We start from the raw sequence: 56,468 nt of genomic DNA, 5'->3' as shown, positions 1-56,468 counted from the left end.
AAGTAGCAAGTTGATTTAAATCTTCTTTGGTCGCTCGTCTAACGATCATTTATTACTCCTTGCAATGATTTTTATCTTTGCAAAAGAGCATAACCAAAAAATAGAAAAGTAAACTTAATTATTTGTTTAAAATTGCGACAGTGTTATTTTTTGTCACTTTCACCCAAGATGGCATTTAACTCTGCAAATAGATCTTCATCGTCATCATTTAAATCAGCAGATGAATTGAGTTGCCCGTTTTGTTGGTCTTGCTTAAGTTTTCTCAGCTTGAATAACTGATCCATATTGATATTTTGATTTTCTATAGCGAAAGGGATGGATTTTGTGATGACAACTTGTTTAAAAAACAGTCGAACTGCTTGTGCAGGCGTAATCCCCAATTGTTTAAAAACAGCAAATGCTAGTTTTTTTTCTTGTGAATCAAGACGTACTTGATAGACTTCGGTTTTTCTCATGAATAGTGACCAAACAAAATTAGAGTTTGAATGCTTATTTTAATCAAAGCTTTCGGAATTTCAATGCTTAATCGCCAAAAAGTCATATATTTGTCATTACGTCAAAATTACAGTGTCAATTCATAGGTAGAACAGAAGCAATATTCTACTTGTCTAATCGGGTCAAGAAACTGAATTTTTTTGGCTAAAAGCTGCAAAGGTTGTGAAAAATCAGCAGCATCTTTATGTTGAACTCGCGGATAAAAGGGGTCATTTTTAATTGGAATATTTAACCAATTTAAATGTACCCGTAATTGATGCTGTTTACCCGTTGATGGCTTAAGTAAGTATTTTGCCCAAATTTGATTATGTTCAATGAGATCAATTTCGGTATATGAGTTTGATTTTCCATCAACAACTTTCATGGTGTAAAAAGGTTCGCCCTTTTCCATTCTTAAATCTACAGAACGTGGAAAGCTTAACTCAGAATCAAATTTTGCAATTGCTTGATAGGTTTTATTGACTTGCCGTTGTGCAAACATTTGTTGATATAGACCACGTGTTTGTGGGCATTTAGAAAACAATACAATGCCAGCAGTTTCACGATCTAAACGATGGATGGGGGTTAAGTCAGGATTATTTGTGGTTTTTTTCAAACGGACCAATAATGTTTCTTGTATATATTGGCCTGAGGGACTGATGGTCAAAAAATGAGGTTTATCTACGGCAATGAAGTCCTCATTTTCAAATAGTATACTTTCTTGAAAAGGCACATAAATCTCATGCGTTAGAAATCGATAATAGTAAAGATGAGTATTCGCTAGATAGGGATGATCTATTGTTAATACTTGACCATGCATATCCAAGATGAGTTGATCTTCAAAACGTTGTTGCCATTCATTGGTTGAAATATGCGGAAAATGGTTACATAAATAACTGAATAAATTTGTAGGCAAATTTTCTAATTTAGGGAGATAAACTTTTGAAGCTGTTACACCATCTCTCATTGGCGGTTGATATTCTGAAACAAGGGTGACGGGTTTCATAAGCGTATTTTTTATGCAGATAAGTTTAAAGTGAGTTGTCTAAGCGTGTTGGAAAGTATCAAAACATGATTTCTAAACAATGCAACATAGGTTTTAAAGTCACGCAATGCTATCATATTGTCTAGTTTGAATCATATCGTGAGCGTTATGCAATATTCATATAAATTAACTCTGAGCAATGAACAAGACACCCAAATGTTGGCACAAAAGCTCGCTCAACATATTGCAAAAGGCGTAATTTATTTAATCGGTGACTTAGGTGCGGGAAAAACCACACTCACACGTTATTGGTTACAAAGTTTAGGGCATCAAGGTGCGGTGAAAAGTCCCACATATACATTGGTAGAACCTTACAAGATCAATGTGAAAGATGTCTTTCATTTTGACTTATACCGTTTAAATGATCCTTATGAGCTTGAATTGATGGGTATTCGTGATTATTTAGAGGTCGAGAATGCTTTATTCTTATTTGAATGGCCTTCTAAGGGCGGTGATGAGATCCCACAAGCAGATCATGTGATTACTATTTTAAAAACAGAAGATGAAGCTGCTCGTGAAGTGGTAATTGAAAGTATTTCTGCTGAATTGATTGAAGCGTTGACTTGATCAATGTTTTCAGCATTTTAAGCCCATCATATATTTTAATTTATTTAAATTTTTAGGTTAATTGAATGCAACGCGAAGATATCAGTTTAAGACGTATCCAAAATCTAGATCCAGCACTGGCCAACCAAATTGCTGCAGGTGAGGTGATTGAACGACCATCATCAGTAGTGAAAGAGTTGCTTGAAAACTCGATTGATGCAGGTGCGACTGAGCTGATTATTCGTGTGGCAAATGGCGGCAGTACCCTGATTGAAATTATTGACAATGGTCGAGGTATTCACGCTGAGGATCTAGCACTTTCAGTGACTCGACATGCAACCAGTAAAATTCAATCTGCTGAAGATTTACATGCAATTGTGAGTTTGGGCTTTCGTGGAGAGGCGCTTGCATCTATCGCAGCGGTTTCGCGTTTAACCTTAACCAGTAGTCAGGATGATTCAGGTGTCGGTTACCAACTGGAAGTCAATGGTACAGCATTCGATCATCAAGATATTCAAGCAGTAGCAACCCAACAAGGTACACATATCCGTATTCAGGATTTGTTTTTTAATGTGCCTGCGCGGCGTAAATTCTTAAAGAAACCAGGTACTGAATTTGGTCATATTGAAGAAATTGTACGTCGAATGGCACTTACGCATTTCGATATCCGCTTTGTTTTAGAACATAATGATAATATTCGTCTCAATTTGCCGATTGCTGACAGTGGTGAATTGAGATTTCAACGAGTACAGCAATTATTAGGTCGTCAATTCACTGAAAATGCGTATTGGATTGATGCAGATAGTATTAGTATGCGTTTATCAGGTTGGTTAGGACATCCTTCAGATGCGCGTGCACAAGCCGATTTGCAATATGTCTATGTGAATGGTCGTATCGTCAAAGATAAAACCATTTCGCATGCTTTACGGATGGCTTATGATGGTATTTTGCATGGGCATCAACATGCTGCCTATTTGCTATTTTTAGAAGTAGATCCTGAAAATATTGATGTGAATGTGCATCCAACCAAGCATGAAATTCGCTTCCTTAATCAACGTGAAGTGCATGAGTTTGTACGACATTTTGCTAAAGATACCTTATCTCAATTTCAAACTGCAACTGCGGATTTATCTTCTGCAATGAAGCAGGATGGATCAATAGCAGATCAATTATTACCAGCTCAGCCACGTTATCAAGAACAGTTTTATTTACATCGAAATGCAACCGCTGAGCAACATGTGGTTGATCAAAATAACCGAAGCAATTCAGATGGGTCTATACAGCATAGTGGTCTAACAGATTTTAGTGATGGACATGCCCAAACAGTCAATTATTCCCACTATGAACCACAACAGCAGTATCGTGGCACTCAACAACTCAATAACGCCTTGAAAAGCTATTTAGCCCCTTTGCGTGACTCTGGAAATTCCGATCAAGGCTTAATAGATCAAGCATCTTACGAGCGATCTGCGCAGGAAACTCAAAATAAACAGATCCATCAAGTTGATGAATATCCCTTGGGAATCGCCATTGCGCAATTGCATGGGATTTATATTCTTGCACAGAACACGGAAGGTCTAATTATTGTCGATATGCATGCAGCGCATGAACGTATTTTACTTCAACAAATGAAATCTGCATGGGATAAACCTGAATTTTGGACTTCACAACAGTTGCTTATTCCTAAAATTATTTCAATTACCCGTATGCAAGCAACTCGTGTTGATGATTTAAAACCGCAGCTGGAGCGCTTAGGTCTAGAAATTGATCAATATGGTGATGATCAAGTAATTGTGCGTGGCGTGCCTGCAATTTTGCATAAAGCTGATTTTGAGTCCTTAGTACCTGAATTGCTCAATGATTTAGATCCAAATGATGAAGCTCAAGCACTACAACAGAAGCGTGATCAAATTTTAGCAGGAATGGCATGTCATGGCGCAGTGCGCGCACATCGAATGCTAAGTCTTTCAGAAATGAATGCTTTGCTGCGACAAATGGAACATACAGAATTTGCAAGTCAGTGTAATCATGGTCGACCAACTTGGCGTGCATTTCCATTACCCCAATTAGATAAATTATTTGCTCGAGGAGAGTAGTTGTACATGTCAAATCAATTGCCCGTCATCAATTTAATGGGACCAACCGCAAGCGGTAAAACTGCTTTGGCATGTGAACTGTATGATCATGGGAATTATGAGCTTATTTCTGTAGATTCTGCCTTGGTCTATAAAGATATGGATATTGGTACTGCAAAGCCAACCAAAGCGGAGCAGGAGTGTTATCCGCATCATTTGATTGATATTATTACGCCTCTTGAGGTTTATTCTGCTGCTGAATTTGTCGAGGATGCTTGTCGACTGATTGATGGTATCCATGCAAGCGGTAAAACACCTATTTTAGTTGGCGGTACAATGCTATATTTTAAAGCGTTGCTTGAGGGGCTCTCTACAAATTTACCGAGTGCTGATTATGCGATTCGTGCTGCGATTGAGTTAAAAGGTGAAACGGAAGGCTGGCAATCGGTGTATGATGAATTAAAATCTGTTGATGTGTTGGCAGGTGAAAAATTTAAAGTCAGTGATAAGCAACGAATCATTCGTGCTTTAGAAGTGTATAAAATTACTGGTCGTCCTATTACTCAACTACAGGCAGAACAACCGAAGAATCAACCTTACCGTTATCATTTTCATAATTATGCTTTATTGCCTGATCGTCTTGAGCTGCACAAGCGAATTGAGTTACGCTTGGAAAAAATGTGGGAAATCGGATTTTTAAATGAGGTTGAAAATCTTATGAAAAAATACGATCTTGAAGAAAATTTACCTTCTTCACGCTCAGTTGGATATAGACAAGCGATAGATTTTTTAAAAAACAGTGATTTGAGTCAAGAAAGTGAGCGCCAAATGAAGGATAAAGCACTTTTTGCAACACGACAATTAGCAAAACGTCAATACACTTGGTTACGATCTTTGCAAGAAACACACTCTTTTCAAACTTTTTTTACGATAAACCAAGCACAAGAAGACTTGCGAAACTTATACGGATAAAGCAAAATTTAACAACTACCTTTTTTATAAATTTTAATTGAAAAATAAAGGTAGTTTTTGCGCTGATTTTAATTTTTTTTGGAGTATAAAATGTCTAAAGGTCAAACTTTACAAGATCCGTTCTTAAATTCTCTCCGTAAAGAACGTATTCCTGTTTCTATTTTTCTTGTAAACGGTATTAAATTACAAGGTCATATTGAATCTTTTGACCAGTATGTTGTTTTGTTGAAAAACACAGTAAGCCAAATGGTTTATAAGCATGCTATTTCAACTGTTGTACCTGCACGTAATCCACGTCCTGCTGGTGCTCCTGCTGGTGCTCAAGGCGCTGCTGGTGGCTTTGGTGGTCAAGCTGGTGGCTTCGGCGGTCAAGCAGGTGGCTTTGGTGGTCAAGGTGGCTTCGGTGGTCAACAAGGTGGCTTTGGTGGTCAACAAGGCGGTTTCGGTGGTCAAGGTGGTTTCGGTAGCCAAGGTGGCTTCGGTGGTCAAGGTGGCTTCGGTGGTCAAGGTGGCTTCGGTGGTCAAGGTGGCTTCGGCGGTCAAGGTACTGACTTTGGCGGCGAAACAAAATTTGAAGATTCGCAAGAAGATGAAAACAATCGTTAATTTCTTGATTTAACAAGAACGATTGTAAAAGAGACGCCAAATTGGCGTCTCTTTTTTATTGGCTTCTCTTAATATGAGACTATGTTGAAATTTATCTATGTTTGCACCTACACCGTTTTTAGATGATACGAAATTTAGTCATTCTGAATGATGTAAGCGTCATTTCGCTGAGTATCGACGTAATGGTAAAAACGTTGGTCCTTGCGCTGCAAATAAAGCCACGCATTGTTCTTGCTTGGGGTTGTGTTTAAAATTTTCTTGGGTTTACGTTATGAAACCTGAAGATAGCCTCGCTATTCTCTTTGCTTCATGCTTCATGCTTCATCAGCTCAATTTTAATCAACAATGCAAGCCATTTATGAAATAATAAGATAACCAAGATTTTGAAATTAAAAAGCCAGTGTAGAACACTGGCTTTTTAATTTAAATACTAAGCGCAGGCTTAACTTTCATTTTTCTTTGGATCTAAGCTGGGATCTTTGATTTCAATGTAAGTATTTGCACGTAACTCTCGTAGCCAGCCGTCATATTCTGATTCGAATTGACGTTCGCCTAAAATTTGGCGTGCCATACGCTTTTGGTATTCTGAAGTCATATCTTGTTGACGTGTACCTGTGACTTGAAGAATATGCCAGCCAAATTGAGTTTGAAATGGTTTGCTAATTTCATTGACTGGCGAGCTCTGCATGAGTTTATCAAATTCAGGAACCATCATGCCAGGGCTTACCCAGCCAAGACTTCCGCCATCACGAGCAGAACCTGGATCATTTGAATAAGTTGAAGCAAGCGTAGCAAAATCATCACCCGCTTTTAAGCGATTATAAATACTGTCAATGGTTTGCTTTGCATTTTCAGGGCTAACAACTTCTGATGTTTTAATCAGAATATGACGAGTATTAAACTGTGAAACCAATGCTTTTTGTTCATTCGATTTTTTTTCTAATAATTTTAAAACATGAACCCCGTCTTTTGCTGGAATTAAGTCAGTGGTTTGACCTGGTTCAAGGGTAGTCACACGTGCAGCAAGATCTGTTGGAATGTCTGAAAGCGGACGAAAGCCCATATCAGCGCCATCGACTTTGATTTGTGCTGTAGTAAATTTCTTTTCTAAGCTTTTTACGTCATTGCTATCTTTTAAGTCAGTACGGACTGCTTTTGCAATACTTTCTAACTCGCTTGCTGGCGCTTCTCCTGAAATACGCATATGTAGTACATGGACTTGACTACCAACAGCAGCTTGACCTTCAGGTGATTTTAAGAAGTTTTCAACATCAAGGTCAGTGATCTTGATACGAGACATTACTTGTTGTTGACTCAATCGTTGAATGAGTAAATCTTCCGCAACACGGTTACGCAGTAATTCATAAGTACCAGGCGCAACAGCATCTAATTTTTTTTGAAAAGCTTCTAAAGAATTTGCACCAGATTGTTGGGCAACTTTCAATACGGCTTCATTTAAGCTTTTTTCATCTGCTTTTAAGCCATACTTCTTCACTTGTTCAAGCTGTGCATCATGGGTGATGAGCTGACTCAGTACTTGCTGTTGCAGAATGTTTTGTGGTGGGATTTCTTTCTTTTGTGCCTGAAGTCGATGTGTCGCTTCAGCAACACCTTGGTCTAAATCACTTTTTAAAATTGCTGTAGAACCAACAATTGCTATGATTTGGTCCTGCGGAGCAGCATAAACTGATACCGCGGTGGAGATGAGTAAAGCTAAGGTTGATGCTTTAAATAATTTTTTAAATTTTTGCGTCTTCATTAATGTGTCCAAGATTGATTAGCTTTATCAAAACCTAAAATACGATTTTCAAGTAATGAACTTAACTTGTTGTTCAAACCACCAAGTCCTTTTAGTGTGATCTCAGCCATCACTGCGCGTTTTGGCTTTGTATCAGGAAGAGAAACATCATCTAGATCATTAAAATACGAGCGACCATAGACGGAAATTCCCCAACAACAAGATTCATAATTCACACCCAATAAATATTCGCGTGCGACATGGTTGTCAAGGTCATATTGAACATGTCCCATAATACGCCAGTTGTCTTTTACAGGCTGTATAAATGATGCAACTGCTTGATCATATGCACGTTGACGGTCAGGGAGGTTATTACGATAAAAATAACCAACATTATAAAGGTTTCCGCGTTGCCCTGTATAATACAATTGAAAGTCATGTTGAGCGCTATCACCATTTGACATCCATGCTGAATTGGTACTCAGTGTGAAGTTTTGTGAAAGTTGGCTAGAAAGGCTCAGCACAGGACCAGTATGTTTTTCTCTATCTAAATCATCTGTATTGTTGAGTAAGGTAACTTTTCGATCATCAAAATAATAACTTTGACCGATACTTGCTCTTAAACGCTCTAAGCCCACTGTATCAAACAAGCTATAGCTTAAACCAAGCGATAAAAAGTTATTGTCTTCTAAGCGGTCGTGTCCATAGAAACGGTACGGGCTAAACAATTGATCATAGCTAATAGAAGCTGTTGTTGAATCAAAGTTTGGATAACCTGTTTGATTTTTATATGGTGCATAGGCGTAGAAAGCGCGAGGTGTAATGGTCTGGAGGAATTTTCCGTCCTTTTCGAAAGTTAAACCCGTATCCAAGGTAAATTGAGGAACAACAACAGATTTATTTTTGCTATCTTGGCTTTGGTTATTTAAGTTAAGTTGATCTACAGTAGTTTGATCATAAAAGGTATTTAAACTACGTACAGAGACTTCTGGAATTACAAAAGACCATGGATTACGGAAATTATAACGTGTTGCAAATTGGTTATATAAACGTGTACCACTTGGCTGGTTATTATAATCGGCATCATTGATGTCTTTTTGGAAATAAGCAGTGTCGTTGTTAAACTCGTATTCCAAACCTTGTGGATTTCCAGCTACATAGTTGAGTAAAAACTGCGGTAGGCGGGCATATGGCTTATCAACATCTTTGATGGTTTTATCGAGTGTTTGGAAGTCTTCAACTTTAAGTTGAGCTTTTAACCCTGGAATACCGTGATTGTAATTGAGTTCCCAAGCACGGCGTTGGTTAAGTTCTGTTCGTGTGTTTGGATTGTTATCTAGATCCGAGAAAAAATCTTTATCAGAAACATAATTGTATTCTAAATTGGTTGACCATTGTTTGGTGATATCCCACTTGTGTAGGAAATGTAGGTCTTTACGATCTTCATCATTATAATCACGGTCAGAAGGTAAATAACTTCCCCAAACGCTACCAGCACCAAAGTTCTCAGTTAAATAACGAAACTCACCTTGAGCCATAAGACCACGGTCAGTTATCAGCCGTGGTGTAATGGTGGCATCATAGTTGGGCGCCAAATTTAAATAAACGGGAACTGCGAGTTCAAAGCCACCATCATTAGTAAAACCGAAACTAGGATTTAAAATCCCTGTAGTACGGCGGTCATCGATTGGGAAGTTGAAATATGGAACTGCGAGTACAGGCACATCCTTAACATAGAGTTTGGTGCCACGCGTTACACCACGCCCCGTATCTTGATCCAATTCAATTTTATTGGCCTGAATTTTCCAAGTGGGTTTTTCATCGGGTGGGCAGGTGGTGTAGGTGGCATTTTCAAGAACGATATTGGTTGGTGAAGTTCTTTCTATTTTTTCTGCATGACCATGTGCGTGGGTCAATTCTGCAATATAGAAACTATTATTTAACTGACCAGTTTCATCTTTCAGATTGTAATCGATTTGATCACTTTGCGCGATGATACCGCCTTGTGCCATTTGTACATTGCCTTTCGCTTTGGCGAAAGTTTGTGTTTTATCAATGGTCACTTCATCAGCACGGATCATACGTCCAGATTGGTCAATGACCACATCACCAGACAGGAAAGAGTCACCATTGGGATTGTAATAACCATTGTCTGCGGTAATCACAGATGATGCTTCTTCTGGGTTTGTCGATTTAGCTTGGGTGCTAAAAGGAGTAACCCAAACACCTTCACAATAACGCGTGCTTGGATTTTTTAAATCACGTACCTGTGCTTCAGGCGAGTTTTTGTCCACATAATATTGTTCAAAGAAATTTTGCCCTGCAAAGCTTTCTTTGATGGCTGCATTCAGTTGCTTATTATTAACTTCAGAAACAGTGTCTGTCGATTCAGCATAGCTGGATACTGAACTTCCACAAAGAAGTGTCAAAATAGCAGTCGCTAAAGGATTAAATTTAAACTGATGCTTCATTTGTCTCATTAACCAAATATGCTAATCGCAATTAATTATTGTCGCATCATAGAGAAAAAGTTGATAAGTAGCTACACTTAGCACTTCAAAAATTCAGCCTGAATTAGATTAAATTGCAAATGAATACACAACGTGAACAATTGATACAAACATGGTTAACATCTGTACTCAGTTCAGATCAATTTGAAATCAATTTTTTAGCAGGCGATGCGAGTTTCCGTCGTTATGCACGAATTACCTTGAATAATAAAACATTTATGCTTATGGATGCACCTCCTGAGAAGGAAGATTGTCGTCCTTTTGTTGCGATTGATGAGTTCTTTGACACAAATGGGGTGCGTGTACCTCATATTGTTGCCAAGGATTTAGATCAAGGTTTATTGTTGCTTGAAGATTTTGGCGATATCTTGTTATCTACACAATTGAATGATCAAACGGTAGATGCACATTATGCACAAAGTTTTAAACAGTTGGTGCAGTTGCAATCTATTTTTGCTGATTCATCACACTTGCCCGCATATGCCTATGAAAAGCTGATCTCAGAAATGGAATTGTTAACAGATTGGTTGTTACCATCATTAGCAATCCAAGTAACAGATGATGAGCTTGGATTAATTAAACGAACTTTTGCTATTCTTGCCAATGCTGCTTTGGCACAACCTCAAGTAATCGTACATCGTGATTTCCATAGTCGTAATCTGATGATTCTTGAAGCTGAGAAAGATCAAGGTGTGATTGATTTTCAAGACGCAGTGATTGGTGCTGACACTTATGACTTGATTTCGATTACCCGTGATGCCTACGTACAGTGGAGTCCTGAGCGTGTGTATGAGTGGTTTAAAGTATTTTATGACTTATTGCCAGAATCTGCGAAGCAAGATCGTGATTTTGATCAATTCAAACAAGATGCTGACTTCATGGCAATTCAGCGCCATATCAAAATTTTAGGTATTTTTGTTCGTTTGTTTGAGCGTGACGGTAAATCTGGTTATCTCAAGGACTTGCCTCGTGTCATGTGGTATTTATTGGAAGAGTCAAAATCTTACCCAGAATTACAACCGTTCATGAGTTTTATCCGTGCACGGGTTTTGCCAAAATTTGAAGAAAAATATGGCGCATATGAGGTGGTTGCAGCATGAAAGCGATGATTTTAGCAGCTGGTCTAGGCAATAGAATGCGACCTTTGACCCTCTATAAGCCAAAGCCTTTATTGGAAGTGGGCGGCAAAGCACTAATTGTATGGCATATTGAAAAATTAAAAAAAATGGGTGTAACTGAAATCGTGATTAACTCTGCATGGTTGGCAGATATTCTGATCGGTGCGTTAGGTGATGGCTCACAATTTGGTGTGACTATACGCTGGACACGTGAAGATGAGGGCTTGGAAACCGCAGGTGGGATTATCAATGCCTTAGCACTTCTCGGTGATCAGCCTTTTATTCTGGTCAATGGCGATGTATGGACCACTTTTGATTTTACATCATTATTGAATATGGATCTTGCTGATGATCTTGCGCATTTGGTTTTTGTCAATAATCCTGAACAACATCCACAAGGTGATTTTACCTTGGCAAATGGTCGTGCTTATACCTTTGATCAAAATCAGCAAGGAGAAAATTTAACTTACAGTGGTATCGCTGTGATCAATCCAAAAATGTTTGATGGGCTGGAGCATGGTAAAAGACCACTTGCACCTTTGCTTAAACAAGGCATGCTAGACGGTAAAATTTCGGCAGAGAAAATGCAAGCGGCGTGGGTTGATGTTGGTACACCTGAGCGTTTAACAGCCTTAGATTTGCAAATAAGACAGGGTGAGTATACTTAAGTGCGAATAAATAGGCCTAAGTGCGTATTAACTCATCGTTAACTACTGTTCCACGGGCGAGAAATAGGTATACTTTCAGCTAATTTTTTAAAGATGTTATTTGATCATGCATCCATTTTTTCAAGAGTTAAAGCAAGGCAGTCTAAAGCTTGGCTTAAAACTTAGTGATGAAGCATTAGGATTATTGTTGCAATATCAAGATGCACTCGTCCTGTGGAACAAAGCTTATAACTTAACAGCGATTCGCGATCCAAAAGAAATGTTGGTTAAGCATTTATTGGATAGCTTAAGTATTTTAAATGATTTACCCGCTGGTCGTTTACTCGATATTGGTACTGGCGGGGGCATGCCAGGGATGATCATTGCACTGTGTCAACCTGAACGCCAATGTGTTTTGTTGGATTCAAATGGTAAGAAAATTCGTTTTCTGAAACAATTTATTGCAGATTTAAAACTAAAAAATGTTGTCGCAGTTCAGACTCGTGTAGAAAACGAAGATAGTATCCATGATCTAGGGCAATTTGATGTGATCACCAGTCGTGCATTTGCTTCATTGACAGATTTTGTGACAGCTTCAAAACCTTATATGCATGAAGGCAGTATCATTGCGTCAATGAAAGGTTTGATTCCCATTGAAGAAGTTGATGCTTTAAAAGATAAGTGGAGTTGTGACATTATTGAATTGCATGTACCTCGGTTGGACGAACAACGTCATTTACTTTTATTAAAACAGATTTAAAACAGACTAAGGGTTGGGGTTACCATGGCTCAAATTATTGCTATCGCAAACCAGAAAGGTGGCGTAGGTAAAACCACGACAGCCGTGAATTTGGCTGCCTCTTTGGCAGTGTTGAAAAAGCGTGTTTTATTGGTGGATATGGACTCTCAGGGTAATGCTACAATGGGGTCGGGTATTCAAAAAAATGATTTGTTGTATTCTGTCACCGATGTACTTCTGGGTGAAGTACCGATTGAAACTGCAATTAGTAAAGCCGAAGTTGGTTATAAAGTGCTTGGTTCAAATCGTGATTTGGCAGGTGTTGAGTTAGCAATTGCAGAGCAAGATGGACGTGAGTTTATTTTGCGTAACGCTTTACAGCAAATTGAAAAAGACTTTGATTATATTATTGTTGATTGTGCGCCAAGTTTGAGTTTAATTACGGTCAATGCTTTAGCAGCAGTGGATGCAGTGATTATTCCAATGCAATGTGAGTACTATGCATTAGAAGGATTGGCAGATTTGACGCAGACTATTGATAAAATTCAACAAGCTTTAAACCCTGAGTTGGAAATTATTGGGGTACTTCGCACGATGTATGATGCGCGTAATGCTCTCACCCGTGATGTTTCTGCCGAATTAGAACAGTATTTTGGTAAGAAACTTTATGATACAGTGATTCCGCGTAATGTGAGGTTGGCCGAAGCGCCAGCACATGGATTGCCGATTATTTATTTTGAGAAAAGCTCTAAAGGTGCAATTGCATATTTAAATTTAGCAGCTGAAATGTTGAAAAAGAGTAAAGTGAAAAAAGGAAATAAAGCATGACCGTGAAAAAAAGAGGATTGGCAAAGGGTCGTGGCTTAGATGCGTTATTAGGTTCAATCCAAAAAGAAAAATTACAACTTGAAGTTCAAGCATTGGATCATGGCCAATTAAAACAGATGGATGTAACCCAATTAAAGCGTGGCGCTTATCAACCCCGTCGTTTTATTGGTGAGCAAGATTTGCAAGAACTTGCAGCATCAATTAAAAAACATGGTGTAATGCAGCCGATTGTAATTCGTCCTATTGAAAATGACGAAACTCCATATGAAATTATTGCTGGTGAACGTCGTTGGCGTGCGGCACAATTGGCGGGTTTGACAGAAATTCCTGCAATTGTACGTGATTTGACCGATCAAGTTGCGATTGCCCTGGCATTGATTGAGAATATTCAACGCCAAGATTTAAACCCTGTTGATCAAGCACTGGCATTACAACGCTTTCATGAAGAATTCGGTTTGAGTCATCAAGAAATTGCAGATACTGTAGGTAAAGCACGGACTACCGTGAGTAATTTATTGCGTTTATTAAGCCTAGAAGATGAAATCAAAGATTTAATGCAACAAGGTTTATTAGACATGGGGCACGCTCGTGCGATATTGACCCTAAAAGCTAAAGATCAATTGCAAATTGCAAAAATTGTGATTGATAAGAGTTTGTCTGTACGTCAAACCGAACAGTTGGTGCGTGATTGGAATACGCCAAAGCAGGAAAAATCTAAAGATCCACTTGCGCCTGATGTACAGCAACTGACCCAAAAATTGTCAGAACGTTTTAGTGCAAGTGTAAAATTAGACTATAACAAACAGGGTAAAGGCAAGCTGGTCATCAGTTATAACTCGCTTGATGAGTTAGATGGAATTTTAAATATCTGTTTACCAGAACAATAATGTTTAAGCGATTTAATTAATTTGGGGAACTAAAGATGTGGGAACTTGTTAAAGCCGGCGGTTGGTTAATGCTGCCATTGGTTTTATGTTCAATTTTTACTGTTGCGATTTCAATCGAGAGATTTATACGGCTGAAACGATCTTTAGTTCTACCTAAGTCTCTTATAATGCAAAAAGGTCGCAATGTTGACGATGTTTTAGATGAAATGGAACAAGATCAAACTGTTTGCCAAACAGCATTAGGCTATATTTTTAAAGATGGTATAGATGCTTATACTCAAGGTGAAGCGTTTGCGCGTGCTCAAATGGAAGCTACAGCTTCCCGCGAAATTGGATATCTAGAAAAAAATATAAATTTTTTAGGTACATTGAGCGCTGTTGCACCTTTATTGGGTTTGTTGGGTACAGTGATAGGGATTATCGAGTCCTTTCTGGTCATTGATTTGGGTTCCAATGCCAATCCAACCATGATGATTCCAGGGATATCTAAAGCATTAATTACCACAGCTGCTGGTATGGTTATCGCCATTCCTGCACTATTTGCTTATCGTTATTATCAGCGTTTAGTTCAGGAATATGTGGCTGAACTAGAGCAGCAGTCGACTTTATTTCATGCAGCCTTATTTTTTCAGACGCACCTTGAAAGTGAAAAAAAGAAAGCTGGTTAAATCCGTTTTAGGGGTGTTTCATGAAATTTAGACGCAAAACAGTTGAAGATATTCATATCAATCTTACTCCACTGATTGATTGCTTATTATTTATATTGGTGATTTTGTTACTGACCACCACGTTTAATCAGCAAAGTCGAATCAATCTTTCTTTGCCTGATGCACATGGTGTTCCGCCAAAAGAATACAAAAATAAAATTGAAGTCATGGTAGACTCCGCAGGACATTATGCAGTAAATGGGCAGGCGCTTTCGAGTAAAGAGTCTGCTGATTTAAGTACTGCAATTAAGCAAGCAGCAAATGATAATCGTGATCTGATGTTTGTGATTGCTGCAGATGCTAAAGCAACCCATCAAGATGTTATTCGAGTGATGGATGTTGCAGGACAGCTAGGTTTCGTTAACATCAATATCAGTACCAAAGTTCCATCTCGAGGTTATTAATTAGTGAATCAGGATTTTAAGGTCTATGTCCGTCTTTTGGCGTATTTAAAGCCGTATTGGGGGGCAGCCTTACTCGTTATTGTTGGATTTGGCATAAATGCAGCAACTGAAGTCTCCGTAGCGAAGTTACTTAAATATATAATTGATGCAATTCAGGGTGGCAATCGTGGTGATCTTGATTGGTTTCCTGCACTGATTATCCTGTTGATCTTTTTCCGTGGCTTAGGGTTGTTTATGGGAGGCTACTTTACCGCAGTCATCTCAAGAAGTTTGGTATTTAGTATTCGTCAAGAGGTTTATGCCAAACTTTTAAAACTACCAGCACAGTATTATTTGGATAATTCATCAGGTCATATCACTGCAAAAATTATGTATAACGTAGAGCAGTTAACCGCAGCGTCATCTGAATCATTAAAAATATTACTTCGTGATGGTGCAATTGCTTTAGGTTTATTGGGTTATCTGCTTTACACCAATTGGCGTTTGACCTTATGTATTTTTATTTTTATGCCAATTATTGGCTTGTTGGTGCGTAAAGCTTCAAAACGTATGCGTAAACTCTCCATTCAAGTGCAAAACACTATGGGGGATGTGAATCATATTGTTCAAGAAACAATAAGCGGTAATGCTGTTGTAAAGAGCTTTGCTGGCGAAGAAAGTGAACAAAAACGTTTTTATAAGTCTTCAGAAGAAAACTTAAAACGTGGTTTGAAAATGGTCGTCGTACAAAACTTAAATAGTCCATTGGTACAATTGGTCATGGCCTTTGCTCTGAGTATCATTATTTGGCTGGCATTACGTCCACAAATTCTAGGTGATACTTCTGCAGGAGAGTTTGTTGCTTATATTACAGCAGCTGGGTTGCTGGCTAAACCTATTAAAAACCTCACTGATATTAATGAAAAATTACAACGTGGTATTGCGGCAGCATATTCTGTATTTGAGGTTCTAGACTTACCACAAGAAGAGAATACGGGAAATTTAACACCTAAATTATTGGGTGATATCAAGTTTGATCATGTGTCTTTGATATATAAAAATAAAGTGAAAGCAATTGATGATTTTTCATTAGAGATCCAGGCTGGACAAACGATTGCTCTGGTTGGGCGTTCAGGTGCGGGTAAGTCTTCATTGGTGAATATGTTGGTGCGCTTTCAGGAGATTAGTGCAGGGCAAATTTATTTAGACCAGTTGCCTATAAAAGACATTGAACTGAGTTGTTTACGTACTCAAGTTGCGATGGTTAACCAGCAAGTTGTTTTATTTGATCGAACGGTGCGTGAAAATATTGCATATGGTCAGTTAGAAAAAGCATCTGAAGAAGCCATTATTGCAGCAGCTAAAGCAGCTTATGCACATGACTTTATTATGGAATTACCTAAAGGTTATGACACGCCTTTAGGTGCGCAAGGCTTAAGTCTTTCTGGTGGTCAACGTCAACGTATTGCCATTGCGCGTGCAATCCTTAAAAATGCACCGATTCTGATTCTTGATGAAGCCACTAGTGCTTTGGACAATGAGTCTGAACACTTTATTCAAAAAGCTTTTGATGAAGCGATGCTTGATCAAAACAGAACTACGATTGTGATCGCTCACCGTCTATCCACGATTGAGAAAGCGGATAAGATTGTGGTTATGGATAAAGGGCGTATCATAGAGCAAGGTACTCATACTGAGTTATTGGCGAAGCATGGCGCTTACTATCAATTGTATGAACGTAACTTTGAGGAATAACCCAACATGTCTATTGCGCAAATCATTCAAGATGCTTGGAATAAACAGTCCAAGTGGTTGATTGCGTTGCGGCCATTATCATGGTTATATCAGTTCGGTTTTACGGTAAATAAGCAGCTGTATCAAACAGGTATAAAAAAAACCTATAAAGCACCTGTCCCAGTAATGATTATTGGAAATATTACTGTGGGTGGGAGTGGCAAGACACCACTGTTGATTCAGTTGGTGAAGCATTTGAAACATAACCATGTGCGTGTTGGCGTGATTAGTCGTGGTTATGGTGGTCAAGGACCTTTTCCAGCACTGGTTACATTAGATTCTGTGCCTGATCAAGTAGGCGATGAACCTTGTTTAATTGTTCAGTCTACAGAAGTTCCCATGGTGGTGGGTGCGAATCGCCAAAGAAATATTGAATTACTCCTTCAATATTATGAACTTGATTTAATCATTAGTGATGATGGTTTACAGCATTGGGCTTTAGAGCGTCAAATCGAATGGATTGTGCTGGATAATAATCGTGGGCTGGGAAATCAGAAGCTGCTTCCTGAAGGTTATTTACGCGAGCCTGTGAGTCGTTTAAAACACGGTACCGTAATTGAGCATGCCCATCAGCCACATTCATCTCTGAATATGCATTTAGAGGTGACTGAACCTTATCTATTAAATCCAAGTTTTGACCAATCTGAGCAGTTTGATCCTACACTCGATTATTATGCAGTCGTTGGAATTGGTTTTCCTCGACGCTTTTATAACACTTTGGAAAGTATAGGTGTAACTCAATTTCAATGTCATGAGTTTCCAGACCATTATGATTATGAAATTGATGATTTACAGTTTGAGGATAATAATCCGATTATCACCACTGAAAAAGATGCGGTAAAGCTTTTACCCTTATTGAAAAATCATTCTACATTTAGTCGTGAGATTTGGGTGGTTCCAGTTGGAGCGGTCTTGTCTGATGAATGTTATCTATTACTCAACCAACAACTTACTCAACTTGGTATTGATCTAATACAAGGTTAATTTGATGAAACATATTGTTATTCCTGCGCGTTTTGCGAGTTCACGCCTTCCAGGTAAACCTCTTTTAGAAATTCATGGGCGAGCCATGATTTTACGTGTGGTCGACCAAGCAAAAAAAGTACAGGGTTTTGATGATCTTTGTGTAGCGACAGATGATCCACGTATTGCAGCGCTTTGTCGATCAGAAGGTGTGGATGTTGTGATGACAGATCCGAATCATCCTTCGGGCACAGACCGTTTAAGTGAAGTTGCTCGAATCAAAGGTTGGGATGCTGAGGATATTATTGTGAATGTTCAGGGTGATGAGCCGTTGTTGCCTGCACAATTGGTGATTCAAGTTGCTGAGCTATTGGCGCAGAAAGCTGATTGTTCAATGTCGACCTTATGTGAGCCTATACATCAGCTTGATGAGTTTCAGCGTGACAGCATTGTAAAAGTAGTGATGTCAAAGTTTAAAGAAGCGCTTTATTTCAGTCGTGCGCAAATTCCTTATGATCGAGAGGGTGCTAAACAGGCTGAGCAAAAGCTACATCAACATGCTTATCGTCATTTGGGCTTATATGCTTATCGTGTCAAGCTTTTACAGGAATATGTCAGTTGGGATATGGGTGTTTTGGAGCAATTGGAAAGCTTAGAGCAATTACGTGTTTTAGAAAATGGACATCGTATTGCGATTGATATCGCACAAGTAAATTTACCACCAGGTGTCGATACTCAAGAAGATTTAGATCGCTTAAACATTTTAGATGCAGCGGTTTTTGAATAGTTTGAATTTGCGTCACTTGTTTTTACCTCACTTGTATTTAGGTTTTTGATTCATGGATGCTTCTAATTCTCAGGTTTATCCTTGGCAGCAACAGACATGGGAAACCTTAACAGGTCGCTTTCCAAAATTAGGGCATGGTTTATTGTTCTATGGTAAAAACGGTTGTGGTAAGCATGCATTTACCCAACATTTTTTGTCATGGGTTTTGTGTTTAAATAAAACACCTCAAGGTGCTTGTGGCGAGTGTACAAGTTGTCAGTGGCTCAAATCAGATACCCACCCTAACTATGTTAATATCACGACCGATGAAGAGAATAAGAAGCAAAACGCGAAAATTAAGATCGAGAAGATCCGTGATCTACTACCATTTGTGCAGCAAACAGTAGATGGTTGGCGTGTTATTGTGATTGAACCTGCAGAAGCTTTAAATATTGCTTCTGCAAATGCATTATTAAAAACGCTAGAAGAGCCAGGTGACCGGGTACAGATTATTTTACTTGCGGAACATTATCTAAAGCTCCCAGCAACAATTCGTAGTCGATTACAGCATTTTGCTATGGATCGTATTAGCCCCACGCTTTCAGAACAATATTTGCAACAGCATTTACCAACTGAAATGCATTCTAAAATTAACTTGTTGATGAATTTATCTAATAATATGCCACTGCAAGCATTGGCGCTTGCTGAGCTAGATTGGTTAAACCGACGTGGGGAGTTTTTACAGGATTGGCAAAAACTGGTCAGTCAGAAAAGTATGCCTTTACAGTTTGCTTCAAAATGGAATAAAGAACTGAGCTTTTATGATTTTTTACAAATGTTTGAATACTTGTTGTCAGATATAATTTGTGTCAAGCTGAATCAAGTTGTAAAGAATTCAGATTTGGAATTAGATGAGCTTGCAGCGCAGTATCAATTGCAAACTTTATTCTCAATTTATCAAGACTTACAACAATCGAAGCTAAAAGTTGATCAAAATGTACAAACAAATCTAATTATTGATCAATTGTCGATTCAGTTAATGAATGTGACATAAAATTTGAATATTCAGGGGGAATAATCATGCAACCACGTATGGGCGGTTTGATTCAAGTTAACATCAATGATCGTGCAACCTTACAAGCCAGTTATATGCCTTATATTTTAGGTGGTGGTTTATTTGTACCGTCAAAGAATCCTGTAAAAATGGGAGATGAAGTGTTTGTATTGGCAGGTTTGCCGGATCAATCGCAGAAAATTCCTTTAACAGGGAAAGTGATTTGGATTTCGCAAAAGCAAAATGGAATTAAGCCACAAGGTTTTGCGATTCAACTCACTGGTGAAAAAGGCATCTATTACAAAATGGAAGCTGAAAAATTACTCGCAGGCAGTATGTCTTTAGACCGTCCTAGCTTTACAATGTAAGCCAATTTTCAATTTTTAGGAATTTCTGTGTTTGTTGATACGCATTGCCATTTAACCATGTTAAATCTTGAACCTTATGCTGGGGATCTCGATGCCGCATTACAACAAGCAAGAGATGCTGGTGTGTCCAAATTTATGGGGATTTCTGTAGATTTGGATGACCATATCGCACTTGCAGAAATTGCCGCAAGACATTCAGATGTAGGCTATAGTGTCGGTGTGCATCCATGTGAAGATCCTGCTGTGATGCAACGAGCAAGTGTTGAAAAACTGGTTGATCTGGCGCAAGCTGAAAAAGTTTGGGCCTTGGGTGAAACAGGCTTGGATTATTTTCATAGCACAGAATTTATTACTGAACAAAAAGCCTGTTTTGCACGACATATTCACGCATCGCAACAGGTTAAAAAACCTGTAGTTGTCCATACCCGTTCAGCAAAACATGAAACTATAGATATTATTCGAGCTGAAAAATCAACACATGGTATTTTGCATTGTTTTACAGAGGATTGGGAGACTGCAAAGGCCGTTTTAGATTGTGGCTATTATATTTCCTTCTCTGGAATTGTTTCATTTAAAAACGCACAAGATCTAAGAGATGTAGCAAAGCAAGTGCCTTTAGATCGCTTGTTGATTGAAACGGATAGTCCTTATTTGGCACCTATGCCTTATCGAGGAAAGCCGAATGAACCAAAATATGTTCCTTATGTAGCCAAAGCGCTGAGTGATGTATATGATAAAACGCTTGAAGAGATCGCTTTCATTACGACACAAAATTTTGAAAACCTGCTTCGACAAAAGTGATTGAAAAGTACTGATTTTTAAAAAGCAATCAATAGAAGTGCCTCAATTTATTAACGGATAGAATTAACAAGAGAGTTTATCGGGTGAAGATGGATCGACAGGCTCAGTTTAGAGCAAGAGAAGCATTGATTTTTCAGGTTGCTGAACAACTGCTTTTAGAAAATGGTGAAGCGGGGATGACATTGGATGCCCTTGCTGCAGAACTAGATCTAGCCAAGGGAACACTTTATAAGCATTTTCAGAGTAAGGATGAGTTGTATATATTGCTCATCATTCGTAATGAACGTATGTTACTTGAAATGGTTCGTGATACTGAAAAAGCATTTCCTGAGCATTTGGCTTTTTTTATGTTGCACCATTTACACCATCCTGAACGTGCAGTGTTATTCCATCAGATCGAAGAGCGATTATCCACCACTGGGCAAGGCATCCATCATTTATTTAGTGAACTTTATCAAGTGCGTAAACAACGTTTACGTATCATTATTCGAATGACTGAAAGTTATCTAGAGTCAATTCAAAGTTTGATGTCTGTACGTGATTATTTGGCTTCAATTTGGTCAATTACTCATGGTGGAGCCGCGATACTGAATTCAAGCTTCTATCAGCGTTATTTAGGTTGTCGAGATACCTTGCGTGTCGCATTGATTGATCAGGCATTGGCTGTGCCAAAACATCCACAAGCCTCAGAACAGGTTGCTTAGCTGCAATGAAAAATCTACGATCATCTCAAAAAATGCGAGGTTTTACCTTAATTGAGGTGATGGTGGTGATCGTCATCATCAGTATTATAGCCTCATTGATCATTTTAAATATTGATGGTGTAGATCAGCGTAAAGCTATGCAAGCGCGTGAGATGTTGTTGCTGGATTTAAAGCAGATTAATCGTGAAGCCAATGATCAAGCGCGTATTTATGCACTCGATTTACACAATGCTACAGATGTTGCGGATGCACAATATGGCGTTATTGAATATATTCAAGTAAATGAAGATGCCGAACAACCTACCCGAGTGGTTGACAATAAACCATGGAAAGAAGTGACAGACTTTCCTAAAAGAGCGTTACCAGAATACGTTTCATTTTCTATTGAAACGGAAGATCATCAATTCCAAAATGCAAATAACTCAGAACTTTTGGGCAATAATGCACCTAAATTGATTTGGTTTGGAAATGGTGAAGTCAAACCTGTCACAATTCAAATGTATTATCAGCAAAAGCCAGTGGGTGAGGTAATTCGAGTTGATTATTTGGGTAAGGTAGATGAAGAAAAATAAAGGCTTTACTTTAATTGAGGTGGTCGTGGCTTTGGCGATTTTTGCAGTCGCAGCAATGGCATTGACCAAAGTAGCTATGCAATATACACAGTCGACAGCCAATGCGATTTTACGAACCAAGGCTCAGTTTGTTGCACAGAACGAAATTTCGATGATGATGATTAATCGTGAATGGCTGTCAGGAACGTCATCCAAACAAATCACCACACAAGGTGAAACTTGGCAGGTAGATAAAAAAGCAGAAACTACACTGAGCCCAAATGTACAAAAAATAGATGTGCAAGTGAGCCTTTTTGATCCTGATACGGGTAAAGTAGAAGCAGGGATTACCAATATGGTGTTCTTTAATTATCCGATCAAAGAAAAATAATGATGAATCTAATCAAGCATAAAAAAAATCAAACTGTGTATTCACAGAAAAGCACAGGCTTTACCTTAATTGAACTTTTGGTGGCCATCGCAATCTTTGCTGTTTTGTCAGCATTGGGGTGGAAAATATTTGACTATTTGATAAAAGTTAAAGATCGCAATGTTATGCATGAGGAAAATTTAGGCCAATTACAAGGCGCGTATCAACAGATTCAACGTGATACTTTGCAAATTGTTCCCATTTCTGCAAGAAATGGTGAGGAAATTGAACCCGCTTTACGCTTAGATAACCAAAAACTATCTTTCAGTAAAACTGGTGTAACCGATCCGCTTAAACAAGGGTTGTCACCCTATGAACGAATTGAATATGTTTACAATCCACAAGAGAAAAAACTTTACCGTCTGAAATATTCAAATTTAAATCGAAATAATTCAGAACAACCTTTGTCGAGTGTGTTATTGGCAGATGTGGATCAGTATCGTATTGATGCTTTAAATCCAACTGAATTAGATCGCTGGCCAAACGATATGATTAAAAATGAAGGGCAATTACCACGTGGGATTAAAATCAAAGTCACGATTCGTGATATAGAATATGAATGGATTTTTAGTTTGCTCAATTCTGACTATTTGATCAATAACAGCCCAGCTATTTAAAATCAGTATTGTGGTAGATGCGGATCACTAAATTTAGGTAAATCAATCATGCAATTGAAGCAGCAAAAGGGTATCGCATTAATTACGATTTTAGTAATGGTTGCTTTAGCAACCATCATTGCCGCGACGATTGCTAAACGTCAAAATTATACCAATGAAAGTACAGGGTTTTTAAAACGTCAAAGCCAAGCCCTTTTTTATGCAAAGAGTGCAGAAGCGTTTTACTCTGAAATATTGGTGCAAGACAGTGAAAACAGTAAAGAGGCAGATTATTTACAGGAAACTTGGGCAAAACCAATGCCAGCATTTCCGGTTGAAGATGGATATGTTGCAGGTGTGTTAGAAGATGAGTCAGGTAAATTCAATTTAAACAGTTTATTAACCAATGAAGGTAAGCCCAACGATGCTGCACAGAAATATTTTTCTAAACTGTTGGTTCGTGTCGGTTTACCCGCTGATGCTGTTCAAGCAGTGATTGATTGGCAAGATCCAGATAATGAAACGATAGGTTCCTTAGGCGCTGAAACAAGTTATTACCAAGGTTTGCCTAAACCTTATTTGGCTGCAAATCGAAAATTTGCCAGTGTTGAAGAACTTAAACAAGTACGTGGTTTTGAAGAAAAGAAGTATGATTTAATCGCACCATATATATCGGCACTGCCTGATATTGCCACACGAATTAATGTCAATACAGCACCTGCAATGGTTTTGGCAGCCATAGATGAAAAATTAGACGTAAATAGTATACAAACAGCTTTAAAAGCGCGACAAGAAAAACTGGAGCACTTTGCCAATGTGGGAGAGTTGATGAAAGTCGCACCATTTGACACCTTGGAGGCTACAAGCAAAACCGAAGCAGACAAGATTTTCGGTGTAACATCCAATTATTTTAAAGCTAAGATAGAAGTATCTTTAAGCAATCGAAAGCGCCAATTTACCACGCGCTTTATGCGTAATGATAAATCGCAAGTTTATGTTTATTCACGTAGCCTTGCGCCATTTTGAAAATTTTGCTAAATATTTTTTAACTATATGATTTTAAATAACTATAAAAGGTAGTTAAAAGGTTGGTTGATTGCGTAAATATGATTCGATAAGCTAAATAGGCCTAAAAAATGAGATTATCCTTTTTGCTAATTGCAATCAACGTGAAAATTAATGCTCAGGGTTCGAGTTTTGCTTTATAATCGAGATTCTTTACCGATTTGTTTATAAAATTTGGCTCATGTTAATTCGTAAGTTATTTAAGTTTGAAAATGCACATATTGTGCGGAATTGCACGTCAGATCGTTGCAAACGGTCTATACACGGGCACAGCTATAAAGTTGAATTACTACTTAAAGCTTCAAAACTTGATCATGGTCAAATGGTATATGACTTTGGATTGCTTAAAGGTGTAATCAAAGAAATTTTCGACAGTTTTGACCATGCGATCTGTTTTTGGCAAGAAGATAATCCTGAATATATCCAGGCTTGTAAAACTTTTAGTGCACGTTGGGTGGCTTTGCCTGTTTCTCCATCAGCTGAACAGTTTTCACGGATATTCTTTTTCCTTGCTCAACAGATTTTAAAATCAACCATTACTCAAAATGGGGAAGGGGATGTTGAAGTCTATTCTGTGATTGTGCATGAAACCGATACAGGTTATGCGCAAAGTTTTCAAGAAGATATTGAAAATGCTCAGATGGGGCTATTGAGTCTGGATAAAATTATTTTTTCTGAGCAAGTTAAATCTGAATGGTCTGACCCAGACATGTATGAAAAATTGAAACAAGGTATTCTGTTTCAAAACCCTGAAGTGGATTTACAGGTTAAAATTTAAATGATGATTTTTGAGTGAAATCTATCTTAGGACAAATAAATTTTTAGGAAAATGAAATTTAGGATGAAAGTTGATGCAATTATCTGAACTCGAACAAACAAAATTAAATCAAGTTCGGTTAGATCAAAGTTGGAAAGAAGGTTTAGCTGAGTTCCTTTTGAGTCAGCAAATGGATGATTTGCGTTCTTTTTTAGTTGCTGAAAAAAATGCAAATAAAACTATTTACCCACCCAGCTCACTTATTTTCAATGCATTAGACACAACGCCATTGAATCATGTAAAAGTGGTCATTTTAGGACAAGATCCTTATCACGGTCCTGATCAAGCGCATGGGTTAAGTTTTTCCGTACAGAGAGGCGTTGCATTGCCTCCGTCTTTACGTAATATCTTTCATGAGTTAAATACAGATTTAGCTGTGCCTGTATCCCGACATGGTGATCTCACCAAATGGGCTCAACAGGGTGTATTGCTTTTAAATAGCGTGTTGACAGTGGAAGCGGGGCAACCAACATCACATCAAAAACGCGGTTGGGAAAATTTTACAGATCATGTGATTGATGTGTTGAATGAGCATAGAGAGCACATTGTATTTATACTTTGGGGCGCATATGCTCAGAAAAAAGGGCAACGTATAGACCAAACGAAGCATCTGGTATTAAAAGCTGCACACCCATCTCCATTGGCGGCAAATCGTGGTGGCTTTTTTGGTTGTAAGGTTTTTTCAAAAACAAATAATTATCTGAAACAATATGGCATTGAGCCAATCGACTGGCAGCTGGACGCATGACAAACTCTCCCGAAATAAATAATTATCACCCAGATCTGATTATCGAAGAAGCAAAAAAGGGATGGCGAATTATTCGCTTAAATCGTCCTAAGTCGCTTCATGCACTTGATGAATCCATCGTTACGGCATTATTGAAGCTGTTTGAGGATTTTCATCATGATGACTCGGTTAAGGCAATTTGGTTGGACTCAACCACGCCAAAAGCTTTTTGTGCAGGTGGTGATGTTCGTAAACTTCGCCAATTGGTGATCAACAATGAAGTTGAAACAGCCAATAAGTTTTTTGAAACGGAATATGCTTTAGATTTACTGTTGCATAATTATGCTAAGCCTATAGTAGTTTGGGGTGAAGGTTATGTTATGGGGGGGGGCTTAGGCTTATTTATGGCGGCCCCATTCCGTTTGGTTACGCCATATTCGCGTCTTGCTATGCCTGAAGTGAATATCGGTCTATATCCAGATGTGGGAGCTACACGTTTCTTGGCAGATCGTGGTCCAATAGGTTTATTCACGGGGTTAACAGGTTCGATCATGACTGCAGCGGGTGGTTATGGGATTGGCTGGGCAACTCATATTTGTGATGCCCAACGTGATGTGGTTTTACAGAAACTGATTGATATCGATTGGGAGCATTATCCTGCTGGTGATTTCCGTGCTTTAGATGACACCTTAAATAGTTTACATCGTCCTGTTTCACCAGGCCCGTTGCAAAACTCTTTGGATGTGATTCATAGTGTTTGTCGTGGTGTAAACTTTGAACATGATTATGAAGCGATTATTGGTCTAAGCGATGCGCGTAGTGATTGGTTGCGTCAAGCCAGCGAGAATCTACAAAAGGGCTCACCAAGTACTGCTGCGATTACGTGGTTATTATGGCAGTGGGGACGTCAAGTTCATCCTTGGTCTGAGGTTTTTGAATTAGAAAAACAAATTTCTGATTGGAAAATTCGTCATCCTGATTTTGTTGAGGGTGTACGTGCACGTTTGGTTGATAAAGATTTATCCCCAGAGTGGGAACAGGTTGAGTCTCGAACATTGCGTGGAATACTTGCCAAAAATCCACCTGTCACAACGATTGACAGTTGGAATGCGCTTCTAAGTCAGTATGGTATTATTTAAGGTCGTATGACTGAAGAAGCTCAACAATACATAGATCAACAATGGATGCAGCTGGCTTTAGAGCAAGCTGCATTTGCTGCATCTATCGGTGAAATTCCAGTAGGAGCTGTGATTGTAAGTCAGGGGCAAGTTATCGGTGAAGGTTATAATCAACCGATTGCTCAGCATGATCCAACAGCCCATGCGGAAATTCAGGCACTGCGCAATGCGTGTCAAAAGATTGAAAATTATCGCCTACCTGAAGACGCAACTTTATATGTCACACTTGAACCTTGTACTATGTGTGTCGGTGCATTAATCCATGCAAGAATCAAACGTGTGGTTTTTGGCGCGGTCGAACCTAAAGCAGGTTCACTCATCAGTAGTCGTCAACTGTTAGAGATTGGCTATTACAATCATATATTTCAGTTTGAAGGGGGCTGTTTACAATCACAGTGTTCAACCCAACTGTCTGATTTTTTTAAAAAGCGTCGTGAGCAAAAAAAACAATTAAAGTTACAACAAAAGACCTTAAATGACATATTAAAATGATCTAGAATACACAAGATTTTAGTGACAATTAAAATTGTCAACTTAAAGGTTTAAAAATATAGTTAAAGTTTAAAAGGATATAACAATGAATTCTATTCAAGTAAAACAAGAGTTTGATGCACCAATCGATCAAGTCTTTGACTTGTTAGCAAAACATTCAACTTATAATGTGGCTTTTGCTCCCATCCAAGTTATACGAGTGAAAGATGCTGCTGATCCTGAACGCCCAGATGGATTGGGGTCTATCCGTCGTATGGGGTTTGGTCCGATCAAACCGATTCAAGAGCAAATTACTCATCTGGATGTCAATAAACGTATTGAATATAAGTTAATTAAGAATCCATTGATTAAACATCATATTGGAATTATTGAGTTTACAGCGCTTGATGCGAACAAAACCCGTGTTGACTATACGATTGAATTACAAGCACGTGCACCATTTGTGAGTAAATTAATACTTGCACAGCTTAAACTAGCGATTACACTTGGATTTAAGAAACTTGCTAAGTCTGTAGCTTAATTGGAAATTCAATGACAATTCAAATTATCACAATCGATGGGCCAAGTGGTTCTGGTAAAGGAACACTTGCAGCAAAACTTGCGAATCACTATCAATTCCATTTATTAGACTCTGGTGCGCTATATCGTTTGCTTGGATTGTCACTGCATCAAAAAGAATTGTTGGACTCATTAGATACTGAATCTGTATTGCAACAAAGTGTGACGATTGCAACAAATTTAGATATCGTATTTAAGAGTACTGATAACGGAATCGTGATTTTGTTGGATGGTGAAGATGTCTCACAAACGATTCGGACTGAACGCGTTGGTGAATTTGCTTCAAAAGTCGCAGCAATTCCAGTGCTTAGAGCGGCATTGGTAGATCGACAACATGCTTTTGCTCAGTTGCCTGGCTTAGTTGCAGATGGGCGTGATATGGGCACTTCTATTTTTCCGCAAGCGCAAGCAAAAATTTATCTCACTGCCTCAGCAGAGTCCCGAGCAGAGCGTCGTGTAAAACAGTTGCAGGGAATGGGGCTGGATGTTAAAATAAGCGACATTTTAGCAAATATACAAGCTCGAGATAAAAGAGATATGGAACGCACAGTCGCTCCACTCAAGCCAGCAGAAGACGCTTATATCATTGATAGCTCAGAAATGAATATCGATGAAGTGTTTAAACTGATGACTGATTATGTTGAGTTACATTTAGCTAAATAAAGAATATTTAATCAAATATTAGCCAAAGCATAGCTTGATCAGTTTTATACGGACTATGTGGATGGCTTAACTAAACCGGCCTTGTCTGATCCAAGACCGTTGACTTTACTAGGTATATCATGACCGAATCTTTTGCAGCCCTCTTTGAAGAAAGCGAATCAACTCTCAATATCGACAAAGGTGCCGTTATTAAAGGTATCGTTGTTAGCATCGACTCTGACTGGGTTACTGTTGACACTGGCCTTAAATCTGAAGGTGTTGTCGCACGTTCAGAATTCTTAAACGAACAACGTGAACTTGAAGTTCAAGTTGGCGATGAAGTTGATGTTGTTGTTGAAGCGCTTGACAACGGTATGGGTCAAACAGTTTTATCACGTGAAAAAGCGAAACGTGCTGAAACTTGGACTAAACTTGAAAAAATCTTTGAAGACGGCGAAATCGTTACTGGTGTTATTTCTGGTAAGGTTAAAGGCGGTTTCACTGTTGACATCGGTCCAGTTCGTGCATTCTTACCAGGTTCATTGGTAGATACTCGCCCTATTCGTGATACAACTCACCTTGAAGGCAAAGAGTTAGAATTCAAAGTAATCAAACTTGATGCTAAACGTAACAACGTTGTTGTATCTCGTCGTGCTGTAATGGAAGCTGAATCTTCAGCTGACCGTGAAGCGCTTCTTTCTCAATTGGAAGAAGGTCAAACAGTTACTGGTACGATCAAAAATCTTACTGATTATGGTGCATTTGTTGACCTTGGCGGTATTGATGGTCTTCTACATATCACAGATATGGCTTGGAAACGCATCAAACACCCTTCAGAAGTTGTTGAAGTGGGTCAAGAAGTTACTGTTAAAGTACTTAAATTTGACAAAGAACGTAATCGTGTATCTTTAGGTCTTAAGCAATTAGGCGAAGATCCATGGTTAGCGATCATGAACCGTTATCCTAAAGGTTCTATCGTTAAAGCACGTGTTACAAACTTAACTGACTACGGTTGTTTCGCTGAAATCGCTGAAGGCGTTGAAGGCTTAGTACACGTTTCAGAAATGGATCACACAAACAAAAACATCCACCCATCTAAAGTTGTTCAGATTGGTGATGAAGTTGATGTTATGGTTCTTGAAGTTGATGAAGAGCGTCGTCGTATTTCATTGGGTATCAAGCAAACTCGTGCGAACCCATGGGAAGAGTTCTCTAAGTCACACGACAAAGGTGAAAAAGTTTCTGGTACGATCAAGTCTATTACTGACTTCGGTATCTTCATCGGTTTACCTGGCGGTATCGATGGTCTAGTTCACTTGTCTGATATTTCTTGGAATGAGCAAGGCGAAGACGCTATTCGTCGTTACAAGAAAGGTGATACAGTTGAAGCAGTTATCTTGTCTGTAGATGCTGAAGGCAACCGTATCAGTCTTGGTATCAAGCAAATGAACAGCGATCCGTTCAATGACTTCTTAGCGACTAACGAACGCGGTGCGTTGGTTAAAGGTACAGTAACTGCTGTTGATGCTAAAGGCGCAACAATTAAGTTAGCTGACGAAGTTGAAGCTTCTTTGAAAGCATCTGAAATCAACCGCGATCGCGTTGAAGATGCAACTAAATTCTTAGAAGTTGGTCAAGAAGTTGAAGCTAAAATCATCAATGTAGATCGTAAATCACGTTCTATTAACTTGTCGATTAAAGCTAAAGACGAAGCTGAAGAAAAAGAAGCTGTAGCAAACTTGAAAACTACAACTGCGCCTACTGGTCAAGACAATGGTCCTAAGACTATTGGTGATTTAATCAAAGCGCAGATGAACCACTAAGTGATTGTTAAGAAGTATTATTTAATGTAATTAATTAATATTTTTTATTCAAATAGTGTAAAAGGTAGCGTAGTATATGATGACTGCGCTACCTTTTTGTATTTAAAAAGGATATTATCTGGTGTATATCAATTAGCATTAAAATTAATGAGGTCTTAAATGACAACTGAAGCACTTAATAAGTCTGACTTAATAGAAAGAATTGCTCTCAAAAATCCGCATTTAGCAGAGCCATTAGTCGAAGAAGCAGTTAAGATTATGATCGATCAAATGATTGCATCATTATCTTCAGATGACCGTATTGAAATTCGTGGGTTTGGTAGTTTTGCTTTACATCACCGTGAGCCACGCGTGGGTCGTAATCCAAAAACAGGTAAATCAGTGGAAGTTGCAGCAAAAGCTGTACCTCACTTTAAACCTGGTAAAGCACTCCGTGATGCAGTAAACGAATCTGCTAATTAATAAAAAAATTCGAATGAGGTGAGTATGCGCTATTTCTTAATTGCATTACTACTGGTAGTCTTTGGTTACGCTTTAGCATTAGTCTTGCAGAATCCAGCGGAACTACCTGTAGATTTATTGTTTACTCAAGTACCAGCGATGCGTTTAGGGTTATTGCTACTCTTAACTTTGGTGCTCGGGATTGTTCTTGGATTGTTGCTTGGCGTACAAGTATTTCGTGTATTCCAAAACGCATGGGAAGTTAAGCGTCTTCGTAAAGATATTGATCATCTTCGAAAAGAACAAATACAGACAGCACAATTGGCCGCTGCTGAAGCTGCCGCAAGTGCTCGTCATGAAAAGACGGTATTAGATATTCAACCAGAAAATAAGAATGTCAATCCGCTTTAATCATTATGATAGAAAAGCGCTTTACCACCACTGGAAAGCGCTTTTTTATTTTTACTGATTTCTGAGTCTGTCGATTATTTAACATCAAAAACCTTGTTTAATATCATCAAATAAAACAAAAGAATATAATTTCACTATTTTTTAATCATATACGATATTTAAATAAGCTTGAGATCTCACCAAACCTGGTGTTACGGTATTTGCTGTTCTTACGTAATTGGCTTTAATTACATGCTGAATCAATTGTGATGTATTTAAATTACCAAAGGTCCATTTATTGGTACTTCTTGATTGGTTTGGGTCTAGACTAATTATCGCATTATTTTTATCACGTAAACGAATCCCCACACCTGTAGCATATCCAGCCCCGATTTGATTCTCTAATATATTTGTTGCATTGGATTGATTCAATGCATCGGTGGTATAAGCTTTTATTTCACGACCTGCACCATCATTTAAATTTGCACAATTTATACTGAGGGTTGCTGTATTGCTTGAGCTCAATGCGGTTTCATTTCCGACTAAACCCAAGTTTCGTACACTAACATCAGGTAGCGCAATGGTATAGCTGCTTTGACTCAGTGAGCATGTGGATTCAGAGATATTGACTGTTGCATTTAAATACACTGGAATTTGTGTATTTGCAGGAATAAGAACATTATCACTAACGCGTTTTAAACTGATGGTTGCTATTCGTAGATTCGAAACATTGATCGTGGTTGGGTATGAGGTCATTGTTGATGTTCTGGGTAAAACATATAATGTCACCCTCATTTTTACACCATGCGTATCACCACTATAACTATAAATTGCTAATTCAGTAGTATTTAGTGTTTTTAATGTACCACTCGTCGGTGCATCGCCCATTTCAACTTTAATCCCTAAAGCCGGGTAAGCATTTAAGCGCGAAATATTGGCATCATAGGTCGTCACATTGGTGGCAAAAACATTACCAAAAATGGTTCTATTTACCCCAACAGTACATCCAGTATAGACACGGAAAATATCAAAATTTGCTGAAGCAACTTCGCGGGAATATACATTGGACTGTACTGATGTTCCTTCATATTTATTGATATTCATGGTACTGGCATTCATCGTTGGCATGCTATAACCGCTGGTGAAATTGCTACCGACACTGCAATCTGCAAATACTGCAAAACTTGCAGGGAGTGTAGATAACATAAATAACAATTTATATTTCAGCATAAAATTACTCCGTGTTTATTTGCAGTTTAAGTTAAAGCTTGCAAAAGGGATTTGAGTTTTACTTTGCTCCAATATTTCTTTGGAAATATCGAATTGACAAGAATCAGTATTACTCCAATAAACGCTATAGCGTCCAGGATTTATATTTTGCATAAAAATTTGCTGACCTTGTCCTACTGTAGTCACTGCATTACCCAAAGCATCTTTCACTTGAGCACCCATTGGAATGAGCACCTCATTTGCGTGTTTAAGTTCAATTAAGGCTTTTGTGCTTTTTAATGCTTTAAAATCCACCAAAATACTGGCGTTTAATTTAGGTACAATTTGTAATTGGGTAGCATCAACATCGGTATTGAGTGGAATTGTATTGGGGTTTAAGTTGATACTATTGTATTGGTAAGGATTTAGATAGGGAATAATCGCATTGCCCCAGCGATCAATTTTAATATTATTTCCATTGGAGAGGCTGGTTCCCTCTAAGCCTTTGGCATGAATAATTGCAAAAGTATCATTTAAATCATTGGCTAAAGTAATGCCGTGTTGATGTGCAACAATAGCGCCTTGTGCTTGTAAAGAGTATTGATGCTGTTGGTCAAAGTCGGTTGCATAAGTTGATGCTAAATAAACCGGATTAGTTCGATAACTCAAAGAACTGCTGAAGAGATCTTTATCTTTACTATTTGAATAATTGAAGTTATAGCCGAACTGCTGATTTTCACCTAAATTTCCAAATATGCCGACTTGATTGGTATTGAGTGCATTATTATCTGGATAGACTTCACTACTTAGACGTAAATTACTATTTTTCTTTTTAAACGACAGAGGAATATTCACATTCACAAAGTATTGAGTGTCTTTATCTAATTTGTATTGATCATTTTGAGTATGTTGCATACCCACATAGTAACTGATGCCTTTAAAACTATTGCTATAGCTAATTTGATAAAATTTTTGTGTATTGATTTGATGCCAGAATTCATACTGTGAAAAACTGGCTGAAACAGCACCAAACTGATGACCTAGGTTCTGGCTCAGTTGAATATAGTTTGATGACTTGGGCCGACCATTAAGTACCAATGCAGCACTGTTTTTTTGAATATAACGATTCTGCATGGCTTCATCAAAGGAATAATACTGATCATTTCCATAAATAGTACTGTTTAAACTGATATTTGTTTTCGCACTGTTTAGTGCAAGATTATAGCGTAGCGTAACCAAAGAACTGTCTAAATTTTGGTTGGACTGGTTTATATCTGCTTTAACATAATTACTTTCTAAAGCAATACCGCCGAGTTTAGTATTGAATGCGGTTCCTAGAATATAGGATTGATAATGATCACTGACCAGTGCTGAACTGCTTACTGAGATAAAATCATTTAATCCATAATCAAAAGATGCATTGATTAATTTCTCATCATAGGATTTGCTATTTTGACGAAAAGTACCTGCTGCAATTTGATAACGATACTGTTGTGCGCGGATAGATTGAATAAAATTATTATAAGGTAAATCAAAACTGCGGATTTCACCATTTGCTTCAATAATATCTACATTTAATGTACCACCCGTCCCAGGTGTTTGGAGATCTGTAATATTAAATGCACCAGCAGGAACAGTGCGTTCCATAATAATTTGTTGATTTTGGCGAACGCGTATTAAAGCATTACTTTTTGCATAACCTGAAATTGTGGGTGCGTAACTTTGCAATGAAATCGGAAGCATTCTGTCATCACTAGCAAGCTGTACACCACGAATGGCAATACTCGAATTACTGTTGATGGTTTTTGTATTGGTATAGAAATCACCAAGAGTAAGCTGGGTTTTTAAACTAGGCAGTACTCGCATAAGTTTGTTTTCATAGCTGGTATATTGGCCTGAATGACTGCTATCTCCCATACTGGTGCTACCAGAATGACGGAATTGCCAATTATCAATATTGATACCAGAATTAATATTGAGAAAACTAGAATCTTGTTTGTTGTCCTGACCATAATCTGAATTATAGTAATTGTAGTAATATTTGAGAAAAGCACTATTTCCACCAGTTTCCCAAAGTGATGGATCTATATAGCCAAATGGTCGCTCATTTAACATCGATTGAGGGCTTGAAACATCCACACGTTGTTCTGCTATATTCAGTTTCCAGAATACGACATGATTCATTAAGCGTGTATCGATACAGTTTCCGCTCACTTTATCTAAATCGATAAGTTTATGATTGAAATCAAGCTGCTTAACAGTACTGCGTGGAATACAATAACGTTGCTTTTCAGGTGATTCAGGATCATCTGAAATATGTACAATAGAGCGAGTGATATAACGACCATTTAGGTAAATATCAAGGATGTAATCATTTGGCGCGACTTTATCGCTTGAAATAAATTTTTCAAGATCAATTGTTTTAGAATTTTGGCCGTATAAAAAGCTATTATCGAATTGTGGTGCTTGCGCTATAACATTTTGATTGCATAGATATAGACTTAGCGCCAAAACACTATACCTAAGTGTGAAATGTTTCAAGCACAATTCTCCCAATAATTTAGATTAAAACTGTTTCTCTATTGTCGATAAACTGCCGTAGTCATTGATTAAATAAAGCTGTACGGACTTAGCGTCTGATAAATTTTCGACCTCAATTTGTTGTTTTGAAAATGGTTCTATAAAACTTAGATTTTTAATTTCGTCTGGCGCACCATTTTTTAAAACAAGATTCGATTTACCAAAATTTAGGTAGTAAGGTGTCGGATTATTGATTTGTAATTGGTTATTTACACGCTGTACTTCAACTTTTTGAAACGCTTGTTGCTGTTCCATTTTGATGCCAATTGGTCGGTAAAACAGTTTTAAGCGGTTACGAATCGCAAATTGTAAGTAATTTGCTTCAGCTGTTGGCTTGGCTGGGATATCAAGTACGTTGAGCCAAAACAATGTTTCTCGATCAGTAGCAAGTTTTTGTTTTTGATTGAAAATGACACGTAAAGATTGACCTTTAGCAGCTTCAATCGTGGTTATTGGAGGGGTAACAATAAATGGGGCTTGGGTTGTGGTTGGATCTGCAATAATGTCTTTACTGTCCACCCATGATTGTACTAATGCAATTTGATCACCTACATTGGTTAATTGCACAGATACAAATTCTTTATCACTTGGGTAAATTACACGGGTACCTGTAATCACAACACCAGCATGAGCGGATGTAATCAAAGTACTAAGCATTAACAAGCTAGAAATAAAAAATAGTTTTCTCATTGAAAGACCCTTGGGAAGATGCAAGTCTGGTTAAGATATAAAAATTAACCAGACCTGTTTAAAAAACTTACAGACCCAAATGTTTAATTATTGATATACAACATAGTAAGTTGCAGTTGTGCTTACATCACCAGCGGTTGTTGCACCTGTTGCATAGTAACGTGCATAAAAATCAAGATTTGCAGAACCATTTGCAGTTGCAACATTTGAAGTCACAATGTTTTGACCTGTACGATCTTTAGTTAGGTCAATCACTGCTTTTGCAGAGTTTAATAATTGAATATTTACGTTTGTTGCACCGCCAGTGGTAACGGTATTGTTTAAACGACCTGCAGTATTAATATTTGCATTGGTGTTGTCATAATAAACACCTACATTACCTACAGGGCATGCTGTTAAATTAATAGTAAATTTAGTGTCGCCATTTGTTGTCGCCGCTGTCGCTAAAGTTGATTTACCTACAGTCGGTAAAACAACAGTGTAGTTACCAGCAGTACCACCAACTGTACAGGTTTGATCAACGATTTTTCCTGTAACTGTTACTGTACCATCAGCAGCCGCAAAAACTGTTGAAGATGCTAAACCTAAGCCAATGATCGCTAAACCCAATTGAATATTTTTCATAGAATTTCTCTCAATACTGCGTTGATTTGCCCTTTACTGGTACTTTCCTAATAAAGGGGAAGTGTTTAGGAGCTAAACAATAAGGGCTACTATAAATTTTTCCTAAATAAAAACAATGAAAAAAAGAGACAAATATCACATTATTTTTGTGTTACAAATACAATATAACGTTATTTGTTTTGGATTTATTTTTTATTATTTAAATACAAGAGGATATTTATAATTAATATGTTTATTTATTTTAACAAGAATTTGTTTCTGTTTACTAAAAAGTGACAAAAAATGTCACTTTTTGTGAATAGCGTCATATTATAGCAAATTATTTTGATCTGCTTATATTAAGCGAGAATAAGTTTTTAAGATTTTCTAAAATAATTTATTATCATGATTAATTAAATTTTGGATTTTATTTTAATACGCTGCATTGTACTAGATCATTTTCATTAAAAAAATTATTAACTTGAATTTAAATGATTTTTTAGTATTTTATTTAGCTTCTCTGTAAACTATTTTTAAATGCTTAAATCATCATAAAATCGCGTTCATCCTAGATTGCTTTTAAAAACAGAAGGTTTTTTTAATGCGACTTTGCTTCACTTAATATGATTACTTTTTTTTTATCAAAGAGATTAATTGTTTAGTTATGATGTAATGTTTGTTTAGTTATAAAGAATATATTTGGAAATAGCGCAGATAGATAAATTAAAAATAAAAAATTTAGTGTAAACATGGATGCAATGAATAAGAAAAATATAATTTTAATTTAATATTATTTTAAGTTTGTATAGGTTTTTAAATATATGAAAAAGAATTTATCTGTTGTAAGGATTAAAATCTAGAAAAGGCAGTGTTTTGAAAATTTTTATTTGGTGGAGTAAGTGAGGTGCTTCACAATGATCAAATATAAAACGAATTTTAAGCGCTTTAAGATTGATTGAATAAGTATCCATAAAAAATAAGCATAGAGATTAAAACAGTATATTCAATCAATAATTAAGCATGCGTAATCATTTGCATTATGCTGTTAAAAAAGCGCTTTGATTGTTGTAAAACGCTTTTTTAAGCTTTAATAGTTTTATTGGGCTAGCCAGAAAAACTCTGCAAAGCGAAATATTGTGGTGGTCAGCATTGCGATCACAATCGTCGTGATAAGGGAGTGATTTTTCCAAATCAGAAATAAACCCACCAATACCCCCATGATTTTGCCTAAGTCTGCCCAATCCGCACCTTCAAAAAAAGTACTGAGAATCGCAATAGAAAACAGTAAAGTTGTTGCGGCATCATTAAAGAGTTGCTCTTGATGTTGAGTGATTGTGAAATATTGGCTGAGGGAAAGTCCCGCATATCGAATCAGATAAGTACCCATCGCCAGCAGCATGATCCCGATCAAAATAATAAATTGTTGATGCATGTTATTTTCTTCCTACAAGCAAGCCAAATAATGACATAAGTATCGGAATCCCTAAGGGTAGAAATGGAAAAGTAGCGAGGCTGATGACTGCACCAGTCATTGCCGATTTTCGAGCAGATTTTCTTTTTAGTGTTTTAAAGGTAAGAGCAAACAATACGACAGGAAAAATCGTATCGATACCCAGTAATTTTGCATAAGCTAAATGGCTTCCCAATACATAACCGCTTAAAACGCCTATGGGCCAAGCAAATAAAATTCCGACTCCGCACAGCCAATAAGCACTCAGTTTTAGCTCATTTGAAGATTGGCTTAAACCAAATAAAACACTTTCATCATTCATAATATGTGTAGCAAAATATTTTAATTTATTTTTTTCTATAAAATGGGTAATCGCTAAACCAAAAGGCAGATGTCGTAAATTAATCAGCAATCCTACAATCGCAGCTGTAATCGGACTGCTTCCAGTAGCAATCATGCCAATGAAAGTAAACTCGGCAGCACCAGCCAAAACACAGATTGAAAGTAGTAAAGGTATCCAGATCGGCAGTTGATAATTGACTGCAAGCGTACCTAATGAAATCCCGATCAGTGCGGTTGCGATGCAGAGAATCACGATTGATTTTATCAGGGCCTTGGGTAAATTTTTTATTTCTTTATACTTCATTTAGATGAGCCTTGCTTGGGTTAATAAGATCGTTCGATAAAATGAACGATCATTTGTTATAATAGTTTGATTGTTATTGTTCGTCAAACAGAACGATCGTATTTTTTGGAAGAGTAATGTCTATACCAATTGAAATCATTGCAAATAATCTGCAAAAAGAAAGAAAAAGTGCTGCATTATCTTTGGGAGAAGTTGCTCGACGTGCAGGCATTGCGAAATCCACGCTTTCGCAACTTGAATCTGGGCAGGGTAATCCGAGTCTAGAAACTTTATGGGCACTTTGTGTGGCTTTAAATATTCCTTTTGCCAAACTTATGGAAGCACAAGCCCAAGCTACACAAGTGATTCGTTATGGCGAAGGCGCTTCAGTTGTTTCTGAAATATCAAATTATCAGGCTGTTTTGTTGGCAACATGCCCACCAAATGCACGACGAGACGTGTATATGCTTACAACCCAACCGGGTGAGCCGCGTTGCAGTAAACCGCATCCTATTGGTAGTGTTGAACATATTATTATCATGCAGGGCTCTGCCAAAGTCGGTTTATTAGACAGTGCTGAGTTGCTTCAAGCAGGGGACTATATTTCTTATCCCGCAGATCAAGCGCATATTTTTGAAGCACTAGAGCAAGATACACGTGCAATTTTGATTTCAGAGCAGAGATAAAGCATTCTTAATATTTAAGAAAAGTTGATTGATTTGTGATGAAGTCGATTTTCTGACTTTGTACATTGCGTGAATCGCTTTATAATGAGCGAAAATTTATGTGATGGAACTGAGATTCGTGAGTATTATTGTTGCCTTAGATGCAAAAAGCCAATATGACGCCCTAGCAATTGCTGATCAGCTTGACCCATCACTATGTCGTTTAAAAGTCGGTAAAGAACTATTTACTCATGAAGGCCCTCTTGTTGTGAAGGCACTACATGATAAGGGCTTTGAAGTATTCCTCGATTTAAAATTTCATGATATTCCAAACACAACCGCACAGGCGGTTTGTGCTGCGGCTGATTTGGGCGTATGGATGGTCAATGTCCATGCCTCTGGTGGGCGTAAAATGATGGAAACTTGTGTAGAACGGTTAAAAGCAGGTAACTATAAAACACAATTGATAGCGGTTACTGTTCTTACTTCAATGGAACGTGAAGACTTGCGTGATATTGGTTTAGATATTGAGCCATTTGAACAAGTGAAACGTCTGGCTAAATTGACTCAACAAAGTGGTCTGGATGGCGTGGTATGTTCGGCCCAGGAAGCCAAGATGTTACGTCAGGACTTAGGTGCCGAATTTGCTTTAGTAACACCTGGAATTCGTCCAGCTGGTGCAAATGCAGATGATCAAAAGCGTATTGTAACACCTAAGCAAGCCATGCTTGATGGTTCTACTCATTTAGTGATTGGTCGTCCAATTACTCAATCTGCACATCCAAGTAAAACCTTACAAGATATTTTAGCGACTCTATAAAAATAAACCCCTCTTTGTCATTGGATTAAGAGGGTGATTTTTTGATTTATATAATAAAAATTGCTGTGTATACACTGTAGTGTATCTGCGTTACTAGGTCTTTTTTCAGAAGTTTAAAAAACTTTTTATTCCAGTGATTCTATTGATCAGTATTGCTATCTCGTCAGATAAAGTACGATGGATGCCACATTCAGCACTTAATTTTAAAGTGCAGCTAGAACACTTACCGCAATTGGTGCCAATACCGACAGAACAAAACCACTGACCATTGCATGTGGAATATAATCATTGCCGCAAGCTTGTTTCACCATAGGTAAGGTGACATCCATTGCGGTTGCACCAGCAGAAGAAATTGCTGAACGTGGATAACGCCATCCAATCATATACATAAATAAAATGGCAAAAATCTCCCTAAATAAATCGTTCATTAACGCAATACTTCCCAGATGGGCATTCTTTAATTCAGTCACCACAATCCCTGTCATAGAATAGAAGCCGTAACCTTGCGAGAGCATGATTAAATCTTTCATACTGATGTCTTGAATCAAGAAAAATGCCGCAACAGCACCCAATAGTGAGCCAATCACGCAGGCAATCGGTACCAGCATAATTTTCCAGTTTAACCAAGAACGATCCAGTGGCGAGTAAGCCAGATCCAAGCCGATCAGTAACATGTAAACTAAAAGTAAATTCCATGTGCTGACATGTAGTGGAACATGGAAAAGGTGGGCCAACTCTGCTAAGCCATACCCTACAGCTAGTGCAATAAATGCATAGCTGATGTTGAGTAATGAACCCATCAATAATTCAGCAGAAACTTTACCTTGTGATGGTTTGTAGCCAATTGCTGTAAATACTAGATAACAACAAAAAAATGCACCCAATGATGTGCTGAATGCAATTGTGATGGAACTGGTGAGAATCTGTGCAGGGCTGGCAATATTATGAATTGTTTGAGAAAACTCCATTGCAATCGCAATTAAAAGAATATAGGTAAAATAAGGCAGTATTTTAAAAGCTATTTTTTCAATGGATTGTGGAATTCTGCGTGCTAAAATAAACCCTAAGCATAAACAAAATAAAAGTTGGAAAATAAGCCAAAGTGATTGCATGAAAAATAGATAGGCAATGGATACCTATCTATTATAGTCGAAGCACAGAAAAGCGGTTGAAAATTTATAGAAGAATATTAACCAAGTTTATGCAGCTTTTGATTTTTGCTTTGCGCTTTGCTCACGGCCTAATAAGCGGAAATCTGCTGGGTTTACTTTGCGAGTGCTGAGCCAAAATTTCCAGGTATAGGTTGGCCATAATGCAAAGTTTTTACCACCATCTTGTTGGTACCAACTGACACAGCCTGATTGCCATACAGTACCTTCAAGCTGTTTCTGTACATTTTCATTAAATTGATCTTGTACTTCAGCTTTTACCGTCACTGCTTGAGTCTGTGTTTTTGCAACCATTTGAATCAACTGCAAAATATAATTCACTTGAGATTCAATCATGAAAATTACAGAGTTATGCCCCAGTACGGTATTTGGACCAAGCAATTGAAATAGATTTGGAAAGCCTTTGGTGCTGATCCCATAAAAACTTTCTGCACCATCTTTCCATGCCGTTTTTAATTCAACGCCGTGTTCACCATAGCAATCAAATGATTTTAAATAGATGCGTGGGTCTGTAATAAAACCAGTACCATAAATTAAACAATCAATTTGACGTTCTTTGCCATCCTTTGTGATGATGCTATTTTCAGTAATTTCCTGAATTCCATCGGTAATTAATTCAACATTTTTACGGTTGAATGTTGGAAAGTATTTGTTGGAAATCAGAATACGCTTACAGCCCATAATATAGTCAGGGGTCAGTTTTCTGGCGATTTCTTTGTCTTTAACTTGGAATTTTATATAAGCTTCAGCAAGTTTCTGACCATATTTCATGATTTGTGGTTTTACAATGGGGACGACACGTGATTCATTTGACCAGTACAAGCGTGCACGGTGTAATTTCCTAAACCATTCAAAGCGACTAAATAGTTTTTTATCAAGTGCATTATAGGCACGTTCATCACGAGGAATTACCCAAGCAGGGGTTCTTTGAAATACATAAAGATTTTGCACCTTTGCAGCAATTTCAGGAATATATTGAATTGCACTACCACCAGTACCAATGGATGCTACATTTTTTTGATTTAAATTATAGTCATGCTTCCAATGTGATGAATGGAAAACTTCGCCTTTGAATTTTTCAAGCCCTTTAATTTTAGGAATCTGTGGTACATGCAATGGCCCTGATGCAAAAATAACAAATTGAGCCTCAATTTTTTGTCCACTTTTTAGTGTTAAATGCCAATTGAAATTATGCTCATCATAATGTGTAGAAACCACTTCTTGATTAAATTGGATGTATTTCTTTAAATTGAATTGCTGAATTAAATCTTGAATATAGTCAAAAATCTCAGGTGCTTCGGCATAACGTTTTGACCAATCCGTTTTGGGTGCAAAAGAAAGCGAGTACATATGTGATTGAACATCACACGCCGCACCCGGATACTGGTTCTCACGCCATGTACCGCCCACATCATCTGCTTTTTCTAAAATAATAAAATCATCAATATTGGCTTGCAATAGGCGGATCGCCATGGCTAAACCACCAAATCCCGATCCGATAATTGCAACTTGCGTTGATTGGGTTTTTGTTTCAGTCGTAGGGGCTGTACTCATTTTTGTTCGCTCTGACTTTTCCAGTTTTGCATAGAATATCGGAAATGCAGCGCTTGAAATATGATTGCACTGACACAAAAATTGATATATTCGGCAATTTGCAAAAAACCATCTTTGTAGTACAAAGTTTGGGTAGAAATCAAATGATGATCTAATGAAACGCTCGATTCTCGGTTTAATGTATTTAATTCATGGTATGCGTAATGCTGGAATCGATGTAGATTCACGACTTTCTAGCATTGGGATCAAAGCAGATGCACTCGATCCCAGCTCAATCATTCACCCCAGTTTAGAGTGGGATATACAAAAAGTGATTGGGCAGGGTGTGCAGCCAGAAACGGGGTTGTTTATTGGTCAGCATTATTCTTTGGCGGGCTATGGTCCATTGCTTATGCTCTTGGTGACCTGTGGTAATGTTGGTGATGCGATTCAAAATGGTGTTCATTATCAAGGTCTAACCTATTTATACGGTGTCTTAGGACTTGAGAAAGGTGATCATCAAATTGCATTAACTTACAAACCAGTAGATTTAGAAACAGAAATGGGCTTGTTGAGAGCACAATGCGAAATCTCTGGCACTTATAAATTTCTGGATGATATTTATAAAATGATGGGACTTACAGCGCCCAGCGTGAGAATCGAATTACCTTTTCAGCAGCCTCAGGATTTAAATGTATTAAAGCAATATCATGATTATTACGGTTCGGATTTACATTTTAATTGTGAAAAAGCTGCTTTTTGGATCAATGAAGATGTGATGCAACTGCCGATTCCCTCCGCAGATCCGATCACACATCGGGTTTACGAAGCCAAGTGTATTGCTGAAATTGAGCGATTAAATGCTGAAGAACAGAAAATTGCGCCATTGATTCAACGGGTAAATGATTATTTGGAATTACAGCAAGGGATTATTCCCTCGATGGCCGAAGTAGCTCAGGCGTTGAATGTGCCTGAAAGAACCTTACGCCATCAGTTGCAGCAATTAAATACCAGCTATAAACAAATTCGAGAACAGCTGATTAAGCACAAAGCATTGCGATTAATTGAATATAAGGAATATTCAATTGAGGTGATTGCTGAATTACTTGGCTACTCAGAACCCGCTGCATTTAATCATGCTTTTAAACGTTGGTTTGGGCAAAGCCCGCGTCAATATGGTAAATAAACAGGTAGTGCTGATATGAGATATAGAGTTAGAATTATCCCAAAGTTTTATTTATCAAAAATGAATATTCGATATACTTCCTTTAGCCTTTAAAAGTAACAAAATGATATGTTAGATCAGAATACAACTTCAACAGCATTTACTCCCGTATCACCCGCTGAGCGTTATGCAAAAGCATTGTCATCTGGACAGTTTTTACCAGATGATGCTCAGGCTCAAGCAGTACATGAGTTGGAGCGGGTATGGCAAGAATTGATCAATCGTTATAAAGCATCGAAGAAAGCTTTTCGTCGTTTCCGTCGTCAAACTGCACCGAGAGGTGTATATATGTGGGGCGGTGTCGGGCGTGGAAAAACATGGCTCATGGATCAATTTTACGATTCGATTCCTTTTCGCCGTAAAACCCGTATGCATTTTCATCACTTTATGCAGTTTGTGCATAAGGAGTTAAACAAGCTTTCTGGGCAGCGTAATCCGTTAGATATCGTTGCAGATCAAATTTATAAAGAAGCTGTAGTAATTTGTTTTGACGAGTTCTTTGTGTCGAATGTAACGGATGCAATGATTCTCAGTGATTTATTTCAAAAATTATTTACCCGTGGCATTACCTTGATTGCCACATCAAATATTGCCCCAGATGGTTTATATAAAAATGGAATCCATCGTGATCGTTTTATTCCAACGATTGAAATGGTGAAAAAACACTGTGTGGTATTGAATGTTGATGCGGGTGTTGACTATCGTTTACGGGTATTAAAACAAGCGCAATTGTTTAAATCACCACTGACAGATGATAATAAAGTCTGGATGGCAAAGCGTTTTAATGCATTAACCACATCGCAAACAGTGTCAGAAGAACCAATTACGATTAATAACCGTGTTGTTGAAACTTTAGGCCATACCGAAGATGTATTGTGGTGTGAGTTTAGAGAACTCTGTATGAAACCGCGTAGCCCATCGGATTTTATTGAAATTGCCAATATTTATAATACCGTTTTGGTGAGTAATGTTCCGCACTTAACTGATTTGCTGTCAGAAGGTACACGTCGTTTTATTTATCTGGTAGATGAGTTTTATGATCGTGGAGTAAAGCTATTACTGACCTCTCAAGACTCGATTATTGAAATTTATGATGGAGAGAAGCTGGCTTTTGAAATTGAACGTACACGTTCTCGTTTACTCGAAATGCAATCAGATGAATATTTGCAGTCAGAGCATCGTTTGATTAAAGGCAATAGTGAGTTAGAAGTAGAATAATCATCCTTAGAAAGATGTAAAAAAGCGATCCTATCATTGATAAGATCGCTTTTTTTATGGGGGATACTGTCATCAGTATACATTTTGCAAGGATTGTCTGAGCAATCTATTTAAGGAGTCTCAGCCTATTTTAGATATACGTGATAAGATTAAAATGATCCTACAAAGCAGTTTCAGTTGTATTCACTTGATGATTAAAACAATTAACCCACCTGAATTTCAGTATTTGGATGGCGAACACGACTTTTATTCGGTGTCGCAATCAAATACGCAAGTGTTAGTGGTCCTAAGCGTCCAGCAAACATTAGACAAATTAAAGCGATTTGGCTTCCTGCATGCAAATTTTCTGTGATCCCTCGAGATAGGCCGACAGTACAAGCCGCAGAAACGGCTTCAAATAGTAAGTCTAAAAACTTTTTATCAGGTTCTAGAATCAGTAGGGTAAAAAAGCCAATCAAGATCAGTAACGATGTAATCGAAATGACTGCAAGAGCTTTAAACGTGGCTTGATGAGAAACAGAATGTCCAAAAACAGTAATTTCATCTGAACGCTTTAAAAAGGTAATGACACTTAAAATCATAATAATGAATGTGCCGACTTTAATTCCACCCGCAGTACTTAATGAGCCGCCACCAATAAACATCAATACCATGGTAATTAAGGTTGATGCATTGGTCATGCTGCTGACTTCCAAGCTGTTAAAACCTGATGAACGAGGTACAGTGGCATGGAACCATGCATTTAAAGCTTGATCACCAATAGACATGGGGGCAAGTGTTAAGGGGTTAGAAGCTTCGATTGCCCAAATAACAATAAAAGCAAAGAGGTTTAAGCCAGCAATCGTAGACAGAATTAACTTACTATTGGTAGAAAGCTTTTTCCAACGCTTGGCTCTTTTTATATCCATCAAGACAACAAAACCAATTCCACCGATGATATACAGCATACTGATGGTAAATGTCACCATATACTGGTCAGAGAAGCTCATTAAGCTATTGGGGAATAAAGAAAACCCACCATTATTAAAAGCAGAAATACTATAAAAAAGCGCATAAAAAAATGCATGTTCAAGGTCATAGTGATGTGACCAAGCCATGGTTAGAATCCCTGTACCAATCGCTTCAAAGAACAATGAGTAAAGAAAAACCCCTTTTACTGTAAAGGTCGCTTTGGCCAAACTGGTTTGACCAATAGTTTCCTGTGCCATGACTTGCTGCCGAATACCAACTTTTGAGGAAAGACTCAAAGCAGCTAAGATTGCAAAAGTCATAAAACCTAAGCCGCCGCATTGGATCAGTATCATCACCACAACTTGACCAAAAGTGGTTAAGGAGTCGCCAATATTGACGACAGATAGCCCAGTGATAGTCACAGCAGAGGTTGCAGTAAACAGGGCCTCTAGCCATGTCAAATTGCCTTGATTAGCAAAGGGAAGTTTAAGGAATAGTGTTCCGATGATAATGAAGCTTAAAAAACCTAAAGCAAGTAAGCTCGGTGGGCTGAGATTAATACTATTGTGTTTTTTGTTGATTAGTTCTTTTTTAGATAAACGCATAGTTATAACTATAAGAAACGAATCGAAAATTGTCTTAACATTTCTACAGGCCCTTCAAGGATTAAAATATCCTTTTCCTGTAAAATCGTCCCCGGTGCAATATCATACAGTACATGTGAACCGCGTTGTAATAACAAGGTTGTAAGTTCGGGGGTATTTTCCATGACCGTTTGAAATTGCGCGCCTTGTAAATTTGCACCTATTTCAATTTTGACGATATAGCGATCATTATTTAACGCCATATAACGTCTCACCATTGGATAACTAAGTGATTGTGCAACACGAATCCCCATATCTTCTTCAGGGTGAATGATTTTTGTAATGCCTAAATGAGACAAAATCATATGATGTGATTTAGATTTGGCTTTTACAAAGATTTTTTCGATACCCAAATTTTTTAAATGCAGTACGCATAGAATACTGGCTTCAATATCTTCACCAATGGCAACCACCACGGCATCACAATTTTTGATATTCAGTTCATCTAACACATGTTCATCGGTAGCATCTGCAATAACTGCATGACTGATTTTATCGGCAATGTTTTCTACATTTTTCTTTAATGTATCAATACCTATTACATCGTGATTTAAGTTGGTGAGTTCTAGTGCAACTGCTTCACCAAAACTGCCTAAACCGATGACAGCGAATTGCGCCATTCTACAAAGTCCTTATCCCGACACTGATTTTGTGTTGGTATGATCATATTCAATTTTTATATATTTTATCTTTAAAGTATTGCAACGCCAATCTACAAACTGAGAATAAAAAGCGATAAATGTAAATAAAACCAGATTTATGTCATAAAAACTTAAAATTGATCCGATATCATTGCTTTGAAATTTAAAAATGCAAAGCCAAGATTGGGCTTTTGATCCAAGAATAAAAAATGGATGATAAAAAAATGGACGATAAGAAAATTTTTAAAATTCTCCAACATTGGTTCCCAGCATTGGAGCAAAGAGATATTCCCAAAAAGAAATATCGTAAACGTTTTGTCGAGTTTCTCAGTTGGATCGAAGCTGAAAAGTTTGGTGGGCGATTTCGTGGATATTTAATGAAAATTGATCGTATGCAATTTCATGAAAATGAGATTGAGCGTTGTGCTGTTTTTCATGAATATGCAGTAGATAGCTTAGGAATTCAAACTCAAATTCGTGAAAGAGCGAAGCCTTTATTTGATCATTATGAAGTACACAAAGATGTTATTGGACGCTATTACAATGTTCAAGATCAAGTTTATGATGTTGTTTTTGAAGAAATATTAAAACAGGCCAGACAACATGATCATGAACTGTTGCTGATTTATGCTGAAGACTATTATTGGTTGATTGTACCGAATCATGAATATAAAATTGAAAAGTTCTGCAAGTGTTTTAATAAGCAATTTCATGATGAAGATGTCAGTATAGAACACTATGCATTATTTGACTGTTCAAGATCGACTTAGTTTTTGCTATTAATTCAACTTATTGATAATAAAATAGAGAGATATCCATGTCACAGAAAATATATTCATTACTTCAACATTTAATTCCCGAGCTAAATGCACAAAAAATTCCTCAAAATACTGAATTTTATAGTTTTAGTGAATGGATAAATCAACAGCATGATTTTCTGCATTATATTGAATTAAAAGAATATTATGACAATGGAATTGAAAATGATTTCTACTTTAACCAGTACAATATTGATACTGAGCAATTGCAAAATGAAATCGAAGTTGCAATAGCAGAAGTATTTGATCAGTACGATGAGGAAGATGATGACGTCTCATTTGATAATCAAATCGATGCGATGGAACAAACCGAAGAAATTATTTTTGATAAAATTAAAGTGACTGCCAATCTACATCAGCTTTCTTTATTGGTGGTCTATCGAGAGAATCCATATTGGATGCTTGTGCCGACACAAGATGAGCAACAGTTAAATCAAATTGTGGATGCTTTTAATGACGCATTTAATGATGATGGTGATTTAAATATGGCGATTTATTAAGTTAACTTTTTCGAATTGTTCTGATTTTATAAAAAATAGCCCATAAAAAATTTATAGGCTATTTCTATTTTGAAGCTCTTTCTATTTTAAGAAACGTTGATAACCTAAGTTATTGGTAATTTCTTGATATGGGTAATTGATATTTTCCAAAGTCTCAATCAGTCCATCTGGATTCTGTACCGCATCTTCTGCATCCAAGCCAACCAAAACACGACCTTCTGCTGCACCGTGATTACGATAATGGAATAGGCTAATGTTATGGGTTGGACCAAGACGCTCTAAGAATGTTAATAAAGCACCTGGGCGTTCTGGAAACTCAACACGGAACAAACGTTCATTGGCAATATCAGCATGACCACCAATCAAATAACGGATATGCAATTTTGCAACTTCATCATCCGATAAATCATCGACATCATAATGTAATTTCATTGCTTCATAGATGTCATGACGTTCTTTTTCACCAGCCTTTAGGCTAATACCGACAAAGACTTGAGCGGCAGATGCATCACTGGCACGATAGTTAAACTCAGTGATATTACGTCCTTGCAAAGCACGACAGAAATTCAGGAAAGAACCTTTTTCTTCTGGAATGGTCACTGCAAAAATAGCTTCTTTACGTTCACCGAGTTCGGTACGTTCAGCAATATAACGTAAACGGTCAAAGTTCATATTGGCACCACAAACAATTGACACCATATTTTTGCCTTCAAGACCATGCTCAGCGACGTACTTTTTGATACCTGCAAGTGCCATCGCACCTGATGGTTCTACAATACTACGACATTCATCATAGGTATCTTTGATTGCTGTACAGATTTCATCTGTGTTGACCAAGACGACATCACGTTCAACAATTGGACCTGAGTTATCAGATTTTTGTAGTTGAATCACTTCAAATGGCTTTTCACCAATTTGAGCAACAGCTGTACCATCTGCAAATAATCCTACAGAAGGGAGTACCACACGTTGATTCGCTTCAAATGCTGCTTTTAAACATGCAGATTCATCATATTCGACAGGAATAATTTTGACATGCGGAGCAACATCACCAAGATATGCTGCTACACCTGCAATTAAACCACCACCGCCCACAGCAACAAATACGTATTCAACATCACGCCATTGACGCAATATTTCATTGGCAATTGTACCTTGGCCGGCCATGACCAGTTCATCATCATAAGGCGGAATAAAGGTTAAACCTTCGTCGTTTGCGCGTTGAATCGCATATTTGTTAGCAACATCAAATGAGTCGCCGTGAAGCACAACATCACCACCCAAACGCTTTACTGCTTGAACTTTAATGTCAGGGGTGGTTTTTGGCATCACAATAATGGCGCGAATACCTAACTTTTGACCAGATAAAGCCACGCCCTGAGCATGGTTACCTGCTGAAGCAGTAATAACGCCACGTTCCAACTGAGATTTCGGTAATTGACTAATACGGTTATACGCACCGCGTAGTTTGAAGGAAAAGACAGGTTGTAAATCTTCGCGTTTAAAGCGAATGTTATTGTTTAGTTTTTCACTAATTCGTGGCGCTGCTTCGAGTGGGGTTTCGATTGCAACGTCATACACCGTTGCCTGTAATATTTGTCGAACCAAACGAGACAGCATGTTAATTTTCCATCTAACAGTTTAAAATGAGCGCTCATTGTAACAAACCGTTGTACCTTTGCGTTTTAAAATTATGCAAAATGTGCAGGAAATTGAAATTTTATTGAGAGATGTCATGAGCCTTTATGCAACCCAGGACGAGAAAAAACAAGCTGCAGCCCAAGCCGCTTTAAAACACTTACCAAGAGGGGGCATTTTGGGAGTTGGTACTGGTAGTACAGTGAACTTCTTAATTGAATTATTACCTCAGTTACAACTCGAAGCAGCAGTTGCCAGTTCAGAAGCAACGGCTCAACGTCTTAAGAAATTAGGTATTGAGGTGGTTGATATGAACCATGTCAGTGGTTTAGATGCTTATGTGGATGGTGCTGATGAAATTGACCGTCATTTACATATGATTAAAGGCGGGGGGGCTGCACTCACGCGTGAAAAAATCGTGGCATCTATTGCGAAAAAGTTTGTATGTATTGTTGATGACTCGAAATGGGTCGATCAGTTAGGCCGTGAATTTCCTTTGCCTATTGAAGTGATTCCTATGGCACGTTCAGCAGTAGCACGTAAAATTGTATCACTAGGCGGTGACCCAGTTTATCGTGAAGGTGTGGTAACGGATAACGGTAATGTCATTCTAGATGTGTATAACTTAAATATTTTGAATGCATTAGAGGTCGAAAAAACCATTAACGATATTCCTGGAGTGGTGTGTAACGGTATTTTTGCGATCAATAAAGCTGATGTTGCTGTAGTTGCGACCAATAACGGTATTGAAGAGCGTACCGCAGGATAAAAAATTTCCCCTAACTTCTGCTCGAGTAAAAATGAGGCTTCCTCCTTGCCTTTAAAGAACGGTTGGGGGAGATTCTAAAAATAAGCGTATTATGACTGCAAATCTTCCTGAAATTAAAATCACTCATCATGCACGGGCAACACGCTTGCGTTTACGTGTTGAACCAACACAGATTCGCTTAACTGTGCCTAAGTATTGTAGCCAACGTCAGATTCAGCATTTTTTACACGAGTCTAAACAATGGATGATTGAGACCTGGCATAAACAGCAGGAAAAAATACAGCAAGTTGATCAGATATTACCGACAAGCTTGCAACTGTTTAATTTAAAACACCCCATAGAAATTATTTATAAAACTCAAAAAAATAGCTATATTTTAGATGAGCAAAAGCCTCAATTATTTGTCAGCGACCGTCAGCCTGAAAACTATTTAAAAGCTTTTGTAATTGCTTATGCAAAGCATTATTTACCAATCTATTTAAAGCAAGTCAGTGATGAAACTCGTTTAAAGTTTGGACAGTGTGCTGTTCGACACCCAAAAACACGTTGGGGAAGTTGTACAGCCCGTCATGATATTATGCTCAATAGTGCCTTGGTTTTATTTGATCAACAAATTACCCGTTATGTCTGTGTACATGAATTGGCACATACCAAACATTTTGATCATAGCGCTGCTTTTTGGTTTGAAGTTGAAAAGCATGATCAACACTATCAGCAGCATCGTAAAGTTTTAAAAGGTAGCGTAATGCCTTGGTGGTGGGCGTAATAAAATAAGTAAATTTCTAGATTGAATTAAAACAAAAAATGAGGAAAAGCGTATGAGTGTAAAAAGAATCATAGGTAATATTAAAGCTTTAGATTTAGCCAGTGCGCAAGCTTTTTATGGTGATTTTTTAGCGATGGACTTGGTGATGGATCATGGCTGGATCAAAACATTTGCCAGTCAGGAAATGATGCATCCACAAATCAGTATTGCTTCCGAAGGGGGAAATAATACAGATGTACCCGATTTTTCAATCGAGGTCGACAATGTGGATGAACTTTATGAAAAAGCCAAAAAATTAGATTTAGACATCCTCTATCCCTTAACTAACGAGGATTGGGGCGTTAGGCGATTCTATGTCAAAGATCCATTTGGAAAGGTTGTAAATATTTTACAACATATTGAATATTAAAAAATTAATGAATTAAGTAGGATTTTTAAATGCAGTGGAATAAATTGGTTCCAGAACTGATCGTCACCGATTTGGATAAAAGTTATCATTTTTGGGTGGAAATATTGGGTTTTTCTGTAATGTATCAACGGACTGAAGAAAAATTTATCTATGTGGAACTTGATGGTGTTCAGTTTATGTTGGAGCAACAACAACAAGGGCAATGGTTAACAGGAGTATTGGCCTACCCATTGGGAAGAGGGATTAACTTTCAGTTCGAAGTAGACCAACTCGACAGTATTTTAAATCGTTTGGATGTCGCACAATGGCCGCTGTTTGAAGCATTAGAAGAACGTTGGTACCGTGCAGAAACTATAGAGCATGGACAAAAGCAATTTTTAGTTCAAGATCCAGATGGTTATTTATTACGAATTGTTGAGGTGATTGGAGAAAGGGCGATAACGTTAGATTAAATTAAGGCTGGCTTAAATAAGGTCAGGTTATAGGGACTTTAATTGAGGTACAGCGATGCACATCAGATCTTTTCAGTATTATGACCGAGCACCATTGAGTGAACTTTTTTTAAATACCAGAAAATTAAGTTGGCCGTGGTTGAATTCTTCAAAATGGGAGCTGAGTGATTTTGAAAAATACACCCAAAATGAAATGATTTTAGTAGCTGAAAAAGACCAAGAATATTTGGGATTTGCATCTATTTTTCTGCAAGAGAACTTTTTACATCATCTATTTATTGCCCCAAATGCTCAAAATCAGGGTGTAGGGACAGCATTGCTACACGCAGCAGAACAACTGTTTACGGGTACAGGCTATCTCAAATGTTTATCTGAAAATAAAAAAGCTTTGTCTTTTTATTTAGGTCATGGCTGGGAAGCAATCAGCACTGGAGAAAGTGAAGAAGGTGGATATATATTGATGTCAAAAGCAAAACTTATTCAGTAAAACTATTGACCCATTCTATAATTATTTCGACGACTTCATCAGGCTGTTTAATCCATGCACTATGTTGATTGCCTTTGGTTTTATGGGTTAAATCCAGCGTGTTTATTTGTGGGTTTTTAAAATAACCACTTAGGCCAAGCATTGAAGACATTGGTGCAAAATCATCGCCATTTAAATAGACAAATAAGGCAGCGTTATTCACCACGTTTTCTTGCCCAATAATATGTGCATAATTTCCTGTAAAGATAACTTTAGACCAATCACGCATTAAGGATTTTGTCTCTTTATTCCCAAAAGCAATTTTATAGCCTGCAAAATAACCATCTTTTAAAATCATGGCGTTGATCGCTGTGACTGCTTTTAAAATATTTATTTTACCTTTTAAGTCCCAATTTTTTAAACCGATATTGCCAGTGGCAACACCAATGACTTTATTTGCATGATTTTGTGCATAAAGTGTTGCTAAATGTCCGCCTAAGCTATGTCCAAATAAGATTGGGGCTTGCTGGTTCAATTCTAAGGCCAGCTTTTCCAGTTGAGGAATAAATTCATTGAGTAAATCAGCATAACCATAATCAACCTTTGCTGAAACAGGTGGAGTATTGCGTCCGCAATGAGGATAATCAGCCACAATAACATTCAAGCCACTTTGGCTTAAAGCTGTAATGAGTACCTCGTATTTACTGATTGCTATACCTAGCGCAGCCAGCAAAATAACACTCTGGCTATTTTCAGTGTTTGAATAAATATCGACTAGAATTGGATATGGCCCAAAATCAATCTTCTTTTGGGTAAAAGAGGTGTTTTTCATGATTTAGTCCTTAAAAATATTCATTTGAATCATGCTTGAAAGTCCGAGTTTGTGCATTAAAGCAGTCCGTGATTGAGGGTTTCTTTTTGCTTCAATTGAGATAAGTTTACGCATTTCTGAATTAAAATGTACCCGCGGATATTGGGTTAAAATTTTGTTTTTAAAACTGTTTGAAAATAAGCTGAGATCAGTTCCAATCACATCACATGAAGTGGCTTTTTGTAATAATAGAACTTCTTTAGTAAGGCTTGGATCATTCTCATCTAAATTCCCATTCATATGTAAACAAATCGCATCTGAAATATTATCTATTTTGACTTTGGGATAATGGTGTTTGGTACAGAGTGCTTCAGCTCTTAAGGCGCTTTCAAAGCTAAAACATTGACATGCATATTGATCCAAATGATCAACTAGACCTAAATCATGCATCAAACATGAGACAAAAAGGCTCTCTTGATCAAATTGCCATTGTTTGGTGTGGGCAATAGCAACAGCCCAAAAATAGCTCCGCCAAGAATGATTGATGATCGCTTGTGAAGCCGTTTGTTCTAATTCGTTCATCGCTTCTTTGGCAATTGCTGTGTCAGGAATATGAAAATTATCCAGTGTAAATAAAGTTGAATCATGAGGTGCTTTGAGAAATGTCTTGCCATAGCTCAATGTGACAGGGATTAGAACTTGTTTTATTAACTGAGTTTTTTCTTTAAAGCTAAGTTTTCCATTGCTTGTATTCATCCACGCTCGTGATCCAATCATGATCAATGGGTCCTTTTGTTGAATTTAGAGTAATTACTCTAAATTATTATGCATAAATCATTTAGCAAGACAAGACCGTTTTCTTTGAATTTTTTTGAATAGTCTTTTATGCCAAAAATGAGAATTAAAATTGTTTGTCCTTTTACTATTTTTTTTGAAATAGCCAATCTGTCAAAAAACTCAGACATAAGAATATAATTTTCTCAATTAATATTTTTATTTAAATCAATTATATAGAAAAATAAACGAGATGGTTATAAAAATACTTGCAATGCCACATCTTACATTTAAGGTTTAATTACCTTTGCGTAGGGGATGCCAAACCTTGCGCTGCAAACAAAGCAGTGCTTTGTTTTTGCTCATGGGCGAAGGGTACGTCCTGTACCCCCGTCCAACGGCGACATCCATGTCGCCCCGTGGTAGAATAACCATCCATGATTTAAAAACACAAAAACGAATTAATAATTAGGTGGGTTGACTATTTTTGGATTGATAGATTTATAGACAATGTCATTGAATAGTCTGCGTGTGTATATTGATCATCATAAATTTTAAGTAAGAGTATAATGCCTTAAAAGTATTTCTTAATAAAAACTGTTAAATTACAAAATAGTCTGATTATTTTAAGCATAAGTTGGGAGTGAATAAAAAAATACTCTAAACTTGGCGAATTGCCAATATTTCCTATTTCTTATCATAAAGATATCAGACGTGAATTTTGCAGATACTCATTACTTTATTTTGATTGTACCGTTCTGCCTGATATTAATGGGCAGTTTACTTTTGATCTGCCATTATTTTTTTAAGGCACCTACATATTTATTTTGGTTGGGTCTCGGATATATCGTGCCATCATTTTCTTTAGCTGCACAAAGCTTTATGTCTAACCAACAATTAACATTTTCTGCTCCACTTTTAGGTGGTTTATACCTATTTGGCGCGTGGGCCAGTGCATATACTATGGCATTAAGAAAGAACGCCAGTTCACATACTTTAGCCGCTTTTATCTTGATCTTCATCACAATATGCTTGTTGGTCTATTATTCTTTTGTTGATGAACAGCTATGGATGCGGATGCTGATTTTAAACCTTAGCATTGCCGTAGTTGAATCCTTGGTTTTGGCTTCAATTTTTAAAAATGATAAGCAAAGTGATTGGTTAAATAAGCTGGTCGATTATTCTTACCTTTTTATTGTTTTATATACTTTTTTTCGCGTCATTATTATTTTCTTTTTTTTGAAAAATATTCAAGCCAATATGCTTGTAAATTCAGTATGGTGGTTAATGATGCTTGCTGCCAGTATTATCCTGAGCATGTGGTTTGCGATCGTACTTATAGGAACATTAGTTCGAGACATTATTTTGAAATTAAATGATGAACGTTGTAGAGATCCATTAACGCATCTACTCAATCGCCGTGGATTTTATGACGCAGCTAAAATAAATTTAATTGATTTATCAGATAGACAATATTTTTTGTTAATGTGTGATGTTGATCATTTTAAAAAAATTAATGATACCTATGGACATCTGGTCGGTGATCAGATTTTGCAAAGTGTAGGTCGTCTTGTCAGTCAGCATGTCGGTGAAAAGGGCTTAGTTGG

At 37.5% G+C, this 56,468-nt stretch carries 62 protein-coding genes (2 of these 62 only partly in view); 43 read left to right on the top strand and 19 right to left on the bottom strand.

The window, feature by feature from the left end; translation table 11 throughout:
- The 3 genes from WFN33_RS03390 to WFN33_RS03380 all read right to left on the bottom strand — a co-directional run.
- Positions 1–49, bottom strand: the beginning of a protein-coding gene (locus tag WFN33_RS03390) for a GNAT family N-acetyltransferase (RefSeq protein WP_004821200.1). 395 nt of this gene lie to the left of the window's left edge; 49 of the gene's 444 nt are visible here — the first part of the coding sequence; it begins with the start codon at positions 47–49; its stop codon lies beyond the left edge, outside the window.
- A 94-nt stretch (positions 50–143) separates the two neighbouring features.
- Positions 144–455 (bottom strand): type II toxin-antitoxin system RelB/DinJ family antitoxin, encoded by a 312-nt coding sequence (locus WFN33_RS03385; protein WP_336951450.1) that lies wholly within the window; start codon positions 453–455, stop codon positions 144–146.
- 107 nt (positions 456–562) lie between these two features.
- Positions 563–1,480, bottom strand: a complete 918-nt coding sequence (locus tag WFN33_RS03380) for a pseudouridine synthase (protein ID WP_336951449.1) — start codon at positions 1,478–1,480, stop codon at positions 563–565.
- Between the two features lie 147 nt (positions 1,481–1,627).
- Here WFN33_RS03380 and tsaE point away from each other — a divergent pair, with 147 nt between their 5' ends.
- The 4 genes from tsaE (at position 1,628) to hfq (ending at position 5,718) form a co-directional block, all read left to right on the top strand.
- Positions 1,628–2,086 carry a tRNA (adenosine(37)-N6)-threonylcarbamoyltransferase complex ATPase subunit type 1 TsaE gene (gene tsaE / locus WFN33_RS03375; protein WP_336951448.1) on the top strand — a complete coding sequence of 153 codons (459 nt, stop codon included), beginning with the start codon at positions 1,628–1,630 and terminating at the stop codon, positions 2,084–2,086.
- A 65-nt stretch (positions 2,087–2,151) separates the two neighbouring features.
- On the top strand, positions 2,152–4,161 hold the full coding sequence (gene mutL, locus WFN33_RS03370; protein WP_336951447.1) for a DNA mismatch repair endonuclease MutL: 2,010 nt from the start codon (positions 2,152–2,154) through the stop codon (positions 4,159–4,161).
- A 6-nt stretch (positions 4,162–4,167) separates the two neighbouring features.
- The gene (gene miaA / locus WFN33_RS03365) at positions 4,168–5,112 is read left to right on the top strand and encodes a tRNA (adenosine(37)-N6)-dimethylallyltransferase MiaA (RefSeq protein WP_336951446.1); all 945 of its coding nucleotides are present in this window, start codon (positions 4,168–4,170) and stop codon (positions 5,110–5,112) included.
- Between the two features lie 90 nt (positions 5,113–5,202).
- Entirely contained in the window at positions 5,203–5,718 is a 516-nt protein-coding gene (gene hfq / locus WFN33_RS03360) for an RNA chaperone Hfq (RefSeq protein ID WP_004720864.1), read from the top strand.
- Positions 5,719–6,160: 442 nt separating this feature from the next.
- Here hfq and WFN33_RS03355 read toward each other — a convergent pair whose 3' ends face one another.
- Positions 6,161–7,477 carry a peptidylprolyl isomerase gene (locus WFN33_RS03355; RefSeq protein ID WP_336951445.1) on the bottom strand — a complete coding sequence of 439 codons (1,317 nt, stop codon included), beginning with the start codon at positions 7,475–7,477 and terminating at the stop codon, positions 6,161–6,163.
- Positions 7,477–9,927, bottom strand: a complete 2,451-nt coding sequence (locus tag WFN33_RS03350) for an LPS-assembly protein LptD (protein WP_096734006.1) — start codon at positions 9,925–9,927, stop codon at positions 7,477–7,479. Before WFN33_RS03350 ends, WFN33_RS03355 begins: the two co-directional genes overlap by 1 nt.
- A 119-nt stretch (positions 9,928–10,046) precedes the next feature.
- Here WFN33_RS03350 and WFN33_RS03345 point away from each other — a divergent pair, with 119 nt between their 5' ends.
- From WFN33_RS03345 to WFN33_RS03215, 27 genes are all read left to right on the top strand, one after another.
- Positions 10,047–11,066 carry an aminoglycoside phosphotransferase family protein gene (locus WFN33_RS03345; protein WP_336951444.1) on the top strand — a complete coding sequence of 340 codons (1,020 nt, stop codon included), beginning with the start codon at positions 10,047–10,049 and terminating at the stop codon, positions 11,064–11,066.
- Positions 11,063–11,752: an N-acetylmuramate alpha-1-phosphate uridylyltransferase MurU gene (murU, locus tag WFN33_RS03340; protein ID WP_336951443.1), complete on the top strand. Its 690-nt coding sequence runs from the start codon at positions 11,063–11,065 to the stop codon at positions 11,750–11,752. The genes WFN33_RS03345 and murU overlap by 4 nt, the downstream gene beginning before the upstream one ends.
- Before the next feature lie 106 nt (positions 11,753–11,858).
- Positions 11,859–12,491, top strand: coding sequence for a 16S rRNA (guanine(527)-N(7))-methyltransferase RsmG (gene rsmG / locus WFN33_RS03335; RefSeq protein WP_336951442.1), 633 nt, complete (start codon positions 11,859–11,861; stop codon positions 12,489–12,491).
- A gap of 24 nt (positions 12,492–12,515) precedes the next feature.
- Positions 12,516–13,298 (top strand): ParA family protein, encoded by a 783-nt coding sequence (locus WFN33_RS03330; RefSeq protein ID WP_004720853.1) that lies wholly within the window; start codon positions 12,516–12,518, stop codon positions 13,296–13,298.
- Positions 13,295–14,185 carry a ParB/RepB/Spo0J family partition protein gene (locus WFN33_RS03325; protein ID WP_004720851.1) on the top strand — a complete coding sequence of 297 codons (891 nt, stop codon included), beginning with the start codon at positions 13,295–13,297 and terminating at the stop codon, positions 14,183–14,185. Before WFN33_RS03330 ends, WFN33_RS03325 begins: the two co-directional genes overlap by 4 nt.
- 35 nt (positions 14,186–14,220) lie before the next feature.
- Positions 14,221–14,853 (top strand): MotA/TolQ/ExbB proton channel family protein, encoded by a 633-nt coding sequence (locus WFN33_RS03320; RefSeq protein WP_336951441.1) that lies wholly within the window; start codon positions 14,221–14,223, stop codon positions 14,851–14,853.
- Positions 14,854–14,873: 20 nt separating this feature from the next.
- Positions 14,874–15,296, top strand: coding sequence for an ExbD/TolR family protein (locus tag WFN33_RS03315; RefSeq protein WP_336951440.1), 423 nt, complete (start codon positions 14,874–14,876; stop codon positions 15,294–15,296).
- Between the two features lie 3 nt (positions 15,297–15,299).
- On the top strand, positions 15,300–17,030 hold the full coding sequence (msbA, locus tag WFN33_RS03310; RefSeq protein WP_336951439.1) for a lipid A export permease/ATP-binding protein MsbA: 1,731 nt from the start codon (positions 15,300–15,302) through the stop codon (positions 17,028–17,030).
- Between the two features lie 6 nt (positions 17,031–17,036).
- Positions 17,037–18,053, top strand: a complete 1,017-nt coding sequence (lpxK, locus tag WFN33_RS03305; protein ID WP_336951437.1) for a tetraacyldisaccharide 4'-kinase — start codon at positions 17,037–17,039, stop codon at positions 18,051–18,053.
- Positions 18,054–18,057: 4 nt separating this feature from the next.
- Positions 18,058–18,819, top strand: a complete 762-nt coding sequence (gene kdsB / locus WFN33_RS03300; RefSeq protein ID WP_336951436.1) for a 3-deoxy-manno-octulosonate cytidylyltransferase — start codon at positions 18,058–18,060, stop codon at positions 18,817–18,819.
- Between the two features lie 52 nt (positions 18,820–18,871).
- Positions 18,872–19,852, top strand: coding sequence for a DNA polymerase III subunit delta' (locus WFN33_RS03295; protein ID WP_336951435.1), 981 nt, complete (start codon positions 18,872–18,874; stop codon positions 19,850–19,852).
- Positions 19,853–19,878: 26 nt separating this feature from the next.
- On the top strand, positions 19,879–20,220 hold the full coding sequence (locus WFN33_RS03290) for a PilZ domain-containing protein (protein ID WP_336951434.1): 342 nt from the start codon (positions 19,879–19,881) through the stop codon (positions 20,218–20,220).
- A gap of 27 nt (positions 20,221–20,247) precedes the next feature.
- Entirely contained in the window at positions 20,248–21,021 is a 774-nt protein-coding gene (locus WFN33_RS03285; RefSeq protein ID WP_336951432.1) for a TatD family hydrolase, read from the top strand.
- Between the two features lie 89 nt (positions 21,022–21,110).
- Positions 21,111–21,725 carry a TetR/AcrR family transcriptional regulator gene (locus tag WFN33_RS03280; protein WP_004821232.1) on the top strand — a complete coding sequence of 205 codons (615 nt, stop codon included), beginning with the start codon at positions 21,111–21,113 and terminating at the stop codon, positions 21,723–21,725.
- 5 nt (positions 21,726–21,730) lie between these two features.
- Complete coding sequence (locus WFN33_RS03275) at positions 21,731–22,297, top strand: prepilin-type N-terminal cleavage/methylation domain-containing protein (protein ID WP_336951431.1); 567 nt, start codon at positions 21,731–21,733, stop codon at positions 22,295–22,297.
- Positions 22,284–22,667 carry a type II secretion system minor pseudopilin GspI gene (gene gspI / locus WFN33_RS03270; RefSeq protein WP_336951430.1) on the top strand — a complete coding sequence of 128 codons (384 nt, stop codon included), beginning with the start codon at positions 22,284–22,286 and terminating at the stop codon, positions 22,665–22,667. The genes WFN33_RS03275 and gspI overlap by 14 nt, the downstream gene beginning before the upstream one ends.
- Positions 22,667–23,323 (top strand): type II secretion system minor pseudopilin GspJ, encoded by a 657-nt coding sequence (gspJ, locus tag WFN33_RS03265; RefSeq protein WP_336951429.1) that lies wholly within the window; start codon positions 22,667–22,669, stop codon positions 23,321–23,323. The genes gspI and gspJ overlap by 1 nt, the downstream gene beginning before the upstream one ends.
- A 48-nt stretch (positions 23,324–23,371) precedes the next feature.
- A complete protein-coding gene (gspK, locus tag WFN33_RS03260) occupies positions 23,372–24,328 on the top strand; it encodes a type II secretion system minor pseudopilin GspK (protein ID WP_336951427.1) in 957 nt (318 codons plus the stop codon).
- A 220-nt stretch (positions 24,329–24,548) separates the two neighbouring features.
- The gene (locus tag WFN33_RS03255) at positions 24,549–25,145 is read left to right on the top strand and encodes a 6-pyruvoyl trahydropterin synthase family protein (RefSeq protein WP_336951426.1); all 597 of its coding nucleotides are present in this window, start codon (positions 24,549–24,551) and stop codon (positions 25,143–25,145) included.
- Between the two features lie 73 nt (positions 25,146–25,218).
- Positions 25,219–25,932, top strand: a complete 714-nt coding sequence (gene ung / locus WFN33_RS03250; RefSeq protein WP_151957114.1) for a uracil-DNA glycosylase — start codon at positions 25,219–25,221, stop codon at positions 25,930–25,932.
- Positions 25,929–27,050 carry an enoyl-CoA hydratase/isomerase family protein gene (locus WFN33_RS03245; RefSeq protein WP_336951425.1) on the top strand — a complete coding sequence of 374 codons (1,122 nt, stop codon included), beginning with the start codon at positions 25,929–25,931 and terminating at the stop codon, positions 27,048–27,050. Before ung ends, WFN33_RS03245 begins: the two co-directional genes overlap by 4 nt.
- A gap of 6 nt (positions 27,051–27,056) precedes the next feature.
- The gene (gene tadA / locus WFN33_RS03240; RefSeq protein WP_336951424.1) at positions 27,057–27,581 is read left to right on the top strand and encodes a tRNA adenosine(34) deaminase TadA; all 525 of its coding nucleotides are present in this window, start codon (positions 27,057–27,059) and stop codon (positions 27,579–27,581) included.
- Positions 27,582–27,666: 85 nt separating this feature from the next.
- Positions 27,667–28,101 carry an SRPBCC family protein gene (locus WFN33_RS03235; protein WP_336951423.1) on the top strand — a complete coding sequence of 145 codons (435 nt, stop codon included), beginning with the start codon at positions 27,667–27,669 and terminating at the stop codon, positions 28,099–28,101.
- Positions 28,102–28,112: 11 nt separating this feature from the next.
- On the top strand, positions 28,113–28,802 hold the full coding sequence (cmk, locus tag WFN33_RS03230; protein ID WP_336951422.1) for a (d)CMP kinase: 690 nt from the start codon (positions 28,113–28,115) through the stop codon (positions 28,800–28,802).
- 119 nt (positions 28,803–28,921) lie between these two features.
- Positions 28,922–30,604, top strand: a complete 1,683-nt coding sequence (rpsA, locus tag WFN33_RS03225; RefSeq protein WP_336951421.1) for a 30S ribosomal protein S1 — start codon at positions 28,922–28,924, stop codon at positions 30,602–30,604.
- Between the two features lie 159 nt (positions 30,605–30,763).
- Positions 30,764–31,066, top strand: a complete 303-nt coding sequence (locus WFN33_RS03220) for an integration host factor subunit beta (RefSeq protein WP_004720793.1) — start codon at positions 30,764–30,766, stop codon at positions 31,064–31,066.
- Positions 31,067–31,090: 24 nt separating this feature from the next.
- A complete protein-coding gene (locus WFN33_RS03215) occupies positions 31,091–31,456 on the top strand; it encodes a lipopolysaccharide assembly protein LapA domain-containing protein (RefSeq protein WP_336951420.1) in 366 nt (121 codons plus the stop codon).
- Positions 31,457–31,597: 141 nt separating this feature from the next.
- On the opposite strand, the gene WFN33_RS03210 is transcribed toward WFN33_RS03215, so the two are convergent.
- From WFN33_RS03210 to WFN33_RS03185, 6 genes are all read right to left on the bottom strand, one after another.
- Positions 31,598–32,665: a fimbrial protein gene (locus WFN33_RS03210; RefSeq protein ID WP_336951419.1), complete on the bottom strand. Its 1,068-nt coding sequence runs from the start codon at positions 32,663–32,665 to the stop codon at positions 31,598–31,600.
- Between the two features lie 15 nt (positions 32,666–32,680).
- Positions 32,681–35,185: a fimbria/pilus outer membrane usher protein gene (locus WFN33_RS03205; protein WP_336951418.1), complete on the bottom strand. Its 2,505-nt coding sequence runs from the start codon at positions 35,183–35,185 to the stop codon at positions 32,681–32,683.
- Positions 35,186–35,209: 24 nt separating this feature from the next.
- Complete coding sequence (locus WFN33_RS03200) at positions 35,210–35,914, bottom strand: fimbrial biogenesis chaperone (protein ID WP_336951417.1); 705 nt, start codon at positions 35,912–35,914, stop codon at positions 35,210–35,212.
- Positions 35,915–36,001: 87 nt separating this feature from the next.
- Positions 36,002–36,538: a fimbrial protein gene (locus WFN33_RS03195; RefSeq protein ID WP_004821263.1), complete on the bottom strand. Its 537-nt coding sequence runs from the start codon at positions 36,536–36,538 to the stop codon at positions 36,002–36,004.
- 1,075 nt (positions 36,539–37,613) lie between these two features.
- A complete protein-coding gene (locus WFN33_RS03190) occupies positions 37,614–37,949 on the bottom strand; it encodes an AzlD domain-containing protein (RefSeq protein ID WP_336951416.1) in 336 nt (111 codons plus the stop codon).
- Position 37,950: 1 nt separating this feature from the next.
- Positions 37,951–38,613, bottom strand: coding sequence for an AzlC family ABC transporter permease (locus WFN33_RS03185; protein WP_336951414.1), 663 nt, complete (start codon positions 38,611–38,613; stop codon positions 37,951–37,953).
- Between the two features lie 116 nt (positions 38,614–38,729).
- Between WFN33_RS03185 and WFN33_RS03180 the strand changes: the two genes are divergently transcribed.
- Together WFN33_RS03180 and pyrF are read left to right on the top strand one after the other, a co-directional pair.
- Entirely contained in the window at positions 38,730–39,278 is a 549-nt protein-coding gene (locus WFN33_RS03180; RefSeq protein WP_004720777.1) for a helix-turn-helix domain-containing protein, read from the top strand.
- Between the two features lie 103 nt (positions 39,279–39,381).
- Positions 39,382–40,077: an orotidine-5'-phosphate decarboxylase gene (pyrF, locus tag WFN33_RS03175; protein WP_336951413.1), complete on the top strand. Its 696-nt coding sequence runs from the start codon at positions 39,382–39,384 to the stop codon at positions 40,075–40,077.
- 203 nt (positions 40,078–40,280) lie between these two features.
- Here the strand turns inward: pyrF and WFN33_RS03170 are convergent, their stop codons facing one another.
- Positions 40,281–41,189 (bottom strand): lysine exporter LysO family protein, encoded by a 909-nt coding sequence (locus tag WFN33_RS03170; protein ID WP_336951411.1) that lies wholly within the window; start codon positions 41,187–41,189, stop codon positions 40,281–40,283.
- A gap of 87 nt (positions 41,190–41,276) precedes the next feature.
- Positions 41,277–42,800 carry a flavin-containing monooxygenase gene (locus tag WFN33_RS03165; protein ID WP_336951410.1) on the bottom strand — a complete coding sequence of 508 codons (1,524 nt, stop codon included), beginning with the start codon at positions 42,798–42,800 and terminating at the stop codon, positions 41,277–41,279.
- Between the two features lie 154 nt (positions 42,801–42,954).
- Here WFN33_RS03165 and WFN33_RS03160 point away from each other — a divergent pair, with 154 nt between their 5' ends.
- Together WFN33_RS03160 and zapE are read left to right on the top strand one after the other, a co-directional pair.
- Complete coding sequence (locus WFN33_RS03160; protein WP_336951409.1) at positions 42,955–43,965, top strand: AraC family transcriptional regulator; 1,011 nt, start codon at positions 42,955–42,957, stop codon at positions 43,963–43,965.
- A 108-nt stretch (positions 43,966–44,073) separates the two neighbouring features.
- Positions 44,074–45,222, top strand: coding sequence for a cell division protein ZapE (gene zapE / locus WFN33_RS03155; protein WP_004720770.1), 1,149 nt, complete (start codon positions 44,074–44,076; stop codon positions 45,220–45,222).
- A 203-nt stretch (positions 45,223–45,425) separates the two neighbouring features.
- On the opposite strand, the gene WFN33_RS03150 is transcribed toward zapE, so the two are convergent.
- The gene (locus WFN33_RS03150) at positions 45,426–46,778 is read right to left on the bottom strand and encodes a TrkH family potassium uptake protein (protein WP_336951408.1); all 1,353 of its coding nucleotides are present in this window, start codon (positions 46,776–46,778) and stop codon (positions 45,426–45,428) included.
- Positions 46,779–46,786: 8 nt separating this feature from the next.
- Complete coding sequence (locus WFN33_RS03145) at positions 46,787–47,437, bottom strand: potassium channel family protein (RefSeq protein ID WP_004720766.1); 651 nt, start codon at positions 47,435–47,437, stop codon at positions 46,787–46,789.
- 245 nt (positions 47,438–47,682) lie between these two features.
- Here WFN33_RS03145 and WFN33_RS03140 point away from each other — a divergent pair, with 245 nt between their 5' ends.
- Positions 47,683–48,228: a hypothetical protein gene (locus WFN33_RS03140; protein WP_336951480.1), complete on the top strand. Its 546-nt coding sequence runs from the start codon at positions 47,683–47,685 to the stop codon at positions 48,226–48,228.
- 47 nt (positions 48,229–48,275) lie between these two features.
- A complete protein-coding gene (locus WFN33_RS03135) occupies positions 48,276–48,776 on the top strand; it encodes a hypothetical protein (RefSeq protein WP_336951407.1) in 501 nt (166 codons plus the stop codon).
- A gap of 81 nt (positions 48,777–48,857) precedes the next feature.
- On the opposite strand, the gene ilvA is transcribed toward WFN33_RS03135, so the two are convergent.
- Complete coding sequence (gene ilvA, locus WFN33_RS03130; protein WP_336951405.1) at positions 48,858–50,396, bottom strand: threonine ammonia-lyase, biosynthetic; 1,539 nt, start codon at positions 50,394–50,396, stop codon at positions 48,858–48,860.
- A gap of 115 nt (positions 50,397–50,511) precedes the next feature.
- Here ilvA and rpiA point away from each other — a divergent pair, with 115 nt between their 5' ends.
- From rpiA to WFN33_RS03105, 5 genes are all read left to right on the top strand, one after another.
- The gene (gene rpiA / locus WFN33_RS03125) at positions 50,512–51,183 is read left to right on the top strand and encodes a ribose-5-phosphate isomerase RpiA (RefSeq protein WP_336951404.1); all 672 of its coding nucleotides are present in this window, start codon (positions 50,512–50,514) and stop codon (positions 51,181–51,183) included.
- Positions 51,184–51,274: 91 nt separating this feature from the next.
- Entirely contained in the window at positions 51,275–51,949 is a 675-nt protein-coding gene (locus WFN33_RS03120) for a M48 family metallopeptidase (protein ID WP_336951403.1), read from the top strand.
- A 52-nt stretch (positions 51,950–52,001) separates the two neighbouring features.
- Positions 52,002–52,358, top strand: coding sequence for a VOC family protein (locus WFN33_RS03115; RefSeq protein WP_336951402.1), 357 nt, complete (start codon positions 52,002–52,004; stop codon positions 52,356–52,358).
- Positions 52,359–52,387: 29 nt separating this feature from the next.
- On the top strand, positions 52,388–52,810 hold the full coding sequence (locus tag WFN33_RS03110) for a bleomycin resistance protein (RefSeq protein ID WP_336951401.1): 423 nt from the start codon (positions 52,388–52,390) through the stop codon (positions 52,808–52,810).
- A gap of 55 nt (positions 52,811–52,865) precedes the next feature.
- The gene (locus WFN33_RS03105; protein ID WP_336951399.1) at positions 52,866–53,297 is read left to right on the top strand and encodes a GNAT family N-acetyltransferase; all 432 of its coding nucleotides are present in this window, start codon (positions 52,866–52,868) and stop codon (positions 53,295–53,297) included.
- Here WFN33_RS03105 and WFN33_RS03100 read toward each other — a convergent pair.
- The 3 genes from WFN33_RS03100 to WFN33_RS03090 all read right to left on the bottom strand — a co-directional run bounded on the left by WFN33_RS03100 (position 53,287) and on the right by WFN33_RS03090 (position 55,300).
- A complete protein-coding gene (locus WFN33_RS03100; RefSeq protein ID WP_336951398.1) occupies positions 53,287–54,108 on the bottom strand; it encodes an alpha/beta fold hydrolase in 822 nt (273 codons plus the stop codon). The two genes, WFN33_RS03105 and WFN33_RS03100, sit on opposite strands and share 11 nt — an antisense overlap.
- 3 nt (positions 54,109–54,111) lie before the next feature.
- Positions 54,112–54,864, bottom strand: coding sequence for a hypothetical protein (locus WFN33_RS03095; protein ID WP_336951396.1), 753 nt, complete (start codon positions 54,862–54,864; stop codon positions 54,112–54,114).
- Positions 54,865–55,162: 298 nt separating this feature from the next.
- Positions 55,163–55,300, bottom strand: a complete 138-nt coding sequence (locus tag WFN33_RS03090) for a hypothetical protein (RefSeq protein ID WP_336951395.1) — start codon at positions 55,298–55,300, stop codon at positions 55,163–55,165.
- A 332-nt stretch (positions 55,301–55,632) separates the two neighbouring features.
- Between WFN33_RS03090 and WFN33_RS03085 the strand changes: the two genes are divergently transcribed.
- Positions 55,633–56,468: the 5' portion of a GGDEF domain-containing protein gene (locus tag WFN33_RS03085; protein ID WP_336951478.1), read on the top strand. Its footprint extends 250 nt past the window's final position; 836 of the gene's 1,086 nt are visible here — the first part of the coding sequence; the start codon lies at positions 55,633–55,635; its stop codon lies off the right edge, out of view.

The organism is Acinetobacter sp. AS167, from assembly GCF_037152175.1.
Taxonomy (GTDB): Bacteria; Pseudomonadota; Gammaproteobacteria; order Pseudomonadales; family Moraxellaceae; genus Acinetobacter.
This window is presented reverse-complemented; position numbering and strand designations above follow the sequence as displayed.

Excerpts from the sequence above, each read along its gene's own strand:
- WFN33_RS03150 (WP_336951408.1), bottom strand. The coding sequence starts at position 46,778 with ATGCGTTTATCTAAAAAAGAACTAATCAACAAAAAACACAATAGTATT.
- WFN33_RS03170 (WP_336951411.1), bottom strand. The coding sequence starts at position 41,189 with ATGCAATCACTTTGGCTTATTTTCCAACTTTTATTTTGTTTATGCTTA.
- ung (WP_151957114.1), top strand. The coding sequence starts at position 25,219 with ATGCAATTATCTGAACTCGAACAAACAAAATTAAATCAAGTTCGGTTA.
- rsmG (WP_336951442.1), top strand. The coding sequence starts at position 11,859 with ATGCATCCATTTTTTCAAGAGTTAAAGCAAGGCAGTCTAAAGCTTGGC.
- WFN33_RS03195 (WP_004821263.1), bottom strand. The coding sequence starts at position 36,538 with ATGAAAAATATTCAATTGGGTTTAGCGATCATTGGCTTAGGTTTAGCA.
- zapE (WP_004720770.1), top strand. The coding sequence starts at position 44,074 with ATGTTAGATCAGAATACAACTTCAACAGCATTTACTCCCGTATCACCC.
- WFN33_RS03140 (WP_336951480.1), top strand. The coding sequence starts at position 47,683 with ATGGACGATAAGAAAATTTTTAAAATTCTCCAACATTGGTTCCCAGCA.
- WFN33_RS03255 (WP_336951426.1), top strand. The coding sequence starts at position 24,549 with ATGTTAATTCGTAAGTTATTTAAGTTTGAAAATGCACATATTGTGCGG.
- WFN33_RS03160 (WP_336951409.1), top strand. The coding sequence starts at position 42,955 with ATGAAACGCTCGATTCTCGGTTTAATGTATTTAATTCATGGTATGCGT.
- gspJ (WP_336951429.1), top strand. The coding sequence starts at position 22,667 with ATGATGAATCTAATCAAGCATAAAAAAAATCAAACTGTGTATTCACAG.
- miaA (WP_336951446.1), top strand. The coding sequence starts at position 4,168 with ATGTCAAATCAATTGCCCGTCATCAATTTAATGGGACCAACCGCAAGC.
- gspK (WP_336951427.1), top strand. The coding sequence starts at position 23,372 with ATGCAATTGAAGCAGCAAAAGGGTATCGCATTAATTACGATTTTAGTA.
- WFN33_RS03320 (WP_336951441.1), top strand. The coding sequence starts at position 14,221 with ATGTGGGAACTTGTTAAAGCCGGCGGTTGGTTAATGCTGCCATTGGTT.
- WFN33_RS03355 (WP_336951445.1), bottom strand. The coding sequence starts at position 7,477 with ATGAAGACGCAAAAATTTAAAAAATTATTTAAAGCATCAACCTTAGCT.
- rpsA (WP_336951421.1), top strand. The coding sequence starts at position 28,922 with ATGACCGAATCTTTTGCAGCCCTCTTTGAAGAAAGCGAATCAACTCTC.
- WFN33_RS03295 (WP_336951435.1), top strand. The coding sequence starts at position 18,872 with ATGGATGCTTCTAATTCTCAGGTTTATCCTTGGCAGCAACAGACATGG.
- WFN33_RS03105 (WP_336951399.1), top strand. The coding sequence starts at position 52,866 with ATGCACATCAGATCTTTTCAGTATTATGACCGAGCACCATTGAGTGAA.
- WFN33_RS03090 (WP_336951395.1), bottom strand. The coding sequence starts at position 55,300 with ATGGATGGTTATTCTACCACGGGGCGACATGGATGTCGCCGTTGGACG.
- WFN33_RS03315 (WP_336951440.1), top strand. The coding sequence starts at position 14,874 with ATGAAATTTAGACGCAAAACAGTTGAAGATATTCATATCAATCTTACT.
- WFN33_RS03245 (WP_336951425.1), top strand. The coding sequence starts at position 25,929 with ATGACAAACTCTCCCGAAATAAATAATTATCACCCAGATCTGATTATC.
- kdsB (WP_336951436.1), top strand. The coding sequence starts at position 18,058 with ATGAAACATATTGTTATTCCTGCGCGTTTTGCGAGTTCACGCCTTCCA.
- tadA (WP_336951424.1), top strand. The coding sequence starts at position 27,057 with ATGACTGAAGAAGCTCAACAATACATAGATCAACAATGGATGCAGCTG.
- WFN33_RS03135 (WP_336951407.1), top strand. The coding sequence starts at position 48,276 with ATGTCACAGAAAATATATTCATTACTTCAACATTTAATTCCCGAGCTA.
- mutL (WP_336951447.1), top strand. The coding sequence starts at position 2,152 with ATGCAACGCGAAGATATCAGTTTAAGACGTATCCAAAATCTAGATCCA.
- WFN33_RS03200 (WP_336951417.1), bottom strand. The coding sequence starts at position 35,914 with ATGAGAAAACTATTTTTTATTTCTAGCTTGTTAATGCTTAGTACTTTG.
- WFN33_RS03180 (WP_004720777.1), top strand. The coding sequence starts at position 38,730 with ATGTCTATACCAATTGAAATCATTGCAAATAATCTGCAAAAAGAAAGA.
- WFN33_RS03210 (WP_336951419.1), bottom strand. The coding sequence starts at position 32,665 with ATGCTGAAATATAAATTGTTATTTATGTTATCTACACTCCCTGCAAGT.
- WFN33_RS03215 (WP_336951420.1), top strand. The coding sequence starts at position 31,091 with ATGCGCTATTTCTTAATTGCATTACTACTGGTAGTCTTTGGTTACGCT.
- gspI (WP_336951430.1), top strand. The coding sequence starts at position 22,284 with ATGAAGAAAAATAAAGGCTTTACTTTAATTGAGGTGGTCGTGGCTTTG.
- ilvA (WP_336951405.1), bottom strand. The coding sequence starts at position 50,396 with ATGCTGTCTCGTTTGGTTCGACAAATATTACAGGCAACGGTGTATGAC.
- WFN33_RS03145 (WP_004720766.1), bottom strand. The coding sequence starts at position 47,437 with ATGGCGCAATTCGCTGTCATCGGTTTAGGCAGTTTTGGTGAAGCAGTT.
- WFN33_RS03100 (WP_336951398.1), bottom strand. The coding sequence starts at position 54,108 with ATGAAAAACACCTCTTTTACCCAAAAGAAGATTGATTTTGGGCCATAT.
- murU (WP_336951443.1), top strand. The coding sequence starts at position 11,063 with ATGAAAGCGATGATTTTAGCAGCTGGTCTAGGCAATAGAATGCGACCT.
- WFN33_RS03235 (WP_336951423.1), top strand. The coding sequence starts at position 27,667 with ATGAATTCTATTCAAGTAAAACAAGAGTTTGATGCACCAATCGATCAA.
- hfq (WP_004720864.1), top strand. The coding sequence starts at position 5,203 with ATGTCTAAAGGTCAAACTTTACAAGATCCGTTCTTAAATTCTCTCCGT.
- WFN33_RS03115 (WP_336951402.1), top strand. The coding sequence starts at position 52,002 with ATGAGTGTAAAAAGAATCATAGGTAATATTAAAGCTTTAGATTTAGCC.
- WFN33_RS03345 (WP_336951444.1), top strand. The coding sequence starts at position 10,047 with ATGAATACACAACGTGAACAATTGATACAAACATGGTTAACATCTGTA.
- WFN33_RS03275 (WP_336951431.1), top strand. The coding sequence starts at position 21,731 with ATGAAAAATCTACGATCATCTCAAAAAATGCGAGGTTTTACCTTAATT.
- rpiA (WP_336951404.1), top strand. The coding sequence starts at position 50,512 with ATGAGCCTTTATGCAACCCAGGACGAGAAAAAACAAGCTGCAGCCCAA.
- WFN33_RS03095 (WP_336951396.1), bottom strand. The coding sequence starts at position 54,864 with ATGATTGGATCACGAGCGTGGATGAATACAAGCAATGGAAAACTTAGC.
- WFN33_RS03350 (WP_096734006.1), bottom strand. The coding sequence starts at position 9,927 with ATGAAGCATCAGTTTAAATTTAATCCTTTAGCGACTGCTATTTTGACA.
- WFN33_RS03280 (WP_004821232.1), top strand. The coding sequence starts at position 21,111 with ATGGATCGACAGGCTCAGTTTAGAGCAAGAGAAGCATTGATTTTTCAG.
- WFN33_RS03110 (WP_336951401.1), top strand. The coding sequence starts at position 52,388 with ATGCAGTGGAATAAATTGGTTCCAGAACTGATCGTCACCGATTTGGAT.
- WFN33_RS03120 (WP_336951403.1), top strand. The coding sequence starts at position 51,275 with ATGACTGCAAATCTTCCTGAAATTAAAATCACTCATCATGCACGGGCA.
- WFN33_RS03385 (WP_336951450.1), bottom strand. The coding sequence starts at position 455 with ATGAGAAAAACCGAAGTCTATCAAGTACGTCTTGATTCACAAGAAAAA.
- WFN33_RS03190 (WP_336951416.1), bottom strand. The coding sequence starts at position 37,949 with ATGCATCAACAATTTATTATTTTGATCGGGATCATGCTGCTGGCGATG.
- WFN33_RS03220 (WP_004720793.1), top strand. The coding sequence starts at position 30,764 with ATGACAACTGAAGCACTTAATAAGTCTGACTTAATAGAAAGAATTGCT.
- lpxK (WP_336951437.1), top strand. The coding sequence starts at position 17,037 with ATGTCTATTGCGCAAATCATTCAAGATGCTTGGAATAAACAGTCCAAG.
- pyrF (WP_336951413.1), top strand. The coding sequence starts at position 39,382 with ATGGAACTGAGATTCGTGAGTATTATTGTTGCCTTAGATGCAAAAAGC.
- WFN33_RS03380 (WP_336951449.1), bottom strand. The coding sequence starts at position 1,480 with ATGAAACCCGTCACCCTTGTTTCAGAATATCAACCGCCAATGAGAGAT.
- WFN33_RS03325 (WP_004720851.1), top strand. The coding sequence starts at position 13,295 with ATGACCGTGAAAAAAAGAGGATTGGCAAAGGGTCGTGGCTTAGATGCG.
- WFN33_RS03290 (WP_336951434.1), top strand. The coding sequence starts at position 19,879 with ATGCAACCACGTATGGGCGGTTTGATTCAAGTTAACATCAATGATCGT.
- cmk (WP_336951422.1), top strand. The coding sequence starts at position 28,113 with ATGACAATTCAAATTATCACAATCGATGGGCCAAGTGGTTCTGGTAAA.
- WFN33_RS03165 (WP_336951410.1), bottom strand. The coding sequence starts at position 42,800 with ATGAGTACAGCCCCTACGACTGAAACAAAAACCCAATCAACGCAAGTT.
- WFN33_RS03185 (WP_336951414.1), bottom strand. The coding sequence starts at position 38,613 with ATGAAGTATAAAGAAATAAAAAATTTACCCAAGGCCCTGATAAAATCA.
- WFN33_RS03330 (WP_004720853.1), top strand. The coding sequence starts at position 12,516 with ATGGCTCAAATTATTGCTATCGCAAACCAGAAAGGTGGCGTAGGTAAA.
- tsaE (WP_336951448.1), top strand. The coding sequence starts at position 1,628 with ATGCAATATTCATATAAATTAACTCTGAGCAATGAACAAGACACCCAA.